We start from the raw sequence: 57,671 nt of genomic DNA, 5'->3' as shown, positions 1-57,671 counted from the left end.
TAATAAATCCTTAGCAACTCGCTCTGGCGTGAACAGCTTTCCCTCTGGCACGTTTGTTTGAAAAGGTGCCGACAAAGCGGTGTCCGTGGTGCCTGGGTGAAGTGATAGCACCGTGCCGTGCTTGACCATTCTTTGCCATTCGATCGACATGGTTTTGAGGAACATGTTTAATGCGGCTTTCGATGCACGATAGCTGTACCAACCCCCCAACTGATTGTCGCTAATACTGCCAACTTTGGCCGAAATGGTCGCAAACTTGGGTTCGGTACTGCGCTTTAGCTTGGGCGTGAAGTATTTCGCCAACAGCAAACTTGGCAAAGTATTAACCATGATGGTTTGCTGAAAAAAGTCTGCGTCGAGGGAGCTAAGGTTCTTCTCTGGGCCTTTCTCTTGGATGTGCAACATACCAACGCAGTTCACCAGCCAGTCGACATGTTCAATTTGCTCGCTAAGCGCTTTCACTTGCTCATCAAGCGACACATCCGCCTGATACCAAGTCACATTCGGATGTTGCCAATCTGGTTGCTGCTTACGATAAGTGGCATGTACACGCGCTTGAGGGAACCGAGCGACGGCTTCTTGCGCCATCGCCAAACCAATTCCACCATTGCCACCGACGATGAGTATTTCCATCACAAGTTCTCCACGTTTTCTATGTAGTGCTCTGCGGTATCGAGTATCGCTTGGCGTTGCTGTTCTTCCATGTTGTCCCAAGAGCGGAAAATCATCCCAATACGTGGATTGGTTGCGAGACGCTTGTCGTGCTTGTTCATAAAACGCCAATACAAGCTGTTTAACGGACACGAGCCTTCGCCACTGCGCGCTTTATTGTCGTAATAGCAGCCTTTGCAGTAGTCGCTCATCTTGTTGATGTAAGAGCCACTCGCCGCGTAAGGCTTGGTACCAACAATACCGCCGTCCGCAAACAACGCCATGCCACGAGTGTTTGGCATTTCTACCCACTCAATTGCATCAACATAGATACCGAGATACCACTCATCCACTTGATCTGGGTCGATCTCGGTTAACAAGCAAAAATTGCCAGTGACCATCAAACGTTGGATGTGGTGTGCGTAGGCGTAATCGAGGGACTGACCAATTGCATTGCGCATACAGGACATTTTGGTTTCGCCATTCCAAAAGAAGTCTGGCAGCTTTCTTTCTGCGCCCAACTCGTTCTTTTTCGGGTAATGAGGCATGTTCGCCCAATAGACACCACGAATGTACTCTCGCCATCCTAAGATTTGGCGAATGAACCCCTCAACCTGAGAAATGTCGATGTCCGCGTTGGAATGAAATGCCTTGAGTGATGCATCAATGACTTCTCTCGGGTGTAGCAATTTGCTGTTCAGCGAGAATGAAATTCGGCTGTGATACAAGCTCCACTTAGCATCGTGCTGACCTGTCATGGCGTCTTGAAAACGTCCGAACAGCGGCAGACAGACTTGGCAGAAATGCGCGAGTAAAGACAAGCTTTGCGCGCGATTAATTGGCCACAACAAGTCTCCTTCGAGATTTCCGATGGTTTTGATGTCATGTCGTGCCAACCGCTCAATAATGCCACTGACGTCGGTACTGAACATCAAAGGTTGTGGCAGTTTTTCAATGTCTTGGGCCTTGAGCTTGTTACGGTTATTGGCATCGTAATTCCATTTTCCGCCAACAGGTTTTCCGTCTTGCATCAAGATGTCGAAGCGCTTGCGCATACGGCGATAAAAGTGCTCCATCATGATGTGTTTGCCTTGAGGAAACTGCGATTCTATTTCCTCAAACGGCAACAAAAAGTGTTCCGAATCAACACAACGCGTCACTACTCCATCAAGCTTTAGTTTGGCTAACTGCTCTAGCAGTCGATATTCATCGGGGCGTTGATATTCAAACTTACTTGCACCAACTTCGCCCACGTAGTGATTTAAGACTTGCTCCAGATCGTCGAAGGATTGTGTGTCATCCAACGTGAGATGCAAAACTTGATGACCTTCGCTCTGACGCTCTTTCGCAAACTGCTCCATTGCAGAAAAGAACGCACACACTTTCTGAATATGGTGCGTGACGTAAGTATTCTCTTGCTTGAGCTCCGCGATCAGGTAAAGCACTTGCTTATCCGGTTGCTGAAACCAAGAGTGCTCACTGTTAAGTTGATCGCCCAAGATCAATCGTACGGTTTCAAATTGCATTACGGTTTCTCCGGTGACGAAGCTTGGTCACTGCTGCCCATTACGATAGGCCAATCGACCATATCTACACTATCCAAATTCGCGCCAGCACAACGACCTTTCCACCTATCGATGAACTCCATGTGCGGATCGTACATTTCGGTTTGCTTTTCGAGGTTGAATTGTCGTGAACCACGCGGATCAGCACCGACGCCCGCTAGGTACTGCCAATTTCCCCAGTTCGATGCTACATCGTAATCAACCAATTGTGATTCAAAGTACGCCGCGCCATAACGCCAATCGAGGCCAAGTTCATGCACTAAACAACTGGCGGCCAACTGTCTGCCGCGGTTGGACATGTAACCTGTTTCGTTAAGTTGGTGCATGCAAGCGTTCACAATGGGAAACGGGGTTTCTCCCTTTTTCCATTGCTGAAAACGATGTGCATAAAAGCTGGTGAGAGGTGCTTGATTTTGGATGCCACCGAATCGGAAAAGCTGTCGTTTGTGTCGACGGGCATACCAATAAAAGTACTCCCGCCATAAAAGCTCGAAGTAAATCCAGTAGGTCGACTCGTTTGCTCCCTTCAAACGTTCATAACGCTTGAGCATGGCATAAATAGTTTTTGGCGAAAGGCAGCCATGAGCTAGCCAAGGTGAAAACTTAGTCGAGTAATCCATACCATCCAAGCCATTGCGCGTCTGCTTATATTCGCTGGCCAATGTCGAGGAAAAATACCGACGAGCGTGCTCAAGCCCTGCTTGCTCGCCACCGGTAAACAGGCAAGGCTTAACGTCGCGAATCAGTCGTAAGGTTGGCAAGGCAAGTCCTAAGGGGGTTGGTGGTAAGGCCGTTACTGTGGCGAATGGTTCCTCCAGCGATACGTTCTCCGCCTTTTTACGAAACTTAGTAAAAGTGTCAGGCAAGTCTTCAAGGGCAAATGGCAGGTCTTCAACGGTAAGTAGGCTGCGCACTTCCTGCTGACAAATCGTTAAATGCTCTGATTCTTGGCGGATATGATCAACCACGTCTTGCTCTTCTGAGCCAGGGAACGCATCACAATACAGATGTGTCACGCCAAGCTTCTCTACAGCATGTTTGATGGCTTGATAAGGATGTAAGTCAACAACCTGTAAGCGCTGATCGAATGCATTCAAGGACAGATTGAGGCAGTGTAATGACTCATCTAAAAATTGCTGCTTGGCCGACCCAAACATCGATTCCTGTGCGAAGTGAGCTAAAAATGGAGACAGTTTCGGATAACAATAGACACATATTAATGCGTCGACTTCCTCACTGGCTCGGGCGAGCAGCGGGTTATCATGCATCCTCAAATCGTTGGTAAACCAGTACAGTCCGATTGTTTTATTCAAAAGAAGCGTTCCATGTGTGTTTTTGCTTATACAAGTTCTTACGCACAATGCTGCTTCACGATCAGACAGTAAGTTGTTATGTTTACAAATTGTTCAGCAAAAGTCCTTGGTAAACAATTTGTTAAAATTAATTCTATAAATTATTTAGTCAAACTCTAATATTCATAGACGTATTTGATTTTTTGCTCATTTTTTTTAAGAAAACCAAGCAAAAATGACAAAAAATAAAGCGATATTGTTTTATATCCGTTACCCTTAACCTAATTCCATTTTGCTTGCCACATTGCAGAAATGACCGACGAATTTAAAAAATCAACCGCGAATCTAAAAAAAAGCGGTACCACTAATGATCAAGAACCACGTAGCAGCGACACCAGCAAACTACGCCTTGTGGTACACCTACGTAGACAAAACCATCCCAGAGCTTAACCAAGAGTTAGATATGGTTCTGGAGAATTATGACGTCTGCCCACCAGCGATGCACAAGCAGCTCTACAACAGCTACGTCGCGAGTAAAGCCGAAACCAGTTTAGAAGAACTCAAAACCAACGTAGAAGTACTGTTGGGTGAAGTATCTAGCTCGATGAGTGACACTATTACGGATACCTCTTCCTTCTCTGATATGGTGGACAAAAGCTTTAACAAGCTCGAAAAGGTTGAAGATAATAGCCTGAGTATTGAAGAAGTGATGAATGTGGTTCGTCAGCTCGTCGCGGAATCTCGTGAAATTCGTCACTCGACTCAGTTTCTAAATAGCCAACTAACGACGGCTAGTGAAGAAATTTCTCGTCTAAAAAACCAATTGGCTGAAGTACAAAAAGACGCTCTTTTCGATGGTCTTTCCAATCTGTATAACCGCCGTGCTTTCGACAGTGACCTCCAAATGCTGATCGACAGCAATCAAGCAATGACCTTGGTTATGCTGGATATTGATCACTTCAAAGCATTTAACGACAATTACGGCCACTTGTTTGGCGATACCGTTATCAAAGCCATCGCACGTCGTCTGCAACAAAGCTGTCGTGATGGCATCAGCGCTTACCGCTTTGGTGGCGAAGAGTTTGCTTTGATCATACCGAATAAATCGTTGCGCATCGGTCGTCAATACGCCGATACGTTACGCCGAATGATCGAAAAGCTGCGTGTCCGTGACAAACGTTCGGGCAGCCAAGTGCAAAGTATTACCGCTTCTTTTGGTGTCGCAGAGTATGAAGTTGGCGATACGTTGGAAAGCTTGGTTAATAAGGCTGATAAACAGTTGTATGAAGCAAAACAACTGGGCCGAAACCGAGTAATGCCGCTGTAGAGCTTGCTCGCCAGCTCATACCGCTCCTTTTAAAAGACAAAACCCCAAGCATGTACTTGGGGTTTTGTCTTTCTTGGGCTGGCTCGTTATTAATGATACTTCCTAAACCATTTAATCAATGCTGTAGCAGTAGCTAAGGAAGTAGTCGTCGCCGTTTTTCGCGGTGTACTCTTTGTCTTCACTGCACGCCATCGGTTTTCCTTTCTTATCACCTTTAATTAGGCTGATCCAATGACGCATTGCGGTCGGTGCATTACCAATTAGCTCAGGGCTGAAGGTAGTACGTGTTTCCAGTTGAATGTCATCAATGTCCATCAACTCCACACAACCCGTGCCTTTATGACAGCCAAACATCACTTCTACGTGGCTGCCTGACTCATCTTTAAATAGGATCGATTTCGGATCTTCTTTCTCACCAGTGTACGCTACAAAATGTTTTGGGCTTTTCAGACCGCTGTGTGTACCGTCTTTGAAGTAAGCCATTACATGACGGTAATCAATCACATAACTTGACACGTCTTGGTGTGAGCCATTCTCCAGTGGGAACATACGGTCCAGTAGTTGCTTCGCCTTAACTTGCTTCTCGCTTTGCTGCTCAGCACTTACCGCCTCGACGGCAAATACGGCTTCAGCGATAAATGGGCGTTCTTGTTGTTGGATGTCTTTTTTATCGAAATTCAGCATATTCATCGTCGTTTCCTCGCACTTAAACACTCTTCCTAGAGTAAAAACTTAAAACCCTTGTTTAAGTTTCAGGCAATTCTGTGAAGTGGATGGTTAATTTCTTTGCCTGCTCATTATGTAGACTAGCGAATTATTGACTACAATTTCACAACAAAAATTTTACAATGTGAATTTTACAAAATGTCTGTGTCAAAAAGTCTTATCCGCCAATCTCATTTTCTCGGGACGAAAATTCGTAACCTGAGGAAGAACAACCATTTAACGATGGAAGATTTGTCTGCGCGTTGCGTTAGGATCAATCCTGAGTACGCGCCGTCGGTTTCTTACCTATCGATGATCGAGCGTGGAAAACGCGTTCCAAGTATCGATATGCTGGAAGTGATCGCCGAAGTTTTCCAAAAAGAGCCTGCATGGTTTTTAGATGATGAGCCAGAGCTGGAAGCGATCACACCGAATAAAGGTAATCGTGGTGGCATCAATGGAATGGCCCTTGAACCGAGTTTCTTGTTCTCCAATGACATCCTGCAAATCGCAATACCAGAAATGCTCTCCCAAACTGGCATCACTGGGCGTCAGTTTGCTCATCTGCTGATACGGGCCCACCAAGAGAACCATCAAAACCACTTCCCAGATCTAGAGCGAGCCGCTGAAGAAGTCGGACTAAAGCGCCTTAACTTGTCAGTGGAAGATCTGATCGACATTGCTAAAAGCATGGGGTTGGACATTCGTTGGGTAGACCGAGCGCCACAGGATGTGATTGATGAGCTTGGCGTGAGTGCGAAACAGCTGATCACCTCTTTTATGGAGGCGCCAGGGACGATTTACCTCAACAAGCGCATGCGCGACTACCCAACACGCCTGAAATACGATTTAGCCGTTTACATTGGCCATCGTGTACTGCACAGCAGCGACGGCATGAGTAATGTATTGTCGATTGGACATCAGAACAACTGGGAGCAAAGCGGCTCGCAAGTATCGAACTCTGAGCTTAACTCACAAGACATTTTACAAGCGTGGCGTGATTTTGAATCGAGCTTCTTTGCTGGAGCCCTGCTGTGTCCAAAAGTGCCGTTTCGCCAATTGCTCGACCGATCTGGTTATGAAATCGATGTACACAAAAAAGCGGGCGTCTCCCCTTCTGTTGCGATGCGCCGAATGACGGTCGTATCACCTTACCCGCATTGGCATTACTTTGATGCTTATGGCCCGGGTAAACTCAAAGCTGTATATCGTGGTAATGGTATCCCGCTTCCTTGGGGTAATATGCGCAAGGTCAACGACCCATGTCAGCACTGGGCAGTGTTCCGTCGCTTATCACAACCGCTGGACACCAGTTCAGCACAGATTTCGATTCTTAATGTCGGTAATGAGCCACGTATCTATTGCTGTGAGTCAGTCAATGTCTTCGACCCAGCGGGCAACAACCGCGTTCTATGCGCAGGTATTGACCTCAACCCTGCTATCTCAGCTCAGGGGGGGGGATGCGATTGCCATTGCAGAAGAGCTGAAATCGCTTTGTGTCTCTTCAGGGGGAAGTACTGTTATACCTCAGCACATCAAGAAAGATCTCACCACGATAGCCAAGATTCTCAACATCAATTGGATAGAAAGGGGAATTCAAACCCAAGCAAGATTGATTTGTTCACGAGGAGCCGTATGTCCAAGACAACCAAGTTGTTATAACAAGTGCGGTGAATCAGCGGATTCAGGTGACGAGCCGCAAATTATCGAGCTCTAGAAAGAAAAAACGCCAATCACAATAAAGGTGATTGGCGGTATATACTTGTGAACAATGTGTATTCACTAACAACGTCAGTTGGCTAGGTGACCCTCGGCTTAATAAGGGTCAATCTGTATAAAGCACGATGCGTGCCAACTTTTAAAAACGCCTTTTTTCTTCGATCCTGATGCATATTGGTGCTTTATTGAGCACACATTTTGCAAATCGCATTTGCAAAATGCAAATTGATGCAAATATGCCACCATGCGCATTGCTACTAATCCCTTTGTCAGCAAAATGGCGTTTTAATAAGAAAGAAATTCAAAATTAAAAGGCCCCGCAAGTGTGCGGGGCTCTAGATTCATGGTTTTACTGATTATCCACCGTAGTGTTTTTGCTGATACATGCGTTCATCGGCGATTTTCATCATCTGTTGAGGTGATGTCATTTCAGGATCAAACATCGCATACCCAATGCTAGTTCTCAGATAAATCAAGTCTTGTTCATAAATGACTGGATTCGAGCACAGGGCAAAACGAAGCTTTTTCACTAGAGCATGAATGCTGTCTTCCGTTTTCGGATTGTGGACAATCACGAGAAATTCATCTCCTCCCATGCGAGCCACAATATCCGAACGTCGTAAACTGCTTCTAATCCGCTCAGCACAAGCGATCAGCACTTTATCGCCAGCATCATGACCATAGGTATCGTTAATATGCTTAAAGCGATCAAGATCGATGTTTACAAGCGCAAAGCTGTAGCGCTTTTTATAGCGTTTCGCGATCTGAAATTGATGCTTGTAAGACTGCATAAAGTAACGACGATTGGGCAATTGGGTAAGTTCATCATGCAGTGCTCGGTTATCGGCCACAATATACAATCGGTAAATCACAACCAGGGCGATACTTAATCCAAGAACAATCGGATAGCCGACTAATCTCGTTAGCTGCAATGTGTACCATGGTAATTGCTGGTCTAAATCCGCACCGGAATACACCGCCAAGCTCCAGCCTCCGTAGGGAAAATGCACTTGCTCTTTGGCGTAAACCTTCCCACTAGGCTTCGGCTCACCGAAAAATATATCGCCAAGCTCGCCACTGCTGTCATAACCACGAATGATCATCGGATAATGAGAAGAGAAGTCCATCACCCCGGTTTCTCGGAGCAAACCATTAAAGTCGATCACAGCACTGATCACACCCCAGTAATCCTTGTTTATTGGGGGATCACGAAATACAGGCACACGAACAATCAATCCTCGCCCACCTTGAACGAGCTCGACTGGACCTGCAATGAATATCTCTTGAATGTCTTTGGCTTTTTGGATTTGAACCCACTGCGCTGGCACCGTTCGGTAATCCAGCCCAATAACACGCTCGTTCCCTCTACGTGGATAGATATGGCTTACCACATCATTTTCCGCGATGCCGATTACCGTAATATGATTGCTTTTATTGAGGATACGATTCGCAGCCATGTTTAACTTGCGGTTTTCATGGTTCGGTAGCAATGTAATAAGAGTCGCAAGCGTGCTAGCTTTGTATATGTCAGCCATCAGGTCCGCTTCCAAATTGGAGCGGAGCATAGAAAGTTGTTCTTTGGCCTCAACTTGAAGTCGCTCTCGGTGAAGGTTGAGCTGGTTGTAGTGCAACAACTCAATGACTCCAACGCATAGGGCAAAAAAAAGTGAGGAAGAACAATGCAAAGTAGCCTTGCTTCTTCGATGAGTACTGCATCTGTTCCCCACTAACTCTCGGCGTTCCAAGAGTTTTCTTTAATTATTGTTAAAATACTTACTTACCTTAAGGATAACTAATAGCTATCGTAAAGGTAATAAATATCTAAAAATCTTATCTATCAAAAAGGCAAAGTGAGATGCAAGTACAAGGCGATTTATTCAAAAGCTCATTTTGGCAAGAAGTAGCACAAGGGAAGATTTACTATGATCCTCACTTTCTCGGTCACTTGGATGCTGATCGCTGCTTTTCGCAGCTTCGCGCAACCTTACCTTGGCAACAAGAAAGCATCATGATGTTTGGACGATCGGTATTACAGCCTCGACTACAAGCGTGGCATGGTGACGCCGCTTACACTTATTCAGGACTAACCATGACTCCTCACCCTTGGACACCGGAACTGATTGAACTGAAAACACGCAGTGAAGCCATTGCTGAGGTGAAATTTAACTCTGTCTTAGCGAATCTCTATCGTCATGGCCAAGACTCTATGGGATGGCATCAAGACAATGAGCCTGAGCTAGGAAGAAACCCTGTAATCGCTTCTATCAACTTGGGGGAAACTCGCCGATTTGTTCTAAGGAATTTACATTGTAAAACCCAATTAGAATATGAGCTTAGCCATGGATCTCTGCTCATTATGGCCGGAGAGTTACAACATCACTGGAAGCATGCCGTTCCTAAAACGGCAAAACCAAAAGGCGAGCGTATTAATCTGACTTTCCGCCATATCGTGACCAACTATTGACTGAGTCATTACATATCAAAAAAGCATTAGTGCTAGGCTTGAATCTTGGCTCTCAATCGGAATGTGTTTATGCGTATCAGACCTCTCAGCTTAGCCGTGTTGCTCTCCTGTTCACTGGCTTTTCAGGCGCAAGCCTCTCAAGAGGCACCAGTTTTAACCTATTCACAGTCCGCACAGTTGATCAAAAATACGTACGAATCGCAGCTATATACCTTGCCTGCGTTTCGAGAGGGGCATTTCGGCCTTCGTATGTATCGCCAAACGTTAAATGACAAGTATCTACCCGCCGTATGGACAGACATGGCACAAGTCGCGAACCGTCTCAATCATTTTGCCAATGAAGTCACTGCACCCGAGCAAATTTTTCTCTACTCAGAAGAACGTTTAGCGACTTACCACGATAAAGAAGATGAACGGAGCCAACGTCGCTACACCGTTACCAAGCACCAACCAGAATACCTCTACTTAGGCATCGATCTGATTGGAGCAATGGCAAGAGCTGACGAGTACGGCTTAAAGCACAAACAAGACAAAACGCTAAGGGGTGTCTTACGTCGATACGATTTCGCACGCTACGCCACTGATCCAGAGATGATAGAAGCTTGGGCGGCGCAATTGGCGAACCAGGTCTATTGGCTACGTCAGCTCGGCGAACAAGATGTGGTTAATGCATTTACCGATGCGTTTCGCTCGACCTACCCAGACAACCAAGATAAAAAACTGTCACCGCAGCAATACAGTAATAAGATCTACGGTATGACTCACATTATTTTGGGTGATTCGCAGTATTACCAAAAACAGGTGAATGAAGCTGACCATCAGTGGATTTATGACTACTTCCGAGACAATATCGACACCATCATTTTGCGCTCTAAAGAGGATGTGGTTGCCGAGGTCGGGATTTCATTTCTCCTTGCGGGGTTGGATAGTGACCCAGTCGTCGAAAAAAACTCGTCAAGCAATCCAAAGTGCCATTAATACGCAGCAAGGGATGATCCCTTCCGTGGAAGGGGACTACGACTTGAAATATGGTGAACACCGCAATGTGTTGGCCATCATGCTGCTGGATTGGCAAGGTGTACACCAAGCCCCAACAATACAAAACCAGCCTCACGCGTTTGAGTCTCTGCCTTATGGGTTAGTGTCAAAGCACTGATATCAACGCAGGTTACAGGATCGAGTGGGCAGGCTTAAAAGCTTTACTTTTCAACATTTGCTCGTATCGAACCAATCGAAAATCTTGGAACCCCTGCATAACACTTTTGATCATCGGATTCTCAAAAAACTGACGACTGGTGCCTGTATAGAAAGTAATGCTGTGACTAGAGCAACACCTTTCTAAGAAGCAATCTTCCATAAACTGGTTCAAGCTATGATCTCGGATCGGAAAATAAACCATAAGGCCTTTGCTGATCCCAGCAATGTGATTCAATATTTGAGTTCGAATCGACTTGGTAAGAAAGACCACACTCACCAAATAAATTGAGTTGTTTTTCTGCTCATAGACCACGTGCCCTACCAACATTTTTCTATAGTAAAAACAATAGATTTTGGGCTGATGAAGCTCAAGCTCATTAAGAGTATCGATGATATCTCCCCCGTTCATTCGAAGATGAGAATCAATCACTAAAGCTTTATCTTCCTCTTCCAGCTTATCAAAAGGCACGTGACCAGTGTGGGTGATTTCATAGTCGTATACCGTGCTTAAATTTTGAAAATTGACTGGGTGTTGCAGGGCTTTTTTAACGATCTTTAACTCCTGAGAATCATAGTGGTAAGGCTGCTGAAAGAAATGTGCGATACCAAGACGCCTTAGTAGCGTTGGCTCGATTTTTTGCCTTTCCCACTGACTCAAGGTTGCTTGATTCAAGCTCGAGAATACACGATGCGAAGAAGAAAGCAGCTCCGCTAAACTGTCTTGTGAATATTTATATTTTTTCCTGAAATGCTTCAATGCATCGGCAAATTGAAGTCGGTCGAACTGCATTTTTTCTCCTAGCCAAGCGCCAATAATTGCGAAAAATATGTGTAGTTATAATTAGAATAGACACCAAATTGTGATTGTGTGAGTCAATAACACTTCAACTCAAGATACCTGCATTACACGACGTTATCTGTAATGCCTTCGGGGTAATTTTCATGCAGTGGGGTGGCTTCTTCCTCAAAACCAACGCGGCTGCCCTTTGGAATGACAATTAAGCCACCGTCAGTCATCTCAAAGCGCGCTTTGTCTCTTTTTGGTTTCTCACCGATCACTGTGCCTGGGGCGATCTCAACATCTTCTTCAATAATGGTTCGCGTAATCCGGCTATTCGCTCCAATTTTACAGCGCCCCATTAAGATGGATTCATGCACAATGCTGTTTCTGCCTAACTCACATTCCTCACCAATCACGGAGCGAATCGCGCATGCTCCTTCTATCTGACAACCTGAGGCAATGTAACTGTCTTTAATGCGAACTTTGATTTCTTCGATGTTGCAATATTCTATTGGTCTTTTAGATTCAACCCTTTGACTCAACAGTGCATCAATACCACTCTTACCCTCAACACTCTGTTCCACCAGCATCATCATCTGCAGTCGCCAGTAATCATCAAGATTATTAACGTTATGCCAGTATGTAGGTGCTTGTTTTTCGTCAATCTCGCCAAGGTCAAACAATGCCGTTTTCACTCTACGAGCAAGCAGAGAGACGATATCCTTGGTCAAGTCATGCTTACCATCAAGCTTCTTGGCATTATTAAACAGACCTTTGACCAACACGGGCCGCTGAAAGAGGTAGTTTTCCGTTAGCACCATTGCAAAGCCCGGTTTATTCGGAATTTCTGTAGGGGTTTGCGGTTGGTGTTGAATACTAATGACTTGGCGCTGCTCATCGAGCTCAACCACATGATATTGAGAGGCTTGCTCTACAGGGACTTGAGCTACGACTAACGTAAGTTCGGCTCGTTGGATTTGATGATACTGAAGTAAAGAAGTGATGTAATGACGATGGATTTGCTCGCCACCAACCAATAAAACGTGCTCATCAGTGGGTCGATTAAAGGCATCCAAATGCTGCAATAAGACATCTGTCCAATTTTGTCGTAAAACCGGTAATTGCTTAGCCTGAGAATAAATTGGCTCAAGCACTTCGATTCTTGATTTGTAGTCTCCCCATGCATGCTTTAGATGATCAATTAAAGACGAGCAGTGGAACCGACTCAATATGAGATTACGTTTTATCCCTGCTTGAATGAGGTTGGTTAGCGAAAAATCAATTAAACGATGAGAACCTATGAAAGGTATGATGGATTTACAGCAGGTTTGAGTGAGTGGAACTAGCCCATTCCAACCTCTATCGGTTAATACCACCGATACGATTTTTGACGTCACGTACAACTTCCTTATTCTATTAATAATTTAGAAAGTAAATGCAAACCGTACGCAAGTACTATTCAATTGAGGTGTCAATTTACTCAATAATGAATATTATCGGGCAATGACCTACCCAATATTTAACTCACCTCTCATTTGGTAGCTTAATAAAATAAAACCCGCCGGAGTGGCGGGTTTTGAATGGTTGTTTATGTGGTGGCGTTCCTTATAGCGAGATAAAGATGCCAGCCAAACATGCACTCATTAGGTTCGCTAGCGTACCAGCCGCTACCGCTTTCAGACCCATGTTCGCTACGTCTTTACGACGCTCAGGTGCCATTACACCAATAGAGCCAAGTTGAATTGCAATAGAACCGATGTTCGCGAAACCACACAATGCAAACGTGATGATCACTTGCGTATGTTCAGTCAGCGTTGCTTTGTGTTGGACGAAATCGATGAATGCCACGAATTCGTTCATTACGATTTTCTGACCGATGTAAGAGCCTGCCGCTAATACTTCGTGACCCGGAACGCCGATTAACCAAGCGAGAGGGGCAAATAGGTAACCAAAGATGGCTTGTAGTGTGATACCCGCAAAGCCGAACATTTCGCCTAGGTTTTCCAGACCCGTGTTCACCATTGCAATCACACTCACGAACGCGATCAGCATTGTACCTACCGCAACCGCGACTTTCATACCGCCCATCGCACCACTTGCTAGCGCGTCGATCACGTTGCTCTCTTCAGACTTATCCAACTCGATGTTGTTGTAATCACTTGGTGTTTGACGCTCTGGCACAATAATTTTTGCCATCAACAAGCTACCTGGTGCTGCCATGAAGCTCGCTGCGATTAGGTATTTCAACTCTACACCTAGACCTGCGTAACCACCTAGAACACTACCCGCGACTGATGCCATACCACCTGCCATTACCGCGAACAGTTCTGAACGAGTCATGTTTTGCAAGAAAGGACGGATAAGAAGTGGCGATTCGCCTTGAGAGAGGAAGATGTTACCTGTCGCAACAAGCGATTCTGCTTTGCTGGTACCCAAGAATTTTTGGATTGCACCACCGATAAATTGAATCACTTTTTGCATGATACCCAAGTAGTAAAGGGCAGAGATAAGAGCGCTGAAGAAGATGATGATAGGAAGAACGCGAACCGCGAAGATGAAGCCTGTAGAAGCAAGGTCACCGAAGAGGAATTTGATGCCTTCATCGGCAAAACTTAATAACCCTGCAACCCCATTACTCAAACTGGCTAGCGCCGCTTGTCCCCATGGGAAGTAAAGCACTAAGGCTGCAAAACCCATCTGAAGCAGCAATGCACGAGACACGGTTTTCCAATTGATTGAAGAACGGCTCTCTGACAGCAGGAACGCACAACCTAACAGTGCAACAATACCAAATAGACTAAATAGAACACTCATGAATCGGACCTACTGAACGTTGAAAAAGAAAGGAACGCCAAAAGCATTGGCAGAAGAAAGGGACAACGCATCGAGTGACAGCGCACTCGCAGATCCAGATTGGAGGAAGAACGGATAGTTCGACATCTTATTTTTACCTTATACAAGCAATTGAACGTAGCTGGTCCGGTCCGTGGGGTCATTCACTGCTGGAGAGTTCTCGACTCATCCCGCTCCATGTGACGGCTTGTATGGGTAAGGGTCCTGAACAACGAACCCTAATTCCCGCTTAAACGGGTCGCAAGTATAGCCATCAAAACGAGAGTTTCATCACATTTATTTACGCAAACGTTCAAGCGTTTATTATTTAAGCAAAGATGCCATTTTGTGGTCATACTTGTAGGGAAAATAGGGGTATTGAGAGGACAAGTAATGGTAAAACTGCCAAAAGCGAACAATAAATGTTCAGTTGAACACCAAAGACCAAAAATGAGCAATTTTACTCTCGCCAATCTATGGATTTTGGATATACAATTTGGAACGCTTCATTCAGAAGCCTCTGTGTATTCAGAGCATCATGATGCCGAGATGGTGAAATTGGTAGACACGCTAGCATGAGGTGCTAGTGCCTTAGGTGTGAGGGTTCGAGTCCCTCTCTCGGCACCATTCCTTTCTTTCAAAGAATTTAGAGTGTAATGCAAAGTTCTAAACAGGCAAAACAATCCGCTGACGCTAACCAACTACTTAGCGAACTCGCGGTGCACGCCTTATTACACCTGCACTTCAAAATCCACGCATCATCGCGAATGCTTCCCCTTAAAGAACGTAACGATCTATTGCAAAAGTGGCTTAAACCTAAGCTCAAAAGCAATCGCTACAAACTGATTAAAAAGCCATTAAAGTCTTTGACTCAACAGGCAAAAGGGGAAAATGGCAATTTAGAAGCTTTACTTGAACGTTGTGTAGGTGCCGATAAACCTGGTAACCCGCAGCCTCACCTTGATAGCTACCTGCTGCTGATCAACGAAGTCGAGAAAAAATTAGGCACGACGGTAATGCTATCTCGTCCTGAAGATGTCGACTTATCTCACGACCAACACGGTTGTTTGCTGTGTGTGCTGTCTGATAACTTAAACCAACACTTCGACGATAATAACGCCCTAATCGCACCTATTTCGATGCTTTTCCGTGGCCCTATGAGTCAACGCTCTCTGTTCCTAGGCAGTATATACGCGAGCAATACCTTCAATTACGAAGTGCTGTACCAAGACGAACAATTTGTGCGAATAACGCTAGATTTGGCGTAATACGACACTCAGATGAATCAAAAAAGCCGCGAAATTCGCGGCTTTTTGCTTAATTAACGTTTATCAATGTCATTAACGACCCACAGAATTATTAATCCAGTTCGCGGAAACGAGCTGTGAAGTGACGAAGTACTGGTGGTTCGTATTCAAACGTCAATCCTTTCAGTTCATGAGCACGGTTCTTCAACTCGATGATCGCATCAGCGATGTAATCCATGTGATCGTTGGTGTAAACACGACGTGGAATGGTCAAACGCATCAACTCAAGTTCTGAAGCTTTTTGTTCACCGGTTTCCGGATCGCGACCAAGCAACAGTGACCCAATCTCTACCGCTCGAATTCCCGCCTCTAAGTACAAAGCATTACACAACACTTGTGCAGGGAATTGCTCCGGTGGGATATGTGGCAGAATCTTAGCCGCATCAACAAAGACGGCATGACCACCTGTTGGGTATTGGATTGGAATGCCACCCTCGCGCAGACGCTCACCCAAGTATTGCACTTGGCTAATGCGGTAGTGAAGGTAATCCTCATCCGCACCTTCATACAGACCACGAGCCAAAGCTTCCATATCACGACCCGCCATACCACCGTAAGTCACAAAGCCTTCCATCGGAACGCATCGTGTTTGTACCGCTTGGAATAGCTCTTGGTGATCGCGAATACAACACATACCACCAATGTTCACCATTGGGTCTTTCTTCGCAGACATGGTGAGCATATCACCGTACTGGTACATCTCACGGATGATTTCCAGAATCGACTTGTTCTCGTAACCCGCTTCACGCTGCTTGATAAAGTAAGCGTTTTCGCAATAGCGAGCCGAATCGATCACCACAGGGATGTCGTACTTGGTTGCGATTTCGTACACGCTGCGCATGTTTTCCATCGACACAGGCTGACCACCAGAGCTGTTACACGTGACCGTTGTGATGATCGCGCAGATGTTATGAGAACCATGTTCTTCAATGGTTGCCACCAACTTATTAAGGTCAAAGTTCCCCTTCCAGTCGTATGGCGTGGTGGTATCAAACGCTTCTTCCGTAACTACGTTAATCGCTTTACCGCCATTGAGTTCAATGTGGCCCGCTGTAGTATCGAAGTGGTAGTTTGAGATGAACACTGGTGTCTCACCTCCACGGACCTGACGCATACGCTCAATCAAAGCTGGGAATAAGATTTGCTCCGCGCCACGGCCTTGGTGTGCTGGCACTGTGAGCTTGTAACCAAAAAAGTGCTCTACCGCATCACACAAGTTGTAGTAGTTGCGACTCCCCGCATAAGACTCATCACCCATCATGATGCCGGCCCACTGATTGTCACTCATAGCACCAGTGCCAGAGTCGGTCAGCAGGTCGATATAAACATCATCACTACGAAGAAGAAATGGGTTAAAGCCCGCTTGTTTAAGGGCAACTTCTCGGTCAGCCAAGGTCGTCATTTTGATTGGCTCAACCATTTTGATACGGAACGGTTCTGGGATACGTTTCATTGTTAATTTCCTTATACGCATGACCCTACGCATTTAAGCGTAAGATTAAAAACAAACTGATAAATTGCTTTTCAATGCGGAAGCATTGAGGAAATTAACGCGCAGAGATTTTACTAAGAAGAGACAAGCAGTAGTCTAGGTTGTACCAGAACGACAGCACCAAACGGCTATCGAGAATATCCTTAATTCTCATCGTCTTCGTCCTCCTGATAAAAAGAAAAGCCAGAAACCCCATGTCTCTGACCTTTTCAATATAGTGCAGTTTTCAATCAAATTTCAGTGAAGCTTACCTCATTTTACGAAGGTCTCACCCTTTTCATTCTGCGTTTGATGTTGTTCTCTTTGACCATGTAGTCGAACAAAGGAGCAAACAAGTTGGCAAACAGAATCGCTAACATAATGCCTTCCGGATAGGCTGGGTTGAGTACACGGATAAATATCGTCATCACACCAATCAAGATACCGTAAGCCCACTTACCACCATTAGTAAACGCAGCGGATACTGGGTCTGTCGCCATAAAGAAGGTACCAAACGCAACACCACCGATCACGAAGTGCCAGTAGAACGGCATAGAGAACATGGGATTTGTATTCGATCCAATCGCATTAAGCAGTAGCGAAGTTACGGCTAAGCCAACAAAGACCCCTGCAACAATTCGCCACGAAGCGATCTTCATGAAGATCAGCACTAGACCTGTGAGCGCAATAAGTAAGGTTGAGACTTCCCCCATCGAACCGGGCAGATTACCAACAAACGCATCCATCCATGAGATAGACTGCCCCGTCATGTTGTTCGTCAAGGCACTCTGACCACCTTCATACCATTGGCTCAGCGGTGTAGCGCCAGAGTAACCATCTGCCGCAACCCAAACAGCACCGCCAGACATGTTAGCGGGATAAGCGAAGTACAAGAAGGCTCGCCCTGCTAATGCCGGGTTTAAGAAATTTCGCCCCGTGCCACCAAAGATTTCTTTCGCTACCACAATACCAAAAGTGATACCTAAGGCGGCTTGCCACAGTGGAATGGTTGGCGGCAGAATCAATGAAAACAGAATGGAGCTCACAAAGAAGCCTTCATTCACCTCGTGTTTGCGGACAATCGCGAACAGAACCTCCCAAAAACCGCCGACAATGAACACGGTCGCGTAGACAGGCAGAAAGTACGTGGCGCCGACCAGCATTTTACTTGCCCAACCTGCTTGGCTCGCGGCTTCTACCGAACCCCAAACCCAGCTTAGCCCCCAAGAGGCATCAATAGCTTGCTGCGCTGCCGCTTGGTCAAGGCCATAGAGCAACGCGTCACTGGATTGCTGACCAATGTTGTACATCCCCCAAAACATCGCGGGGAAAACGGCTAGCCACACCATAATCATGATCCGCTTTAAATCGATGCTGTCTCGAACATGAGTAGCGCCGCGATTCACTTTACCCGGCGTGTAAAAAAGGGTTTCGACAGCTTCAAAAAGTGGGTAGAACTTTTGGTATTGGCCTCCCGGTTCAAACTTTGGTGAGACCTTCTCAAAATATTGCTTCAGACTCATAACGTCTCCTCCTCTAGAAGTGTTACGAGTGCCACTCAAAAGCGATCTTTTTTACTCTTTTCACTCTTCTGTTCCGTACCTACAAGTTGGACCGTAATTCCCTGCAATTATGTAAACCGTGAAAGTCGTGCTTATACTCAATCAATAACAAAACAACGGAGTGAATTTATGAAGTTAAGGATGATGTGGACGACCATTGTGGCGATTACCGCGCTTCCATTCGCTAACAGCGCAACAGCAGTCGACAAACAAATGTCACCGGCTTTGAAAAAGAAAATGCAAGCGATATGCGGCGCACAAGGTGGCGTTCCAGGAGGGTGGCAAGTAGCGAAAGTCACCCCTGATGCAGAGCGTTCTCTCAGTATGATTTTGTATCAAATGAATGCCACGGATAAGCTAAAACAAATCAATGATGTGAGAACCCAAGTCGTCGGCGGCATACACTATGCGATGGAGTTTGAACTCAAAGACGGGCAGGTGTGGAATGCGATTGTTTTGCACAGTGCCCGAGGCGATTACATGATTGAAAGACACGCCAAGAAAGGCGAACTTTGCCCTAAAGGTGGAGAGTCTTAACGGCTCTTCCAAATACAGCAAAGGCGACCGTTTAGTCGCCTTTGTTTTATACCGTTTTCGCCTCTATCTTCTCATTCACTTTATCGCAAATGTACTCCCCAATCGGCATTGCAGATGTCGCTGCGGGAGAGGGTGCGTTGCAAACATGCAGGCTTCTTGCGCTCTCGGCAAACAAGAAGTCATGAACCAAAGTGCCATCAGATAACACCGCTTGCGCGCGAATACCCGCAGGATATGGTTTGAGATCTTCGACCTTGATGCTTGGGCAGTATTTGTTGACCAACTTGAGATAGCCCGGCTTCCACCACGAGTTCTTAAACTCATCCAATCCGGTTTTTAGATGCTTTTGTGTCACCTTCCAGAAACCTGAAAAGCTGAGCATTTGCATGGTATCTTGCAGGCTAAAGTTGACCTTATCGTACCCTTCTCGCTTCCAGCCTTGCACCGCATTTGGACCAACAGTCACACTACCATCAATCATACGAGTGAGGTGGACACCCAAAAAAGGCAAATCAGGATCTGGGATTGGGTAAATAAGATGATTCACCACTTGGTCGTGTTTGCTATCTAAGCGGTAGTATTCACCACGATAAGGGATGATCTGAAAGTCGGTTGGAATACCCATCATCTTAGTCATACGATCCGCCATCAAGCCACTGCAAGTAACCAAGAACTTGGTATTGAGCTGCATGGTTTGACCGTCTGAAATGCAGGTAAGTTGGACTTCTTCATCCTTCTCTTCGGCAGCCACTACTTTGGTTCTCAGGCTGATTTGACCACCGAGCTTTTGGAACTCTTCCGCCATCTGCTCAGTGACCAAACGATAATCGACAATACTGGTGGTTTTGACATAAATCGCGCCCAAGCCTGTGATGTTTGGCTCAGCCAGCTTGAGTTGAACTTCATCGAGTAGCTTTACGTCGATGCCGTTGACATGGCAGCGCTCATAGAGGGCATTCATACGTTCGACTTCTTGCTCATTGGTAGCAACCAGTAACTTGCCACAGTTCTCCACCGGAATATCGTGCTCGGCGCAGAACGAAATGGTTCGCTCTACCCCTCGCTTACAAAAATCTGCCTTTAAGCTGCCCGGTGCGTAGTACACCCCGGCATGAATCACGCCGCTATTGTGTCCGGTTTGGTGCTTGGCAAAACCGGACTCTTTCTCAACCAATAAAATGGATTTGTCTGGGTGACGTTGCTGCAGTTGCCATGCTGTCGACACACCAACGATACCGCCACCAACAATGATGTAGTCATAGACTGATTTCATACGACCTCTTATAAAACCGATAGTTGAGATTGTTGCAATTTGAACTTACGACCACTGTAAATAAAAATCGCGACAAATACTGCGCAGCTTGCTACACGAACCAACATTGGGATGTCGTGCCAAACAAGCAATGTACCCACCACAATCAACACAAGACGCATCAGAATGTTTAGTGGACCTTCCAAGTAGCCTTCAATCGCACCAATCAATGCATAGGTACCGATGATGGCAAAGAAGCCCACGGTAATCACCGACGTCACATCCCAACTGACTAAGCCTGTGTAGGCAATAAGTAGCGGCACAAGATACAAACCTTTGGCGATTTTCCACGCCATCAAACCGGTGCGCATCGGTGGTGTTTTTGCAATGGTTGCTGCTGCAAAAGCGGTCAAACACACTGGTGGTGTTACGTTACTGTCTTGCGATAACCAGAAGATGATGAGGTGAGCAGCCAGCAGTGCTAAACCTACCGCTTCCATACCCAAACTTTGCTCTAATAGGGTTTCCATAAAGTCAGCGGGCACTAACGCCACCATTTCTTTCGCGGTTTCCAACGCCATTGGTGCATTAAGCAGTTCCAGCTTTTCTGGCGCCGCCAACATAAAGATGGCTTTTGCTTGCTCTGGTAATTGACCCGACACCATTAATTCAAGCAATTGGTTTTCCGCAATCAACTTGTACAGCGCAGGAGCAGACAGTGTACCCAAAACAATGTAAGCCGCCGTTACTGGTAACCCCATGCCCAATACCAGAGAGGCGAGCGCAATCAGAACGATCATGATGAACAAGTCACCATTCGCCCAGCCGTCGATCATCAATGAGAACGTGTTACCGATGCCCGTGGTGCTGATCACGTTGACCACCAAACCAATACCCACAAGCAATACGGCGGTTGTCGCCATGTTTTTCGCGCCTTGCGAAAGCGCTTCGATGATCGCTTTTGGTCCCATTTTGTGATCTTTTGAGAACCAAGAAGCCACCACAACAGAAATGATCGATAGACCCGCCGCGTAAGTTGGCGTAAAGCCTTGGACCAAAAGAGTAACCAATACAGCCAGTGGGATAAGGTTGTGCCAGCCGCTGACTACGACTTTAAGTAGAGATTCATCACTGGTCGTGATCTTCTGAACACCGCTGCGTTTAGCTTCGATACGCACAAAGAACGCCACAGACAAGAAGTAGATAAGAGCTGGAATGAAAGAAACCGCGATGATATCAACATAAGGAATTTGCGTGTATGACGCCATGATGAAAGCACCCGCCCCCATCACTGGTGGCATCAACTGACCACCTGTCGAGGCCGCCGCTTCAACGCCCGCAGCAAAGCGCGAAGGGAACCCCGCTTTTTGCATCAAAGGAATACTGATAACACCAGTTGAAACTGTATTTGCTACGCTAGAGCCCGATACAGAGCCCATCAAACCCGAGCCAATTACCGCGATAAAACCGGGACCGCCAATGATTTTGCCTGCCGCCGCACGTGCCACATTGATGATGTAATCGCCGACGCCAGAGCGAACAAGAAACGCACCAAACAGAATGAACATGAATACAAAAGTCCAACTGATGCGTGAAATCGAGCCGAACATGCCCTCTGAAGAATAGAAACTGCGGTAAAGTAAAGTTTCCATACTCAAACCCGGGAAGTGGAAAATACCGGTTGCCCACTTACCCCAAAGCACAACGTAGCTTAAACACACCACAATCAGCACTGGAATAAACCAGCCCATAGTACGTCGAATCAGTTCGATAACAATCAAGATGGCCAAGATGGCGAACACCCAATCGCTGGTCACGAACTTCACACCGCGTTCGTACAGCGCGTCTTCGGCATAAGGAATGTAGAGCAAGCACGCGACGGCCCCCATGGCAATCAACACATCGACGCCCAGTGCAATCTTACTCTGCTTGAGAGAGATATGGGCCGGGTACCAAAGCGCACAAATTACTGCAAAACCAGCAAAGTGAGTGGCAGAAATCCATAACTCCGGTAACGTCGATAAGGTATTAAACCAAATGTGCAAAACAGATAGCACCACGGCAAACACTGTAATTGTGGTCGTTACCCACGGAAAGTCTGTGCGCGTGGGCAGCTCAAACTTCTGCAATTCCTTCTCTATTGAGTCGCTCATCTTATACTCCAAGCTCTAGCGGCTTTTTTCGTTTTAAATCGTTTGTAGGGATTAAATGCCCCAAGCCAACGCTCGGGGCGAGCTGACGTTATTTCGCCATTAGGTCTGATGGGATTTCGATGCCCATTTCTTTGTAGTAACGCGCTGCACCTGGGTGAAGAGGTACAGGCAAGCCAGCAATTGCTTTTTCCATTGCCATTGCTTTGGTTGCTTTGTGGATGCCTTGTAGGAATGGCAAGTTCTCGTATATTGCTTTGGTTAGCTGGTATACGTCTTCTTCCGAGATGTCTTCACGAACGGCCAAGAAGTTTGGCTGTGCGATAGTCGTGATCGGCTTGTCCAGACCTGGGTAGGTGTTGGCTGGGATCTCGTATTTCGTCCAAAGGTTATAGTGGCCATTCGCCTCTTTGATTTGTTCGTCTGTAAACGAAAGAATCGAGATGTCTTTACCTAGCGCAGCAAAAGCTTGAGTGACCGCCCCAACGGGGACTCCCGCTGGCGTGTTCATGCCGTCAATAGTGCCGTTTTGAAGCGCACTCGCGCTACCACCGTAGCCCATGTAGGCTAGATTGAATTTATCTGGGTCGACATTCAGACCTTTCATGATTTGACGACCAGAATTCTCTGTACCAGAGTTTTTCTTACCGATGGAGAACTTCTTACCATCTAGATTATTCAGGTCAGTCACCGTACCCGTTTTTGCTAGGTCAGAGCGAACAATAAAGTGCTCAACGTTTTGCCACAGCATAGAGACTGAACGCAGCTGCTCTTGGCGACCACTCTTCTCATAAGGACCTTCGCCAGACCAAGCCCACGCACCGTATAAGCCCTGCAGAATCGCGAACTGGGCTTCGTTTTCGTTCAACAGTTTGACGTTTTCACCAGATCCAGCAGAGCTAATTGCAGAAAGTGAGAAGTGATGTTTAGGTGCCAATTTCACTTTACTTAATGTCGCCAGTGCTACGCCCACAGGGTAGTAAGTTCCGCCTGTCGATGCCGTTGCAAGAATGTAGCTACGCTCTTCCGCTACTGCATTAGCAGCAATACCAAAAGAAGTCACAGCGACAGCTAAAGCTTTTACCAGCTTATTCATTTTCATTATTACTCTCCGTGTAGTCGTTTCACGATTTGAATTTACAAGGCATTAAACCTTGATTAACAACAAATAGCCTAGAGCAATAGAAATGCCAACTTTTAAGCTATTGTATTTATTGAGATAAAGATCAAGACCCGATATAAATGAGCAAAATCATGCTGATTTGATAACAAAGCAATAAGCAAGATATTGCCTATTTCTGAGGGTAAATTTGTGCAACTACACAGCAAAAGGTTAATGAAATGTGATCTGGAATGAAAAAATGCTCCGTTTGCCGATGAGCAATATTTTGCCGATGAGATCTTGGGCTGAACCGGAGCTAAAGCGTCTTAACAATAAGAAGAAAAAGCGCATCATTCTAAACTGCTCACTTTATCGGCGGAGCTTTGCAGCCTAAATAACTAAAAATAGCGCAAAAATACAGCAAAACAAGCAATGTTACAGAAATGAAAAGTCATTTATTCTGATTTTGAATTTAAAAACCAGTTCGATCCACCAGTTCAGAAACAAACATTGACCGTATCAACTTATTTTCTTCTTCGGGGTTGTGCCAATGGCCCCATGTTCGTTAGGGTAACAACACGCCAAGGCAAACGTATTCCTTGGTATTTTTTCGTCATTAAGGATCATCCATGTCAGCAACTGCGCAATCACAATTCGCTTTAAAACGCCCATCTGGCGTTGCTGCTGCGATCCTCCTGCTCTCTCTGGAACTGATTCAGAGCTGACAGGCTATATCTAAACTTTCTGTCAGCTTGAGAAGAAGCTGACGGGAACACCACATACTCCTCCCATTCCTTTCAGTTTCTTCCAAGCGAAACATAAGAGGAATAACAATGTTAAGCGCACGCAATATCGCCGCTTTGGGCTTCATGACTTTCGCCATGTACTTAGGCGCGGGTAACCTGATCTTCCCTCCATTTTTGGGTTATCAAGCAGGTGAAAACTTTCTGAGCGGGATGTCTGGCTTCCTCTTGACGGGTGTAGGTCTGCCTGCAATGGCACTAGTAATGGTGGCTATCGTTAACGGTTCAGACAAACTAACCGCAGCCCTACCTAAACCTTTGGCAACCAGTTTTTGGGTGATGGTGTTTATCGTGATTGGCCCTGCGTTCGTAATACCACGTGCGATTACTGTGGCTTACCAATTTAGCTTTGCACCAATGTTTGGTGATGCCGCTTTGGTGCCTTTCACTGTTGCCTTCTGCGTTATCACCATTTTATTCGCCCTATATCCAGGTAAGTTGGTCGACAACCTAGGCAAGATCTTAACTCCCGCTTTGATGGCTATCTTGGTGATCATGTCTGTGACCGCTCTGGTTTACCCTGCTGGCGAGCTAACCACGGCAACGGGTCCATACGTATCTGGCGCGTTTGCTGAAGGCTTAACCCAAGGCTACATGACAATGGACGCACTAGGCTCTATCGGTTTTGGTTGGATTATTTTCCGTGCGATTCGCAGCATGGGGGTAGATTGTCCGAAAGCCACCGCAAAATACACGCTAATCGCCGCTTTGATGTACGCGGTTGCCATGGCATTTGTTTACATCTCATTGGCTTACATTGGCTCGACGAGCTCATACTTAGGCTCTGAGTTCAGCAATGGCGGCGATATCCTAACGGCGTTCACCTTCAACCACTTTGGTGCGTTTGGTTCACTACTACTAGGTGCCGTGATGGTATTGGCGTGTTTGACTACTGCTATCGGCGTAACCACCGCAGGCAGTGAGTTTTACGACAACACTTTCAGCAAAGTGAACTATAAAGGCTGTGTGATCACGACCATGGTGTTGGCAGGTTTGATCGCCAACGTAGGTTTGGAGCAACTATTGGCTATTACATTGCCTGCGGTTGTGGTACTTCATCCAGTGGCGATTGCATTGATGATCATGGCACCAGTGCGCAACAAGATGTCGCAAATCATGGTCGTCGCGACGGCGTTCACTGCGCTAACGTTTGGTTGTGTTGATGCGCTGCACATCCTAGGTTACATGCCAGAAGCGGCAAACCAATGGTTAGACAGCAACATGCCACTGTACCACTACTTTGCAAGTTGGATTGTTCCGACGATCGCTATGGTGGTTGTGGGCGTAGTATTTACCCGCAAGGCAAGCCAACAACAAGCCGAGTTGGTGAACCAAGCCTAGATTGGCAAGTACCTTAACAAATAAGTACCTCAACAAAAAACGGCTTCCTAAGTGAAGCCGTTTTTTCTACGTGTAATCAGAGCGATTCAGCCCAAACTTCTGCATCTTTTGGTTGAGGGTTCGGCGTGGTAAATCTAATTCGACCATCACATCCGTAATTCTTCCTTGGTTTCGAACTAACGAATCATGTAGCACCTTGCGTTCAAAATTATGCAGTTGAATCACCAACGGCACCCCTGCTTGTGTCTCTTCGTTTGTCGAGGAAGGTCGACTAGAGAGAATTTCCATAACCGAAATGGTGTTGTCTAACGCGAACCTTATGGCCACGTTTCTTAGTTCCCGCACATTGCCCGGCCACGCATAAGCAAGAATGGCTTTTCTATCGGCTTCACTCACAGGTCGGCAGTTTGGGTTGTTCTTCAATGTGAAATGCTCGAATAAGATCAAGGCGTCTTCTTCACGCTCTCTCAGTGGCGGTAGATAGATCTGCGCCACATTAAGGCGATAATATAAATCCTGACGAAAGTCGTCATGATCATTGAGATCTTCTTTCGCCGCCGCGATCACCCGTAAATCAACAGAGATTTGTTGGTTGCCACCGACTCGCTCTATGGTGTGTTCTTGAAGAGCGCGCAATACTTTCACTTGCATTGACAGGGGCATACTTTCTACTTCATCAAAAAACAAGGTGCCCTTATCTGCGTATTCAAGTTTACCAATGCGCTTTTTGGCCGCGCCGGTAAATGCACCAGCTTCATGGCCAAATAATTCGCTCTCGAACAGCGTTTCAGGAATTGCGCCACAGTTGATGGGCACAAAGTGATGGGCTCTCCGTTGGCTCTCATTATGTAAGCTGGTGGCCACCAGCTCTTTACCACAACCTGTTTCACCATAAATGATTACGTTAGTATCGATTCGCGCTAGCTTGGCAACTTGCTCCCTCAGTTTTTGCATCACTTTACTTCGCCCAACCAACACTTCTTCTAAGCCGCTAATGCTAGAAAGATACTCTTGACGATCTTGAGTAGAAGTTTGTGCGCGATAACTCTCAACGGCCTCAGTCACGCGTTGAGATAGACGCTCTGGCTGGAAAGGCTTCTCAATAAAATCAAACGCACCGCGTTGTAAGGCACCAACGGCCATATCGACATCACCGTGGCCAGTGATCAAAATAATCGGGGTTTGAATATGGTTGGCAATCAGGCTTTCTAGTATCGATAAACCGTCGATGTCTGGTAGGCGAACATCACTCACAATGGCATCAAATTCTTGGCTAAGAATGGCGGCTTTGCCCTCTTCCCCCAGACTGAATGCCGATACATCAAATCCCGCCAGCTGTAACCATTGGCTGGTTGCCTGACGAACAATGTCGTCGTCTTCGATAAGTGCAATTTTAGGGGAGTCGTTAAAAGCCATACGTTACTGCCTGATTTATAAGTATAGGAATTCATCGTGGTGTGCTAACGGTAGCAAAAACCACTGTGGAGAAAAGGAGCTAGATCTCACTTCTTGCTTACAAGTCTTTAACATCCAACCAGTTAGGCGCACTCTTTCATAGTCGAAAAAAGATCAATACCAGTATGGGGTCGGTATGCAGCGCAGAAGAATTGGCAAAACATGGCTTGTAGTCGCACTTGCATCCATGCTGATTTTGTCTTGCTATATCGCCAGTCGAGAGGTTGCTCGTCAATGGTTGAGTGTCGAGACTCAAAACGAAGCTCAACAAAAGTTGCTCGACTATATCGGTGAAGTTCGCCGAGCTCTTAAACGCTTCTATCACCTGCCTTACCTTGTGACCAATGACCCGGAAACCATCGCGTTTGTAAAAGGGAATCTAACTTATTACGAGCCGCTACAAACCCAACTGACTCAACTGGATAAAGCCGCTAACACAGAAGGTTGGCTGATCCTGTCTAACTCTGGTGAGGTATTGGTGTCGAGTTTAATCGAAGAGCGCTTCAGCCTGTCTGACCGAAAAGCGATTGTGGAACAAATTCACAACCAAGGCGGCGGTGTCTCCTTGGTGAACAAAACCAAAGGCTCCAGCCCACTGTATTATTTGGCCGCTCCTATCTATGACGGCTTAGATATCGCTGGCATTGTGGTAGTACAAATCAACCTGAGCCTATTGACTGAGCAAACCATTACCAGTCAAGACATCATCACATTGCAAAATCGCCAGCAGCGTTTCTTCCTATCGAGCAGCCCAGTCTATAACGCAGACTGGTTTAACGAACCGAACAACACAGTCCAGCTAGAAACTCAACGCTTATACGACAACACCAATATCAGAGCATGGACACTCAACCATCAACGCTATTTTGCACATACCGTGAAGCTGGATGACTTGAATTGGTACGTCAGTTACCTCACCCCTTCCAAACCGATTCAACAAACTATCAATGTGATTGGTTGGAGCGTAGCGGCACTGCTCCTATTGATCGTCTTGCTTGTCATCATTGGCTTGCAACGTCGCCAAAAACACATCAACCAACAACGGATTCAAGCCCTTTTGGAAGAGTCCCAACGCCGCTTGAAGCAAATGATCAATAAGACTCACGTTGGTTTGTTATTGATTGACGAACAAGGGCAACTGTTTGACCTCAACCCGATGGCGAAGCGTTTGTTTTGTTTGCCAGAGAGTGTTAATCGACACACTTTTGCTTGGGAGCTATTTGATGCCGGTAACCCAAATTCAACCACTCTCAAGTTACTTAAAGATCTACCTAAACATAAAGAGCTAGCAGAGATCAGCACGGTCGAAACCATCGCCAAAAGGAGTGATGGCAGCGTCTTCCCTGTTCTGTTCTCCCTGACCAGTTTCCCTTGGCATGGCGAGCAGTATTTTCTTGCAACGATCATAGACATCAGTAAGCGGAAAAAAGCCGAGCAATCACTGCAACAGGTTAACCAAGAACTGGCACAACGTATAGAAGAGCGAACTCAAGCGCTAAAAGAAGCACAAAACCAGTTAATTGAATCGAGCAAAATGGCAGCCTTAGGTCGCATGTCAAGCGCGATCACTCATGAACTTAATCAGCCGCTAACGGGCTTGCGTACTCTGCTCACCACTAATGAGCTATTGGCTGAACGCGGTGAAACCGACATGATGAAAGCCAATAACGTCTTGGTACAGAAACTGATTGATCGCATGGCAAGCATGACCAGTCAGCTAAAAACGTTCGCTTACAACAAACCAGAACGTTTACAAGCGATTTCCCTTACCTCAGCACTCGAAGAAACATTGCGTGTTTACCAATCTCAACTAGACAAGGTGGATGTACGGGTCCGTGTTCCTCGAAATTTAAACAAGATCATGGGAGAAGAGCAACGACTGCTGCAGGTGCTTGGTAACCTTGTATCGAACGCATTGGATGCGATGGGCAACACCACTAATCCTCAGCTCAACTTGATCGTCAACCCAACGGCAAATCAGGTAGAACTAACGGTGAGTGACAATGGCTGTGGCGTGTCGGATGAGATGCTCGAATCGATGTTTGAACCCTTCCAAACCTCAAAGAAAATTGGTGAGGGGCTAGGGCTCGGTTTAGCGATTACGGCCAACAATATGCGTGATATGAATGGACAAGTTACCGTGCATAAGAATGAACAAAATGGACTGACTTTCACTTTATTGTTCAAATCAGCTTAAGTCGGTATTGATTACAAAATCATCATCAGAACTCGGCATCTCCCGCTGTTTGAGAAAAACACGATCTCGATACAAGAATCCCACCTTGACCTACACTATTCTCAAATACAGAAAACACATACTGCAAAACAATAAAGAGTGAGAAACATGATTACGTTTCCTGAACATTTTCTTTGGGGCGGTGCTATTGCTGCAAACCAAGTAGAGGGGTCGTACAACCTTGGGGGTAAAGGGTTATCGACGTCAGACATGCTGCCAAACGGTATTTTGAGTCCGCATCAAACCCGTGAAGAACGTACGCCGGGCATCAAAGACGTGGCGATCGACTTCTACAATCGCTATCCAGAAGACATTGCGCTATTCAAAGAGATGGGCTTTAACTGCCTGCGTCTGTCTTTGGCATGGAGCCGCATCTTCCCGAACGGCGACGAACTTGAACCTAACGAAGAAGGTTTAGCGTTCTACGATAAAATTTTTGATGAACTGGCGAAGCACGATATCCAACCTTTCGTGACCTTATCTCACTACGAAATGCCTTACGCACTGGTCGAGAACTACGGTGGTTGGGGCGATCGTCGCGTGATCGAATTCTTCGAGCGTTATGCACGCACCGTGCTTGAACGCTACAAAGATAAAGTGAAGCTGTGGTTAACGTTCAACGAAATCAATATGTCTCTGCATGCGCCATTTACCGGTGTTGGTTTACAAGAAGACGCTAGCGAACAAGAGATTTACCAAGCGATTCACCACCAGCTAGTGGCAAATGCGAAAGCGGTAAAACTGTGTCAGCAAATCGTACCAAACGGCAAGATTGGTAACATGCTGCTTGGCGCGATCAACTACCCATATACCTGTAACCCTGATGACGTGCTGGCAGCAATGCACGAAAACAACAAATGGTTGTTCTTCGGTGATGTACAAACTCGTGGTCAGTACCCTGGCTACATAAAGCGTTACTTCCGCGAAAATAGCATTGAAATTCAGATGGAAGCCGGTGACCTAGAAGAGATCGCATCAGCAAGTGTCGATTTCATCTCATTCAGCTACTACGCAAGTGGCTGTGCGAGTGCAGACCCAAAACAGAAAGAAGTAGGTAACATCGTCGATAGCGTGCCAAACCCATATCTTGAGAAGAGCCAATGGGGCTGGTTGATCGATCCAAAAGGTCTACGCGTTCTGCTTAATTTCCTTCACGATCGCTACCAAAAGCCACTATTCGTCGTAGAAAACGGCTTAGGTGCACGTGATGAAATCGATGAAAACGGTGAGATTCAAGATGATTACCGCATCGCTTACTTGAACGATCACCTTGTGCAAGCACACGAAGCGATTCTTGATGGTGTTGAGTTGATGGGCTTCACTAGCTGGGGACCAATCGATTTAGTCGCGAACTCAACTGCTGAAATGAGCAAGCGTTACGGTTACATCTACGTTGATCGCCACAACGATGGCCAAGGTACGTTAGAACGTAAACGTAAGAAGAGCTTCTTCTGGTATCAAGATGTCATTCGCACTGCAGGCGGTTCTCTCAAAAGCTAGTTTTAGTAAGCAACTCATCAGAAACAACAAAGCCCTGCAAACGCAGGGCTTTTCTTATTCCCGATATTCAGTCGTACAACCTAGTGGCTACACACCAATTTCACCACCGTCTTCACGACGAATAACCACCGTTGCGGCACGTGGGCGCAGTGTCATCCCTGCTGGTGTCTCTTCCGCAGCATTGTCGCTATAAGGCCAGTTACCTGGGTGCTGAATGTTCACGAACAAAGACTTGTAATCTGGGCTGATGGTAAAGCCTGTTACTTCGCAGCCATTAGGACCAACAAAGAAACGCTTCAGCTCAGCTTGGTTTTCTGCGCCGATCACTTCTTGTGTGCCGTTTTCATCTGTCAGCTTTGAAGGTACAACCGCAAGCATTTGGTCATTGGTGTAAGACGTCACTTCATCTGCACCGTTATCCGTCTGAATCCAAAGGATGCCACGAGGGTCAAACGCTAAGCCGTCTGGGCTCGCAAATTGGTTTAGCTCGGTCAAACTCGAACGGTTAGTGTCCGCATCGCCATTTGCTGGAGAACCAAACACGAAGATATCCCACGTGAAGTCTGTTGATGCTTCGCCTTCATCCCAACGGATTACGTGACCAAACTTGTTGTTCAAACGTGGGTTTGCAGGGTTAGTTTCCTCTGTGCGCTTGGTGTTGTTCGTTAGCGTCAGGTAAACCGAGCCTGTGAATGGATCCACGGTACACCACTCTGGGCGATCCATTGGCGTCGCACCAACGAGGTCGGCTGCGCCCGCCGTATTCAGGATGATTTCTGCCAACGAATTGAAGCTATCTGCCAAAGTGCCACCAGAAAATGTCGTGCTATCTAGTGTCAGTGGCAACCAAGTACCAGAGCTGTCTTCGTTGAAGCGCGCCACATACAGTGTGCCTTCATCCATATACTTATCGCCCGTCGCCAAACGGTTTGCTGGATTAGCATCTGCTGGGTCCCACGCTGCTGCAGATTCAAATTTGTATAGGTACTCAAAGCGAGAGTCGTGGCCTGAGTAAAAGACCACAGGTTTGCCTTCTTCAAGCTTGCCGAAAGTACAGCCCTCGTGACGAAAGCGACCTAGTGCAGTACGCTTCTTAGCACGTGAGTTTTGCGTGTAAGGGTCGATCTCAACGATGTAACCATGGCCGTTCGCTTCATTACGGTAATCATCCAATGCACTTGCGCCCGTAGGCTCAACATTGAAGCGCGTAAACTCGTCCAAGCGTTCTTCAGCGTTGCCCGCCAACGTTTCCCATAAGTAGCGAGTGCGTTCGTCATCTACACCAATACGATCTTGCTCTTCAGTGCGAACACCTGCGTTGACAAAGTAACCCGGCCAGTTCTCTTCACACGTTAGGTACGTGCCCCAAGGCGAGAAACCATTACCACAGTTGTTTAGTGTGCCACGTGCTTGGCTGCCATCTTGAGAGAAGCGAGTCACGGCCAATTCTGTATTTGCCACAGGACCAGATAAGTCCATAACTGTCGCGCCAGTGTAACGGCGGTTTAGTGGGTCGGTATCCACCAGCTTCCACATGTTGTCTTCAAGTTGAACGCGAACCACGGATACACCGTGCGCGTTAATTTCTTTACGAACTTCGTCGACAATAGTACGCACGCCGCCCACAACGGTTGGACCGCTAGGATGCAATGCTGAAGTATCAATGTACTCGTGGTTAATACACAACAAGCCATCAGTATCACTGTCATTTAGTGAGAAGAAATGCATGCCGTCATGATGCATACCAAGCGCATTGAGCTGATCAGCACTCGTATTGCTGCCATCGTCTTTCCAAGCATTACCTTGTGCATTTAGAGGTGTGCCCCAAGGTACCAAAACTTGTGCGACATAACCTTGCGGAATCGAAACTGCATCCGTCAGAGAGCCCGGAATAGAATCAAAATTCAATACTGCGCTAGACACGTTAGACCCATTGCCAGCTGAAGTGCCAGAGCTAGAATCGTTGCACCCAGATAAGCCAAACGCACCAAAAGCGGTCATCGCACTGATACCTAGGCCACCTTTTAGGATACTGCGTCGAGATAGGCTCGCTTCCAGTACTTCTTCAAAAGGCTTGTTATTACTCTGGTTGTAACGCGTCGCGTCGAAGGTTTCCTTACTCATGGTGTTGCTTTCCCAGTGTTAGGTTGAATTATAAGTTTGTTAATTATCAAGCGAGAGGAAGTTTGGAAGAGAAAAGTGACAGAAGTAGTCCATCTTTATGAACTTTGTGTTTAGAAAATGTTATAAAGCACCCATCTATTCTATGTACTCCCGATTTTGCTTGGGCAAAGCCTGTTTTGGGGGTATAAGGTGTACTCAAATCATCCACGAGAGATAATCATGAAACTAGATAAAATCGATAACAAAAATCGTCGTCTACGCAAAAAGCTATTCCTAGGTGAATTCGCAATCCTAGGTTTTGAAATCAGCTGTGAAACAGACATCAACGACTTCGACCGTTACGATGCATTCGTTGATGAGTTTATCGACTACATTGATGGTCTAAACCTATGCTTTGGCGGCGGCGGTCTAGAGCTGTTTGAAGGCTTCCTATGCTCAACAGAGCGTTACGAAAGCGCAACTGAAGAACAAAAAGCACAGGTTCTAGCTTGGCTACAAGCTCGCCCAGAAGTAAGCAGCGCAAAAGCTGGCGACTTGGTTGACGCAAACTACCTGTAATTACGGAATCACTCTGTAATAAGCAGAGTTGAACAAGTAATGAGAAAGCTGGTCTTCGGACTGGCTTTTTTGCATTTAAGGCTATGGTTTTGTGCTGAAATGTTGAATCTAGAAAGAGTGGAACGTTTGGTTGTTTTGGAAGCTTTGTTTAGGAAAGCAGGAAGCTTAGAGTCTTGGAAAGTATGGATGTGCTAGATAATTTTAGAGCTGGCATGTTATGGAAGGTAATTCGTCCATTGCCAGCTCAGTGTCACGAGTGTGGTTAACTATGCTTTTTTGGTAGCGTCAGTTTTTGTGTCTTTCCAGTATTGAATACGTACACGATGCAACTGTGCTCTTCTCATCTTTTTCATAGCAATCTCCCTCATCTATATAGGTAGCGCTCATCATGAGCTTATTGTCTAAGGTTGTTTCCCCTTCAATCTATCGGGGAACGAATAAATTAACCGTGATTGATTTCACAACATAATGACAAAACACGACGCGTTGCAGTCAATTTTTGAACAGTTCGACTGTGTTTTATCGTATGGCAAGGGTTAACCTATCCACTGAATATGACAGATTAATGGCAATCAAGTTCCCTATTTCATCTGTCATTGAATCTTAATAATGATTCTTCAACAACCTAGCAAATAATATACCAGTTGCACATGAATTCTCACTCGACATCAAAAAGAGGGCACACCTACCAAAACTAAGCAAGAGGCTAGGGCTGAATGCGTTGCTGGTAATGTTGTCGGTAATCTCGCGGGGTAAGCCCTTTGTAAGTTTTGAAATGGCGATTAAATAAAGCTTGATTCCGATACCCTACTCGCTCAAACACAATCCCGATCGGTAACTCAGTCGATTGCAGCAATTCCGCAGCGTGATTAATACGCAGCTTCATCAAGCGCTGGCTAAAAGGTTCTTTAAAGTGCTTTTGAAATAATCGAGTCACGGCACTTTCACTGAGCGATAAATCGTTCGCTAAGTCGGCAAGGGTTATTTTACGAGCAAAGTGCTGCTCAAGATACGCATTGACCTTAGCAACCCGCTCTCTTTCTTGTTGCTCATGTTCACTCAGCGAGAGGTAAGAATGCGTCATCAGTGTTTTTGCGGCTTCATCATGGGCAAGCAAAGAAAGAGCGTGAATAAAACGGGCAAGCTGTTCCATTGCAGGGACTTTCATCAGCTCATGCATCAAGTCCACCACTTGTTGGGCCGTTCCCTTAGAAAAGACCACACCTTTATTGGCCGCTTTTAATAACGGGTCCAGTTTACGTAGCTCCGTGCAATAAAACATGAGATTGGAAATCCACTCACGCTTAAACCAAACCACGTGTGTCTCACAATTGTCTTTCGAAGACGTAGAGCAAAAAGAATGCGAAACGCCAGGGGCAATCAACAACATCTGATTATGTTCGATATCCATCTCGCAATGGCCGACATTTAACACTCCATCAAAATAACGATGAATAACCAACTCATACACATCATCATGAAAGTGTAAATCAGACTGCTTTGTTGACTCATCAATTCGACGATAACGCCAAGAAAAGCCTGGTCTCTGAGGTATTTTTTCAATGTACGCCATTCATCACCCTGCTAGATAATATTGCTCTACGCGTAAATAGTATCAGTAATACAGGTCGATTCTTCATTACGCCTCAATAGTATTGATATTGAGCGGCATACTATCAACTTGGCCTCACTTCGATCCTTATTCTTGCCTCGTAAAGACAAGCTAATTAAGGAGCGGCTATGAGTAACTTAAAAACCAAACTACGACAAATCATTCAAAAAACTCGCGATGAATGGGCCATATTTGCAGTAAAAGAGATGGGGATATCATCTGAAACTGTCGCTAAATCTTATGGCTACCGTTCGAGCTGTGATCTTGAGCAAACTCTTAAACAAGGCGAAAAAGACGCCACTTCGTACATTGACTCGGAACCTTGTGCGAGATCTCTTACAAGCGATGTAAGTAAAACGACCATTTTTGACTAAGAATAAATCGAACAATCAACCTAACCATCTGAAAATTAATAACTATCCTTTTTTAAGCAATATTCGCTGCCAAAGTTTTTTTATCTAGCTGATTGAGAGTAATCAGCAAAACAACAATACTAAATGTGTCGACAGGATGTTGGCGGGAACAGGAAAAAAGCCTAAAGGATTGGGTATCTTCAGGATGAAGATTTGGTAGCTTAGGATGAGTTATCAGCAAGGACGTAGTTAAACTCTAGGACAGAGTTCGCCCGTCAGGATGATAGGCAAGAATGGACACCGCTAGGAAGGCGATGAACAAGGAACTCGGTTAAAGGATTTAGCCACAATCAAGGATAGATGCAGGGAGCACCTATTAGTAGCCGGATTGCTGCGAAAAAGAATAAGCCCCGTCTGGGAAACCAGGCGGGGTTTTATTTTGCCTGTCATTTATCTGCCATTCTGCGTTCTGCTATGCATCATGCTATTATTTCAGCAATTTCTCTAGCAAACGACGTCCTATGCTGAATCCTGTTTGGTTACATACATTCAAAACTCTTGTCGAAGTCGGTCACTTTACTCAGACGGCAGAAAAGCTCTACATGACCCAGCCCGGTGTCAGTCAGCACATAAAAAAGCTTGAGCAAGCTTGTCAGCACCCATTGATTAAACGCGAGAACAAAAGCTTCGAGCTCACTGAGCAAGGCCGCATGGTGTATACCTACGCGCTAGAACTAGAAGAAAAAGAGAAAAGCCTACTAGAAGACTTAAGCTTTGATGACCCACACGCAGGATACTGCAAACTCGCCTGTTCTGGCGCACTTGCTTTGATGCTGTTTGATCCGCTACTTGAAAAGCAAAAACGACATAAAGGCTTATCGATTCACCTAGAAGCAGCGCCTAACCAATCTATTCTTTATGGGGTTGCAGAAGGGCGAATTGATTTGGGCATCGTGACTTACTCACCGAATAAAAGCGTGTTCCAAAGCGAGCAAATTGGGCGAGAGACATTATGTTTGATCTTGCCAAAATCCTACCAAGGAAAAACGCTCACACCAGAGCTACTAAAAAACTGTGGTGTGATTGGACACCCAGACGCCGAACATTACATGACGCTCTTTTTCGATCAATGCGCAGAACCCTCATTAAAAGAGATCAAAGTCAGTGACATGCCACTCTCTGGATATGTGAACCAGTTAAGCCAGATCTTATTGCCAGTGAGCAAAGGACTCGGCTTTACCGTTTTACCGCGCAGTGCGGTGGAGAGCTTTTCGTTAAGAGAAGAGTTGTATGTCGCTGAGTTAAAACAACCGGTGTATGAAGATTTATTTTTGGTGAGAAAACGCAGCCGCACATTGCCACTCCGCTACCAAACCATCAAACAGGTCTTACTGAATGTAATGAGTAGCGTTGCAAATCAATAAAAATAGCCACCTAAACGGCTGAACTCTTTCCAAATCACTCTCAATGCCAAGAGAAGTAAGCGGTCAAATGGCCGCTTTTTTCAGTTTTCCTACTTCGAAAAGTGATGAATTTTTGGCTCAATTTTCTTTTTCTCACCCTTGACAGTCGCACGCAGTAAGGCGTGAGAGTTCAATAAATTATTTTTGTCGTGTCGACGATATTTTTTCGTTTTCATATAGTGAGAAAACGCCCTAAGGTGCGCACCTCTGACGACGTGGTTGTCCAACCACAATTCTAAATCGTTGAAGCGAGTGGATTCTGTCACATCAATTAAACCCACTCACTATACTCTATGTTTATATTTTTAATTTGGTACTGACTTACTAAGGAATTGCCATGCGTATTGCTATTCTTTCTCGTAATGAGAATCTATATTCAACCATGCGCCTAAAGCAGGCGGGTGAAGAGCGCGGACATCAAGTTGATGTTATCGATACTCTGCACTGTTATATGGATATTACGAGTAACAACCCTAAGATTCGTTACAAGGGTGAAGAATTGCCAAAGTATGACGCGGTTATTCCACGCATCGGTGCATCTATCACTTTCTACGGTACAGCGGTTGTACGTCAATTTGAAATGATGGGCACATTCTGTGTGAACGAGTCAGTAGCAATCAGCCGCTCTCGTGACAAGCTACGCTCTATGCAGCTGCTATCGCGCAAAGGCATTGGTCTACCTCGCACAGGTTTTGCTCACCATCCTGACAACATTCAGGACGTGATCAAAAACGTTGGCGGTGCACCATTAGTTATCAAGCTACTTGAAGGTACTCAAGGTATCGGCGTTGTACTTGCTGAAACAACAAAAGCGGCAGAAAGCGTAATAGAAGCATTCATGGGTCTAAAAGCGAACATCATGGTGCAAGAGTTCATTGAAGAAGCAAATGGTGCTGATATCCGCTGCTTCGTTGTAGGTAACAAAGTTATCGCAGCAATGAAGCGTCAAGCTAAAGAAGGTGAGTTCCGTTCTAATCTTCACCGTGGTGGTTCTGCTGAGCTAGTAAAACTAACCAAAGAAGAGCGCGCAACTGCGATCAACGCAGCAAAAGTCATGGGTCTAAACCTATGTGGTGTTGATATTCTTCAATCGAAAAACGGCCCTGTAGTGATGGAAGTGAACTCTTCTCCAGGTCTTGAAGGCATCGAAAACGCAACAGAAAAAGACGTTGCAGGCATGATCTTCGACTTCATCGAGAAGAACGCAAAACCAAACGCTAACCGTACACGCGGTAAAGGCTGATAATTGTTTGAGTGAGAGCCTATAAACTGGGCTCTCTTTATCACTCATCGCTAGGATGACACTATGAATCAGAAAATGATCATTGGGAACGCCGAAGCAATTTGCTTACCTGAGTTAGGGATTACTCATCTTGAAGCGCGTATTGATACAGGCGCACAGACTTCTTCTCTGCACGTAGATAACCTAGAGTGCACAGAGCAAGACGGTCAGTCATACGTAGAATTCGATCTACACCCAGATGTTTACCACTTAGAACAAGTGGTTCGCTGTAAAGCTCCACTGAAGGCGAACCGCAAAGTGAAATCATCAAACGGAACGTTCGAACACCGCTGCGTGATCACGACGATGCTACGCATGGGCGACCAAGAGTGGCCTATCGACATCACGCTGACTAACCGTGAAAAGATGACCTACATGATGTTGCTAGGTCGTCAGGGTATGGCAGACAAAGTTCTGGTAGACCCGAGCCAATCTCACTTATTGGCTCCATAATCCCCGTAGCTTCAGATGAGCGAACTCCGTGGTCGCTCATCTGGCTCTTAAATACTATTCTAACTGCCCTTCTCCTGTTTATCGTTCTTTCTTCTCAGTACAGATCGCATTAATCCTTTCAGTTTTATCTTCGTTACTCGCCAGTGGGTAATTGGTCTAACTGGTGCAGTATTGATGATGTGTTGATACGCGTCTTCATCAAACTCAACCTCTCCCCCATGTGCCGCCAATAAACAACTCGGATTCATCTCAAAAACGCGCTTTAACGAACGGCGATATTGGTTGGGGTGAAAGATAGGAAACGGCGCAATCAAATGGCTTTTTACCTGCACCATCAAATCCGCGACATAAAGCACATCTTGCTCAGCATGATAAACCGATAAATCTCTATCAGTATGCCCCGGTGTTTCCAATATCTGCCAATCAGTAAAACCGGGAATCACTTCTCCATCCACCAGCTCGATATCCGGTCTTAGTTTTCGCGAATACCAAAGGTTACACTTAGGTTTGCGCATTCGGTTCGCCATCCAACGCGCCAAAATCAAATCCGTAAGATGCATCAACCAACCATCAAAACCACCATACCAGTGCGTTTCTCGCTTTGCTGCCAGAAGCTGACAACCAGTGAGATCTCGTAACTTGTGCGCTGCACCAGCGTGGTCTGGGTGCATGTGGGTAACGACGACCAGTTTTAGGTCTGCAAACGGGCGATTGAGTTGGTGCTCGATAAAATCATTAAGATGAGGGATATCCGCTCGACTGGCGCCATCAAGCAGCATTAATTTGTCTGGATACTCGGCAAGATACATGGTTTGGATGTATCCCTGAATTCTGTGCAGCTGCAAAACATGTCCTTGTTTTGTTGAGTCTTTGTTCTTATTTCTTATCGACCAAACCCTTACTGGTCAGACCAACTATAACAGTAGAGTGGACACTCTGTTAAATAAATGTTTACACCGCAGCTCGACAATAGTTATTAATCGAAAGCATAAATTTTAATCATTAGACTCTGGTTGAGTTTTATCCGTTAATGCGCGCACACGGAGTTCGTGTCAGGGTATGAGGTTAGCGCCTCATGATTTGCTTTTTTGTATTTTCTCCTCTACTTCCTATGAGGGCTTAAATACATTTTTGTGAGAATCGAGTTGGAAAAAGCAACTAAATTAGACCGCATCCGCGCGGACTACAACGTTCACTACTGGAGCCAAGGCTTCTACGGAATTGATGACCAAGGCGAGGTATACGTATCTCCTCGTAGTGACCGTGCACACCAAATCCCTTTCAGTGCGATTGTTAATGAGCTAGAAGCTAAGCAGCTGAACCTGCCTGTATTAGTGCGCTTCCCGCAAATCGTGCACCAACGCGTGCATGGCATTTGCCAAGCTTTCAACCAAGCAATTGAAGAATACCAATATCCAAACAAATACCTGCTGGTGTACCCAATTAAAGTAAACCAACAGCGTGAAGTGGTTGATGAGATCTTAGCAAGCCAAGCACAGCTAGAAAATAAACAGCTGGTCTTGAAGCAGGTAGTAAGCCAGAGCTATTGGCAGTACTTGCACTGGCTCAACAAGGCAGCTCCGTGATCGTGTGTAATGGCTACAAAGACCGTGAATACGTGCGTCTAGCACTGATCGGTGAAAAGCTAGGTCACAAAGTATTTATCGTACTAGAGAAGCTATCTGAGCTTGATCTAGTACTTGAAGAAGCAAAAAGCTTGGGCGTAACACCACGTCTTGGCTTACGTATCCGCCTTGCATCTCAAGGTGCGGGTAAATGGCAAGCAAGCGGCGGTGAAAAATCGAAGTTCGGCCTATCTGCGTCTCAAGTATTGAGCGTGATTGAGCGTCTAAAACGCGAAGACAAACTGGACACCATGCAATTGGTTCACTTCCACCTTGGCTCACAGATGGCAAACATCCGTGACGTGCGTAATGGTGTAAACGAATCGGCACGTTTCTACTGTGAATTACGTGCCATGGGTGCAAACATTGATTACTTCGATGTTGGCGGCGGTTTAGCAGTAGACTACGACGGCACACGTAGCCAATCTTCGAACTCGATGAACTACGGCCTTGCAGAATACGCACGCAACATCGTGAATACGGTAGGTGATGTGTGTCAGCAGTACGAACAACCGATGCCAGTGATCATCTCTGAATCGGGTCGTTCTCTAACGGCACACCACGCGGTGTTGATTTCTAACGTTATTGGCACAGAAACGTACCAACCAGAAGAAGTATTCGAGCCAGCGGTAGATGCTCCGTTCTTGCTACAAAACATGTGGCGAAACTGGGAGAACCTGCAAGATGGTACGGATGCGCGTGCATTAATTGAAATTTACAACGATACCCAAAGCGATTTGGCTGAGGTTCACTCACAATTCGCTACTGGCGTACTGAACCTTGAACAACGTGCGTGGGCAGAACAACTGTCGCTGCGCATTTACTTCGAGCTAAGTCGTCAAATGAGTACCAAGAACCGTTTCCACCGTCCTATTTTGGATGAGTTGAGCGAACGTCTTGCGGACAAGTTCTTCGTGAACTTCTCTCTTTTCCAATCCCTGCCAGATGCATGGGGTATTGATCAGGTATTCCCTGTTCTGCCTCTTTCTGGTCTTGGTGATGTGGAAGAGCGTCGTGCGGTGATGTTGGACATCACTTGTGACTCCGATGGTGTGATTGACCATTACGTTGATGGCCAAGGTATCGAGAGCACACTACCAGTACCAGCATGGAGCAAAGACAAACCGTACCTAATGGGCTTCTTCCTAGTAGGCGCATACCAAGAGATCCTTGGTGACATGCACAACCTATTTGGTGATACCCACAGTGCAGTAGTCAATGTTGATGAAGAAGGTCAGTTTGAGATCAGCTACATCAACGAAGGTGATAGCGTAGAAGACATGATGCGCTACGTTCATATCGACGTAGATGCGATTCGTGATAATTACAAACAATTGGTTTCAGCACGTGTTGAAGCCAGTGAACAAGAACAAATCCTAGCTGAACTAGAACAAGGTTTGGCAGGCTACACCTATTTAGAGGACTTCTGATATGAATGATTTGTTTACTAAAACCGATTATTCGCTTTACTCCAACTCTATGTCGTTTCTACGTCGACCGTACGTCAAAAACCCAGTATCGGTAGACGCAGACGTTGTGGTGCTCGGGGTTCCTCTGGACATGGCGACTTCTGGTCGTCCTGGTGCACGTATGGGTCCAGATGCGATCCGTCGTGCGTCAGTAAACCTTGCTTGGGAAGGCAAGAAGTTCCCTTGGGACTTCAACGTATTTGATAAATTGAAAGTGATCGACGCAGGTGACCTTGTGTTCGATTGTGGTGATGCTGAAGATTTCACTTACCGCCTAGAAGCGGCAACAAGTGAGATACTAAAGAGCGGTAAGACAATGCTAGGCTTAGGTGGTGATCACTTCATCACGCTACCAATCCTACGCGCTTACGCAAAACACCATGGTCAAATGGCACTGATTCACTTTGATGCGCATACTGACACATACGCAAACGGCAGTTCTTACGACCACGGTACTATGTTCTACCATGCACCAAAAGAAGGTCTGATTTCTGCGAAGAACTCAGTTCAGATTGGTATTCGTACTGAATATGACCAACAAGATCACGGCTTCAATGTGATCAACGCGATGCAAGCGAACGACATGTCGGTAGAAGAGATCCTGGCAGAGATTCGTCGCACGGTTGCGGATAAGCCTGTGTATGTCACTTTTGACATCGACTGTCTGGATCCTGCGTTTGCTCCAGGTACAGGTACGCCAGTTTGTGGTGGTCTGAACTCAGATAAAATTCTGAAGATCATTCGTGGTTTCGCTGGCATGAACATCGTAGGTATGGACGTAGTGGAAGTCTCTCCTCCTTACGACCACAGCGATGTAACGGCCTTGGCTGGCGCGACTATCGCACTTGAGTTGCTTTACGCCTACGCTTCAGGTCGCGAATAACGAAAGTTGTTCTAAACAAACGCAAGATTTCAAAGGGAGCTTCGGCTCCCTTTTTCGTTTTCAACCCCCAACAAAAATAGATTAGATTTTCTAATCCAAATCATAGATTTTTATCTTGCTCAACTTCACACTTTTTGATTGCTAAGTCAGCACTCAAGCTCTAATATCTCGCGCCTAGATTCCCTAATCACTTTGTTTATTTGGCTCTCCTATATGGAGCGCTAAGGCTTTTTACGTCTTAAATTTCTGGAGAGATACGCAAATGTCCGCCTCGTTTCCATTAGCGAAACTTACCTTTTTAATCGCAATTCTGACTGCCGTAGGTCAAATGACTCAAACGATGTACGTGCCTTCTATTGGTCATATGGCGGGTGAGTTCTTGGTATCAGCGTCGTCACTTCAAGCTGTGATGGCCTGTTACCTGATCCCTTACGGTCTGTCGCAGTTTGTGTACGGCACACTGTCTGACCGCCTTGGTCGCAAACCAATCATCGTTGCGGGTTTGATCATTTATATTCTTGGTACTTTGGTGGCGCTATTTGCTCATGAGTACGAATGGTTCCTAGTCGGTAGCTTTATCCAAGGTTTGGGTATCGGTTGTGGCGGTGCAATGTCTCGCACACTGACTCGTGACTGTTTTGAAGGCGCAGAATTGCACCGTGCAAACAGCTTGATCAGCATGTGTGTAATTTTCTCGCCATTGATGGCCCCTGTACTGGGCGGTTACCTAACTGAAGCTTTCGGTTGGCGCTCTAGCTACTTATTCCTTGCTCTGTTTGGTATCGCAGTAGTGATCACCATGATGACAAGCATGATGGAAACTTTGCCGAAAGAGCGTCGCAAACATGAATCTGTGGCGAAGAGCTACAAGTTCGTGCTGTCAGACAAACGCTTCCAAGGCTTCTTACTGGTGTTGGTGGCAACGTTCGCAGGCGTGGCAGTATTTGAAGCAGCAGCCGGTGTACTACTAGGTGGCGTACTTGGTTTACCAGCAACCACCGTAAGCTTATTGTTTGTCTTACCGATTCCGGGTTACTTGGTCGGTGCAGGTTTATCAAGTTACATTGCACAACGTCGCTCTGAACGCCGTGCTCTGAACGTTGGTCTAGTGGCGATCTTAGTTGGCTCTGCTGTCGTGTTAATTCCTGGTCTGTTTGGTCTCACAACGGCGTTGACTCTGATTGGCGGTGCAACCATTTACTTCTTGGGCGCTGGCATTTTGTTCCCAGCGGCAACAACCGGTGCACTTTCACCATTTCCATACCATGCAGGTACTGGCGGTGCGATTTTAGGTGGCATGCAGAACCTAGGTGCGGGTATCGCGACGTTATTGGCTTCGTTCTTCCCAGCACAAGATCAAATGCCACTTGGTTGTTTGATGATGGCAATGTCGATCATCGCCATGCTTGGTCTACGTTGGGTTAATCGCAAGCACGACCATTCAAACGAAATGCCACTGGCGATCTAAAATTTGATTCTCATCCCCACCAACATAAAGAAAAGGGACATGCTGCAAAGTGTGTCCCTTTTTTGTTGCACGCATCTTACCCTTTAGCTCTCATCCACCAGCAATTGCATTTAACATCCCATCCAATCTTTGCTAAAAAGAACAGTTGCTTATACAGAAGTTATTCGTTTGCCATTTGATATAAATACATTCACTGGAAGAACACAAACGTACTTTTACTCACACTATAAATGAATGGCGAAGCAACACGAGAAGAGTACACAATAAGGATACACAGATGCGTTTCACTTTAACCACGTTGGCCGTATCGGTCGCGCTAGTCGCCGGATGCAGCAATCAAGGATTACCAACCATGAACCATTACTCCCAATCGCAACTCGTTGCTCGACAAACCCAAGCACCCGTTGCTAAAAAAAGTCCCTCATGCAATGAATATTCATGGTGATACACGAGTCGATAATTACTACTGGATGCGTGATGATGAGCGCCAAGACCCAGAAATCTTGCAGCACCTTGAGCAAGAGAATCAGTACGCAGAAACCGTTTTAAAACACACCGAAGCACTGCAAGATCAGCTTTTTGAAGAGATCAAAGGTCGTATTGCGAAAGATGACAATTCGGTTCCAGTTCGTAAAGGCAGTTACTACTACTCAAATGAAGTGACGGGCGATAACGAATACGAAGTACACCTGCGTGCCAAAGACTTTGCCGGTACAGACAAGCAAGTCATTCTAGATGTTAACGAGCTGGCAAAAGAGCATGAGTTCTTTAGCATTGGCGGCCTATACGTGAGCCCAAATGAAAACATGCTGGCTTACGGTGAAGATACGCTGAGCCGCCGTATTTACACCATCAAGATCAAAGACCTCACGACGGGCGAATATCTAAAAGATGAAATTGAAGGCGCCTCAAGCGCAATCGCGTGGCAAAACGATAACCAAGCCTTCTACTACATCAAGAAAGACCCGCAAACACTGTTGGGTTATCAAGTTTACCGCCATGTCTTGGGCACACCTCAAACAAGCGATGAGCTAATCTACGAAGAAACCGATAGCGCTTACTACACCTTCTTGAGTAAGAGTAAAGACGGTGAGCAAGTTTACATTTGGCACTCAAGCACAGAGACAAGCGGCGTATCTGTGATTGATGCTAACAACCCGAACGCTAAAGCCGAAGCTTTCTACCCTCGAGAAACTGGCATTGAGTACAGTATCGCCAAACTGGGGGATTGGTACTACGTCTACACTAACTACCAAGCTGTAAACTTCCGTTTGATGAAAGTGAAAGCAGAAGAGATGCATGACCGCTCTAAATGGGTTGATGTCATTCCTGCCGACGATAACACTCAGCTGGTCGATTTCGACTTGTTCGACGACCACATTGTTTACGAGCAACGCACAAACGGCTTATCCACCGTCAAGGTTCGCCAACTATCGACGGGCAAAGAGTTCCCACTTGAATTTAATGACACCGCGTTTGCTGCTTATCTAACAGGCAACTATGAACTCGATAATTCTAAAGTTCGTATCTACTACAGCAGCCTAACCACACCTGGTACTTACTATGATTTCGACCTGAATACGGGTGAATCTGAAATAATGAAGCAAACACCGGTGCTAGGCGATTTCGATGCGGATAACTATCAATCAGAGCGCATCATGGTAACCGCTCGTGATGGAAAGCAAGTGCCAGTATCATTGGTTTATCGCAAGGACCTGTTTAAGAAAGACGGGACCAATCCAATCTACCAGTACGGCTACGGCTCTTACGGATCAACAATTGAACCAACGTTCCGTTCAACCCGCCTCAGCTTACTTGACCGCGGATTCGTGTACGCTATCGCTCACATTCGCGGCTCAGAAATGCTTGGACGCCCTTGGTATGAAGATGGCAAAAAGCTGACTAAACAAAACACCTTCAATGATTTTATCGATGTAACCAAAGGACTTGTCGAAGAAGGCTACGGGGCCAAAGATAAAGTCTTTGCTGTTGGAGGCTCCGCGGGTGGCCTGCTAATGGGTGCAATCATCAACCAAGCACCAGAGCTTTATCGTGGTATTGGTGCGCACGTTCCGTTTGTTGACGTCGTGACGACCATGCTGGATGAGTCGATTCCTCTTACCACCAACGAGTACGATGAATGGGGTAACCCAAATGACAAAACCTACTACGACTACATGCTGAGCTACTCACCGTACGATAATGTGAAAGCTCAAAACTACCCGAACATGTTAGTGACAACGGGTTTGCACGATTCACAGGTTCAGTACTTTGAGCCAATGAAGTGGGTAGCCAAACTTCGTGAAATGAAGACAGACGATAACGTCTTGTTGTTCAAAACCGATATGGAAGCAGGCCACGGCGGTGCTTCTGGTCGATTCAAACGATTGAAAGAAGACGCGCTTGAGTACGCTTTCTTCCTCGATCTGTTGGAAACGAAATAAGCTTGATGCGCTACCTATCATAAGTCACGAAAACAATGCCCGCTTTCATGCGGGCATTTTTCAATCTGGATACTTTGCTATATGACTCGGATTAACTCAATAGAAAGAAAAACGCCTACTCACCGCGAGTAGGCGTTAACACAATAAATGTGTTTAGGCAGTAGAAACTGTCCTATTTATTAGAAGTAGTAACGAGCACCTAGAGTCCAGTAGTCGTTTTCTTCTTTGTTGTAGTCGTTACCTAGGTCAAACTGGTAAGCAGCAAACGTGTAGAAAGATGGAGTCACAGCGTACTCAGCTTGTAGAGCCGTTTCGCTAGTGATTGTTTTGCTGTCTTTATCGTTTTCTACACCTTCGTAGTTAACACTGAATGTCCAGTCGTTAACACCGTAAGCTAATAGACCTTCAAGCTGAGTCGTTTCTTCTAGACCAAGGTAGAAGTAGTCGTTCATACCGTATACTAGAGCCGCGTATAGGCCTGAACCATATTTACCGTAGTTAGCAGAAAATACGTGAGAAGTTGCTGACTCTGACTTAGTGCCAAACTTAACATCACCACCACTGTATACGTAGCCTAGACCGAAACCAGCAAGCTCTGTACTTAGCGCGATTTGACCACGATCATCAAAGTCACCATTCTGACCCTGCCAACCTAAACCAAGGTTTAGGCCAAAACCTTCACCAAACTCAAAACCTTTGCGGTAGCTTACCATTTTCTCAGCACGAGAAGAGCCTAGCTCGTAGTAACCTGGAGCGTATAAGAAGTCGTTGGCAAACGCGATTGGTAAATCTGCGACACCCGCTACGTCGTAGTAAGGAGACCATTGCGTACCGACAACTAAACGGCCGTATTGATCATGAGTAGCACCGATGTAACCTAGACGAGTAGAGAAAGAGTTGTCACCACCATTAAGGTAGTTCAGAGACCATTCGCCTTTAGCGTCAACAGTTACACCATTACCAAGGTCGTGCTTACCACCAACGTTGATACGTGGAGACACCTGATGAACCTTAACGTCTTCTTCAAAGTACTCACCAACGCCCACAGAAACGTGGCCGCCGATAGAAAGAGATGTGCCATCGCTGTTGTAAACTTCTGCTGCGAAAGCTTGAGAACCACATGCTAGTGCCGCCACTGCAACGGCTAGAGTTTTCATTTTCATTGTTAACATCCATATAGTTGTTTGTATTGGTTCGCCCCGACAGCAAAATAAAACAAATCAATCGCAACGAACAGGTAACAAGGTAGTAATGAAATATAAATGAAACAAATACTTTCTTATGCAACAGGTGGTATTTGTGATTATTTTTTGATCTAGCTCCCATAAAAAAAGGGACTTTTCAGTTCCCTTCATAAATTTCGTGGTGTTTTTCGTGTTACAACTGCCAGCGTGCGAGTGGCTTCTCAGTTTTGATACCTTTATTGCCCCATCGGTCAATAACATCAATTTGCAGTATGCGATCCTGTGAAACCAATGAAATTAACGTTTTTGACGGACGTTTATTAGTGAGCAGCCACAGAGTTTCATCTTCCTCAAATTGAGCTTTTAAAGATAGTTTCTCTGCTTCGGACCATTCCAATTCAGGTTTAAATTGGCGGTCAACAACAAACAACTGATTACCTGATGCGAAATCTTCTAACGATTCACCCAACAATACCACCGAATCGATCTCTTTTTCGAAAATAACGCCTTGCTGCTGATTGATCAGTTCACGCACATCTAGCATTAGAGCTTGTTGGTTCTTCTCTATCTGAGTCTGATACTGAGGATACACTTTTTTCAGATCCTCACCAACGATGGCAGCCATCCGAATCAAGTTCGTCGGGTTCATCCACGCAAATTTAGACGTTTCACCATTTTCTAGTTTCAACGCCGCAACCCCTTGTGCCCTTGGCGAAATAGCCTGGGAAGCATCAATTTCAATCAAACGTACGTTACCCTGACGAGCGTAAACAAAGGTAGGATCTTGATGCCAAATAGCACCCAACGTGATCGCCACCGTTGCATCCTGACCCGCTTTAATCACTTGTTGCTGACCCTTGCTCCCAAACCAGTTAACTAAACGCTCAATGCCATATCGCTTAGGTGGTAAGTAACTGGTTTCAATCCCTGTGCCTTGCATCAACTGCTGTGACAGCATGTAAGTGACAGGAGTACTGGTGAGAATGTCTTTAGCAACAGTAAGTGGCGTATATGCGCTCGTTGCTATTAAGCCCAACCCGATGATTAGCTTTTTCGTGTTCATATTTAGATACCTGACTAAGCTTTACGTACGATGCGGTACATCGTTGCGGTTAAGAAGAAAATGGCAGAAACGATAATGATCGAAGCACCAGATGGCACCGGAAGTTCCAACTCCATCGGTAAAACCGTCCCCACCAAGCATGCGATGGTTGCGAGTAAGGATGAGAGCAACACAAAGCTACCCATTCGCTTAGTGAGTAGACGTGCTGTAGCCCCTGGGATAAGTAGCAGCGCGCCCACTAACACGGCACCAATGATCTTCACTGCCGCAATGGTGACAAGCGTGATCATCATAACGAACAGGTAGTCGTAGAAGCTGGTATTAAAGCCTCGCACACGAGCAATATCTGGGCTGATGCAAGTCAACAAAATGCGGTTAAATGTCGGGATCAGCAGTAATAAAATGATCAAGCAACTCACCGCCAAAATCGTAATATCTCTATCTGTCACCGTCAGGATCGAGCCAAACAGAACGTTCTCTAACATGTGGATGTTGATTTTTCGTGCCACATACATCAGCAAGGCAGCACCAACTGCCAAAGCCAGCGCAAGGAATACACCAACGAGTGTATCGTATGGAACATTGGTTCGATTTCGCACGAAATGCAGCAATAAAGCGAAGATCATGCAGAAACTAAACAGTCCAATAAATGGATTTTCTGGTGGCTCGCCCAGCAGGACACCAATCGCAATACCAGTCAGAGCTGCGTGACCGACGGCTTCAGAAAAGAACGCCAAACGCTTAGCAATCACCAACGTGCCCAAACCGCCCAACAAAGGCCCCAGAATTAACGCAGCGACAATCGCGTTAACCATAAACGCATAAGCAAAACTGTCGCTTAACCAACCCGCTTCAACGCCATGCAGAGCCAGTTCTCTTAACCAATCCATTACGCAGCCTCCACTTTCGCGGTGTAGTGCTTAAACAGAGACTCAATTCGCTCTGGACTTAACACTTCGGAGTGATGCCCTGACGCGACTATCTGACGATTCACAACATGGACTTGGGCATCCAAACGACGCACAGCCGTTACATCATGATGTACAGCGAGAACTGTTTTCCCTTCTGCGACCACTTCATGAATCAAACCCTCTAGGTAACGAACCCCTTGCTCATCCATGCCTGTTGTTGGCTCATCTAGGACAAGTAAACTTGGGTCGTCCAGCAAAGCTTGAGCAAACAATACCCGCTGTTGTTCACCACCTGATAGTTGTCCCATGCGACGGTCACTGCGCGCTGCCATCCCCACTCGCTCTAACTGAGCCAGTGCTTGTTGAGTTTGCTTAGACTTACGTCGCCAAAACAGCGGAACGCGTGTTTGATTCAGCAATACAAAGTCCATGACTGTCAGTGGCAGACTGGCTTCAAACATGGCCTTTTGAGGTACATAACCAATTTGTCCTGCTTGTTGCGTCAGCTTTGGATCTGGCCAATGAACCGAGATATCACCCGTAAAAGGCGTTAGGCCCAACACTGAACGCAACAGGGACGTCTTACCACCACCGTTAGGCCCCATAATGACGTGGCATTGTCCCGCCTCGAACTGGGTTTGAATACCTTGCAGAATGAGGTTGTCACCATATTTCAGGCTTACCCCGTTAAGAGAAATAGAAGGGCCTGGCATCACGCTTTCTCCTGCGCGTGTTTGCTTGCGACGAACTTCATCGCTTCAATAAGCGTCGCGACGTTTTCACGCATTTCAACTTCAACCTTATTGGCTTCGTACTCGCCATGGGTCATATGAGAAAAACGGTAAAGCTGTACACCTGTCGCTTCTTCAATCGTATCGACAAAGCGGTTAGGCATATTGAGTTCGTAAAACAGCACGTCAATACCGGATTGACGAATCTTCTCGATGGTTTCTTGAAGTTGGCTAGCACTTGGCTCAACACCGTGTGCTGGTTCAATCACCGCTGCAACATCGACACCAAACTCTTGCAAGATATAACCGTAAGCATTGTGCGTGGTCGCAACTTTCATGCCTGCCGTATCTAACTGACCAAGTGACAACATGGCATCACGCTTTAGAAGGCGAAACGCTTTTGCGTACTTTCGCGCATTTTTACGGTAAAAAGCGGCATTTTCTGGGTCAAGTTTACTCAGTTCACTCGCAATGGTGTAAACCTTTTGAATCGTAGTCGATAGGCCAACAAACGTATGTGGATTCACCGCACCTTTGCCGACTGATTGCCCCATTGCTGGTAACAGCGGTACTTCTTTGTTTGCTTCTATCACCACTAGGTCATCACGTTGAGCCGCTTGGATCACTTTTAGTGCAAAATCGTCATGGCCAATCCCATTCACGACAATCACATCCATTTGGTTCAAACGCTTAAGATCATTTGGTTGCGGCAAGTAGTTATGAGGATTAAAGCCCGCATCGACCAAAGGAATGATCTCCGCTTTATCTCCGACCACCGCTTTGACATAGCTGTAGTAAGGCTGCAAGGTAATGCCTATGTTCAGCTTATCTGCGAAGGTTGAAGTGGATACGGCCAGTAAAGTACATGCCGTTAGAATTCGACGTAAGAAGGCGCGTTTCTTCATAGTTGTTATCATATTGATGGTTACTTATTGAACGTGATGACTTGTTGATCGCAATATTGATGGATCATAACGACTTAGTGGGCATGCGTAGCAGTGGATGAAGGCATTAAGACAACCTGGTGCCAGCCATTTTGCTTTCGCTCCTCTTGCTGGATAAGGTGACTCAACTGTTCCGCTGACGCTGATGTAGAGAGCCAAATATCGGCTTGCTCATGACGACTGTCTAGCAGCATCGAAGCCGAGCCCTTCTCGCCTTGTCTCACACCAATGTAAAGACCCGTATCCAGCTTTTGCCAATGATGAGAGCCTTTACGCTGCCAGCTTTGGTCTTTAACAAATGGAGCAACCCAAAACTCTTCCAGCTCACTGATTTCTGGCCATTGACCTTCATCAATATGAAGATCACGGATTTCCTCATGAGCAAGTTTGAGCTCAGCAATCATGGCAAGTTCTTCTTGTTCAAGATCGGTAATCAATACTTGATGTGCGAGTGCTTCAGTGTGCTCTGATTCGGTTTGATGATAAGGCAGCAAAAGCGTTGATATAGCGAGAATGCCAGCAATGCTCAGAGCAACCCATTTGCCTTCACGGCTGCCATTATCTGGGCGAACTTTCTGCGTAATCATTTCTCTTTTAACTCAACCACATCCACTTCTACTGGGTTTTCGTGACCAGCATCGAAGACAAGGTAGAAGTCCGTTTGAGGATGAGTAAATTCAGCAATCGAACGCTTGTCTGTGGTTACTTTGGCAATCAAGTTGTCATCGTAATCGTACATCTCAACATCGTAATCTACTGCAGTTGAACCATCAGAGTAGCCCGCTTCGCAGATCACTTTTTCTTGCTCTAGATGGCAACTCATCAATGGAAAATGCGCCGCTGCTTGAAAGGAAATAAAACCAGCAAAAATAGCTGAGACTTTAAGAATTGAAAGGTTTTTCATGGTGTATCCAAAATGGCTCAATGTTTCACTGAGCCAAACTTTGATTAGTTAAGTTGCGTTTCAAAAGTCAGATGAACATTCGCACTGGCCTTATCTGCTAGTGGGTCATTTTTCAGCTCACCTTTGTAGTTGGCTTTCATTAGGTAACGGCCCGCCACTTCCGGCGTGAATGTAATTTTGCCGTCTTTATCACTCACTACATCGATTTGCTCTTGGTGGTTGCGGTAAAGCGTACCTTCACGAGTAATTTCCGCAGTCACACCTTGTTGAGGTTCCCCATTGAAGAAAAATTGGAAGATCACTTCTTCACCTTCAATGATGTCTGATGGGTGCGTAAGCGGCTTCATCTCAAGCAACTTACCTTCAATCTCAAGTGCTTTTTCTGTTGGCATGCCCACTGTTACGTAGCTTTCTGCGCGGGTGTAGCTTAGCTGAGTCACCACATCGCGTGCTTTTTCCGGAATAACGCTCGCACGGTCAGCTTTACTCGCTTTTGCCCATTTAACCGTGTCACGACGGCCTGCTTTATACTGGGTGTAATAGCTAGGTTGATTGTTGATCGCGACCTTGTGTGTGCCTTCCTCTTCGAAATAGAAGTCAAACATCGAGCGGCGTTTGCCACGCACAACAAAGTTAGGGCGCTCAGAACGGCCATCGGGCATGATCACAAACGCTTGCTCACTGCCTGCTGGTTTATCAAAAACAAACGTCCCGTGAGATGCGGTTACATCGAACGTCAGCCAATCACCGCCTTCTTTTGATACCGTGAAATGAGAAGGAAGAACCCAACGAGGGTGCGCTTGTGCCGTTGTCGCCGCAGCTAAACCCATCGCCATTACGCTTGCTAGTGCCACCGCTTTCATTTTGGTTTTCATTATTATTCCTTCTCTATCACTTAACTTGGTAATTGACGGTGATTACGCCCGTCTCTTCCGTTGGTTTGATTTGGTAGCGTGCTTCTTTGTCCGCTAACTGAATTTTTTGACGCAGGTAGTTACGACCACCATGCTCGCGCACCACTTCCACATGGAGCGTGTAATCACCTTGCTCAAGGCGCTGACCATCGTCGTTGGTACCATCCCAAACAAAGCGATATTGACCTGCCGGGCGAGTTGCTGATGTCACCGCATCAACCAGTTCACGATCATAACGGCCTACTTTGCGCCACCAGCTACGAAGATCTTTCAGCCATTCATCTTTACCGACCCAAAGCTGGATGGTTTTCACTGGTTTGCGTTTCTCATCCTCAATCCAAAGTGCCACATAAGGGCGTGCATACATTGAGGTATCAATTTTGGGTAACTCAAATTCAAAATCGACTTTTGCGCTGTCAGGTAGGGGCGCAGCCAATAGAGGCAAAGGAGCTAAAGCTGCAATCAAAGCCATTTTGCAAAAGGAGTGGTGACGAAAGGATCGGCCTTTTTTTAACATCGGGTTTTCTCTGAATAGGCCGCTATGGCACAGCAGCAAAATAAATAACAAGTGACAACACAGTGCCAAAAGACATCCACTGCATTGAGGTTCTAAAAGTCTTTTTCTTTGGAAGTAGCAGACACACACCAGTCAAGACAAAAAAGACCATTAGCAAGGCAGTGATATCAATAAACCACTTCCAAACCTCTCCGCTGTTTCGGCCTTTATGTAGGTCGTTTAATAGCGCAACAATGCCGTAATTGGTGGTTTCGACTTCAGCTTCACCGGTCGTCATATCAACGAATACCGTCGCGTTGTAACCTGGGCCTTTGAAATCCAAAGAAAGCTCACCAATGAGCAGCTCACCGTCCTCAACCTCGGTATACACATCAAGTGCAGATGGTGTGCCTCGTAAGTCCATTTCTTGGATGAGTAAACTCAGTAGCACAGCGCGATTGGGTTGAAAGCTTCCCTCGTTAGTAAAGAGTTTTTCATTCGGAATGGTCAGCGTGTGTTGCTGAATGATGGGTTCACTGCGCTCGAACAGTTCTGGGCGATTTAATGTGATACCAGTTAACGCAAAGAATAGCGTCACCAATAAAAGAGCCATCGAAATGTAAATGTGCAGACGGCGTGCCCAAGTTTGCACACCTTTGCTTTTGAGCAACATAAAAAACAATCATCACCAGTAAATGAGCGAGTAATTTAGGTGATAATCATTCGTATTGGCATTTAATTTACATTGTTTACGTTTAGAGGCAGAGTCAGGCTCCCGACAGAAACGACGGGAGCACATGAAGAGAAGCTTATCGAGCTAAAATAGGATAAGTGAAGAACACCAAATGGCAGAAGTTAAATAAGAAATGGGCTAACACCGCGCACCACAAGCGACCAGTGAAATGAAATACCAGCCCGTAGCCTAGTCCCGCTAACGTTGCGAATGCGATAAGTAGAGGACCACCAGCAAAGTGAGCCAAGCCGAACAAAATGCTAGCGATGACCAAACCTAGTCGCCAATCAAAACGGCGGGATAATGATTGCTGTACAAACCCTCTGAACAGCGCTTCTTCAGCAACACAAGTGAGTATTAGGTTGTTTAACGCAAATAGCCACCACCATGATGGCAAACTCAGCTCCGGCTTTAATGCACCAAGCATAGCGGCAATAGGCAGCAGTGAAAGTAACGGAATCATCACCAGCAATGCAGGTTTTACTCTGCCTTTAGCCTCACTCCCCAGCAAAAGAGGATAAGCGAGAAAGAGAGCAAAAAGAACCAGCGGCTTATCTAAATTCAGATACATCGAGAAAGGTGCGCTCAGTGGGCCTGCCGTCACTTTGTCGAGAACTTGTAGATTATTAAATCCCGGAATGAGATGTACAAAGAGCATCACACACCAAATGCTCACAACGCTCCAGCCCAAATAAAAAACGAGCTTCATTTTTTGGTTCGACGCCAACATGGGCAATCGATACGCAACACCCAAAACCACCAAAGTACTTGTGAATGCGATCAACTCTATCCGACCGATAAACAGTGCACTCAGCAACGTGAGTCCAAGTAAAGCCAGAGCAACCGCCCTTTGCCGCAAAAATACCGCACCTATCGCGAGAATAAGTGGTAACCATAGCCAGATAGCAGAATCGAGAATCATAGTATTGTCCTTATAAGAAAAACTGACGTTCCAGTCTTAACGCTGGATGAAGGTAATATAACGTTATGATATTTAAAAAGAGATCGAACCAGACTCAATATTTACAAACAAAAAGACCCGAGAGTTACCCCGGGTCTTTCGAGCATTAACACATGGCCTGTTTGCAATTGAGCTTAGCTATTCTGGCTCGTTTTTGCTTTGCGTAGTTGAGACAAGTATTTCACCCAGCTCTCGGCTTGAGTTGATGGTTCAATCTCGTTTGCACGTTTGGCATTCGCTAGTGCATCTTCTAGGCGTTTCAGCTTGTAGTAAGCGCGAGTCTTAACTAATGCCACATCGACTTTACGCCCAGAAACCTTATCCAAAACAACCAGCGCGTCTTTGTATTGACCTTCTTGAACAAGCAGTTGAGACAAATTCCAGTAGTATTGACGATCCAACTTTGCAGCCACTCGCCAACTTGCTATCGACTTATCCCACTCCTTAGCCATCTGCCAAAAAGTCGCTTGTTGAGCTTTCAGTTTGCTATCTGAGTTAATGTCATCGAGCTCGCCCAACACTTTCGCAGCTCGCTCTGGGATGCCGCGCTTGCCATAAAGCTGAGCAAGAAGTCTTAAGTCATCTTGGTTCAACGCGACGCCTTGTAATTTAGCAAGAGCGAGAGAATCCAGCGCACGCTTGTCATCATCAACACGTAAATACAGAGCAACAAGCTGACGCCACCATTCCACACGCTCAGGCTCAATCGCAATCAAGCGTTTGATCGTGCCAGTTGCAGGCCCCCACTTTTTCAGTTCAAGCTCTGCAGACAATTTGATCGATAACGGAGCCATCTCATCTGGCTGACCCAATTTCTCGTATCGAGCCATCGCAGAAAGCACTTTGTTCCATTGACTTAACTGGTAATGAGACTGTGCGATACGTAACCAAATATCGTGTGCTTTTTGCGTTTTAGGTACTGCTTTACTCAAGTCGTAGTAATGAGGCAGAGCTTTAGAAAATTGCTGCTCGTTGAGTAACATATCCGCCAACATCTTACGTGTTTGCCAAGCTTGCTCGTCTTTCAAAAGACCGCTATTCACAGCGATCTCCAGTTGTTTGATGGCAGGCTTAACTTGCTCATTTTGCCAGTAGAAAATACCCAGCATACGAGCAACAAACGCTTGATCATACTCACGAGATAAGTCGAGACCTTCGAGCGTGGAAATGGCTTCTTGCAGCTTTTCTTCTTGCGCCAGGTTGTGAGCACGCTGAACACGAGTCGCCGTGTACTGACTCAGTTCATTCGCGACAGTGGTAAAAGCACTCAGGCTTAACACCGCTCCGATAAAGAATTGCTTCATCATTTGGGTAACTTGAACTCCACTCTTCTGGTTTGCCCAAAGCGCTCAACCGCGACACCGTTTTCGACTTTAGGTTGGTACTTCGACTTCTTCAATGCACGAATAGCGTCTTTCTCGAACACTCTCTTAGGTTTAGCATCAATCACTTCAACGTCTTTAGGGCGGCCTGTCGCATCAATGGTAAAGCGCATCACTACATAACCTTCCATTTTACGCTTTAGGGCTTTGCTTGGATAACGAGGCTCTGGGCTGTAAAGCATTATCGCCTGTTGGTTGCCCATGGTGCCTTTTAAGTTCGGCGCACTGATCGCGATACCATCCAGCGCAGTATTCAAACCCAATGCGCTGATTGGCGTGACTTGGCTCATTGGCTCTACTTGGGTTTCCGCTTGAGACAGATCCATCGGCTCTGGCGATTTTGGTGGTTCAGGCTGCTCAGGTACAGAGCGTTGACGACGTTGAACATCAGCATCATTCTCTACCATCACCATATCAAAGCGTACCGCCTCCGAAGGCTTAGGTGCGCGTTGATTGCCCTTATCG

At 46.0% G+C, this 57,671-nt stretch carries 43 protein-coding genes, 1 tRNA gene and 6 pseudogenes (2 of these 50 running past the window's edge); 20 read left to right on the top strand and 30 right to left on the bottom strand.

What is annotated here, in order from left to right:
- The 3 genes in view from KHO06_RS18160 to KHO06_RS18150 are tightly spaced (each overlapping or abutting the next) and all read right to left on the bottom strand, a layout consistent with a single transcriptional unit that may run on beyond the window.
- Window positions 1–633 carry the 5' portion of an SDR family oxidoreductase gene (locus KHO06_RS18160; protein WP_212583399.1) on the bottom strand. 75 nt of this gene lie to the left of the window's left edge, so 633 of the gene's 708 nt are visible here — the first part of the coding sequence; it begins with the start codon at window positions 631–633; the stop codon falls past the left edge of the window.
- The gene (locus KHO06_RS18155; RefSeq protein WP_212583063.1) at window positions 633–2,177 is read right to left on the bottom strand and encodes a cryptochrome/photolyase family protein; all 1,545 of its coding nucleotides are present in this window, start codon (window positions 2,175–2,177) and stop codon (window positions 633–635) included. The genes KHO06_RS18160 and KHO06_RS18155 overlap by 1 nt, the downstream gene beginning before the upstream one ends.
- On the bottom strand, window positions 2,177–3,529 hold the full coding sequence (locus tag KHO06_RS18150) for a DASH family cryptochrome (RefSeq protein WP_212583062.1): 1,353 nt from the start codon (window positions 3,527–3,529) through the stop codon (window positions 2,177–2,179). Before KHO06_RS18150 ends, KHO06_RS18155 begins: the two co-directional genes overlap by 1 nt.
- Before the next feature lie 291 nt (window positions 3,530–3,820).
- Here KHO06_RS18150 and KHO06_RS18145 point away from each other — a divergent pair.
- A pseudogene (locus KHO06_RS18145) lies at window positions 3,821–4,835 on the top strand (GGDEF domain-containing protein).
- A 111-nt stretch (window positions 4,836–4,946) separates the two neighbouring features.
- On the opposite strand, the gene KHO06_RS18140 reads toward KHO06_RS18145, so the two are convergent.
- Window positions 4,947–5,525 carry a malate synthase gene (locus KHO06_RS18140; RefSeq protein ID WP_005432536.1) on the bottom strand — a complete coding sequence of 193 codons (579 nt, stop codon included), beginning with the start codon at window positions 5,523–5,525 and terminating at the stop codon, window positions 4,947–4,949.
- 174 nt (window positions 5,526–5,699) lie between these two features.
- Here KHO06_RS18140 and KHO06_RS18135 point away from each other — a divergent pair.
- Window positions 5,700–7,257 (top strand): annotated as a pseudogene (locus KHO06_RS18135) (DUF3612 domain-containing protein).
- 358 nt (window positions 7,258–7,615) lie between these two features.
- On the opposite strand, the pseudogene KHO06_RS18130 reads toward KHO06_RS18135, so the two are convergent.
- Window positions 7,616–8,975 (bottom strand): annotated as a pseudogene (locus KHO06_RS18130) (diguanylate cyclase).
- Between the two features lie 139 nt (window positions 8,976–9,114).
- Between KHO06_RS18130 and KHO06_RS18125 the strand changes: the two are divergent.
- Together KHO06_RS18125 and KHO06_RS18120 are read left to right on the top strand one after the other, a co-directional pair.
- A complete protein-coding gene (locus KHO06_RS18125; protein ID WP_038890614.1) occupies window positions 9,115–9,723 on the top strand; it encodes an alpha-ketoglutarate-dependent dioxygenase AlkB in 609 nt (202 codons plus the stop codon).
- A gap of 69 nt (window positions 9,724–9,792) precedes the next feature.
- A pseudogene (locus KHO06_RS18120) lies at window positions 9,793–10,879 on the top strand (DUF3541 domain-containing protein).
- A 12-nt stretch (window positions 10,880–10,891) separates the two neighbouring features.
- Here the strand turns inward: KHO06_RS18120 and KHO06_RS18115 are convergent.
- The 3 genes from KHO06_RS18115 to KHO06_RS18105 all read right to left on the bottom strand — a co-directional run bounded on the left by KHO06_RS18115 (window position 10,892) and on the right by KHO06_RS18105 (window position 14,515).
- Window positions 10,892–11,710 (bottom strand): helix-turn-helix transcriptional regulator, encoded by an 819-nt coding sequence (locus KHO06_RS18115; protein ID WP_005432551.1) that lies wholly within the window; start codon window positions 11,708–11,710, stop codon window positions 10,892–10,894.
- Between the two features lie 113 nt (window positions 11,711–11,823).
- The gene (locus tag KHO06_RS18110; RefSeq protein ID WP_212583060.1) at window positions 11,824–13,098 is read right to left on the bottom strand and encodes a sugar phosphate nucleotidyltransferase; all 1,275 of its coding nucleotides are present in this window, start codon (window positions 13,096–13,098) and stop codon (window positions 11,824–11,826) included.
- Window positions 13,099–13,306: 208 nt separating this feature from the next.
- A complete protein-coding gene (locus KHO06_RS18105) occupies window positions 13,307–14,515 on the bottom strand; it encodes a NupC/NupG family nucleoside CNT transporter (RefSeq protein ID WP_005432553.1) in 1,209 nt (402 codons plus the stop codon).
- Window positions 14,516–14,983: 468 nt separating this feature from the next.
- Here KHO06_RS18105 and KHO06_RS26765 point away from each other — a divergent pair, with 468 nt between their 5' ends.
- The 3 genes from KHO06_RS26765 (at window position 14,984) to KHO06_RS18090 (ending at window position 15,801) form a co-directional block, all read left to right on the top strand.
- Window positions 14,984–15,112 carry a hypothetical protein gene (locus KHO06_RS26765; RefSeq protein ID WP_256867211.1) on the top strand — a complete coding sequence of 43 codons (129 nt, stop codon included), beginning with the start codon at window positions 14,984–14,986 and terminating at the stop codon, window positions 15,110–15,112.
- Window positions 15,077–15,160, top strand: a tRNA-Leu gene (locus KHO06_RS18095). The genes KHO06_RS26765 and KHO06_RS18095 overlap by 36 nt, the downstream gene beginning before the upstream one ends.
- 29 nt (window positions 15,161–15,189) lie before the next feature.
- Window positions 15,190–15,801: a DUF2913 family protein gene (locus KHO06_RS18090; RefSeq protein WP_005432556.1), complete on the top strand. Its 612-nt coding sequence runs from the start codon at window positions 15,190–15,192 to the stop codon at window positions 15,799–15,801.
- A gap of 91 nt (window positions 15,802–15,892) precedes the next feature.
- Here KHO06_RS18090 and KHO06_RS18085 read toward each other — a convergent pair whose 3' ends face one another.
- Window positions 15,893–17,293, bottom strand: coding sequence for a tryptophanase (locus KHO06_RS18085; protein WP_045375895.1), 1,401 nt, complete (start codon window positions 17,291–17,293; stop codon window positions 15,893–15,895).
- A 296-nt stretch (window positions 17,294–17,589) separates the two neighbouring features.
- Window positions 17,590–18,834 (bottom strand): NADH:ubiquinone reductase (Na(+)-transporting) subunit B, encoded by a 1,245-nt coding sequence (locus KHO06_RS18080; RefSeq protein WP_212583059.1) that lies wholly within the window; start codon window positions 18,832–18,834, stop codon window positions 17,590–17,592.
- Window positions 18,835–19,002: 168 nt separating this feature from the next.
- Between KHO06_RS18080 and KHO06_RS18075 the strand changes: the two genes are divergently transcribed.
- The gene (locus tag KHO06_RS18075; RefSeq protein WP_005432571.1) at window positions 19,003–19,410 is read left to right on the top strand and encodes a hypothetical protein; all 408 of its coding nucleotides are present in this window, start codon (window positions 19,003–19,005) and stop codon (window positions 19,408–19,410) included.
- A gap of 46 nt (window positions 19,411–19,456) precedes the next feature.
- Here KHO06_RS18075 and lhgO read toward each other — a convergent pair whose 3' ends face one another.
- From lhgO to KHO06_RS18060, 3 genes are all read right to left on the bottom strand, one after another.
- On the bottom strand, window positions 19,457–20,683 hold the full coding sequence (lhgO, locus tag KHO06_RS18070; protein ID WP_050913282.1) for an L-2-hydroxyglutarate oxidase: 1,227 nt from the start codon (window positions 20,681–20,683) through the stop codon (window positions 19,457–19,459).
- Window positions 20,684–20,691: 8 nt separating this feature from the next.
- Window positions 20,692–22,815: a TRAP transporter permease gene (locus KHO06_RS18065; RefSeq protein WP_045396747.1), complete on the bottom strand. Its 2,124-nt coding sequence runs from the start codon at window positions 22,813–22,815 to the stop codon at window positions 20,692–20,694.
- Window positions 22,816–22,903: 88 nt separating this feature from the next.
- Complete coding sequence (locus KHO06_RS18060) at window positions 22,904–23,914, bottom strand: TAXI family TRAP transporter solute-binding subunit (protein WP_005432575.1); 1,011 nt, start codon at window positions 23,912–23,914, stop codon at window positions 22,904–22,906.
- Between the two features lie 833 nt (window positions 23,915–24,747).
- On the opposite strand from KHO06_RS18060, the gene brnQ reads away from it, so the two are divergent.
- Window positions 24,748–26,058, top strand: a complete 1,311-nt coding sequence (gene brnQ, locus KHO06_RS18055) for a branched-chain amino acid transport system II carrier protein (RefSeq protein WP_212583058.1) — start codon at window positions 24,748–24,750, stop codon at window positions 26,056–26,058.
- Between the two features lie 66 nt (window positions 26,059–26,124).
- On the opposite strand, the gene KHO06_RS18050 is transcribed toward brnQ, so the two are convergent.
- A complete protein-coding gene (locus KHO06_RS18050) occupies window positions 26,125–27,474 on the bottom strand; it encodes a sigma-54 dependent transcriptional regulator (protein WP_005432579.1) in 1,350 nt (449 codons plus the stop codon).
- A 175-nt stretch (window positions 27,475–27,649) separates the two neighbouring features.
- On the opposite strand from KHO06_RS18050, the gene KHO06_RS18045 reads away from it, so the two are divergent.
- Together KHO06_RS18045 and ascB are read left to right on the top strand one after the other, a co-directional pair.
- Entirely contained in the window at window positions 27,650–29,710 is a 2,061-nt protein-coding gene (locus KHO06_RS18045; protein WP_212583057.1) for an ATP-binding protein, read from the top strand.
- 147 nt (window positions 29,711–29,857) lie between these two features.
- A complete protein-coding gene (gene ascB / locus KHO06_RS18040) occupies window positions 29,858–31,249 on the top strand; it encodes a 6-phospho-beta-glucosidase (protein WP_212583056.1) in 1,392 nt (463 codons plus the stop codon).
- 87 nt (window positions 31,250–31,336) lie between these two features.
- Here the strand turns inward: ascB and KHO06_RS18035 are convergent, their stop codons facing one another.
- A complete protein-coding gene (locus KHO06_RS18035; RefSeq protein WP_212583055.1) occupies window positions 31,337–33,373 on the bottom strand; it encodes a PhoX family phosphatase in 2,037 nt (678 codons plus the stop codon).
- A gap of 219 nt (window positions 33,374–33,592) precedes the next feature.
- On the opposite strand from KHO06_RS18035, the gene KHO06_RS18030 reads away from it, so the two are divergent.
- Window positions 33,593–33,931 (top strand): YggL family protein, encoded by a 339-nt coding sequence (locus tag KHO06_RS18030; RefSeq protein ID WP_005432583.1) that lies wholly within the window; start codon window positions 33,593–33,595, stop codon window positions 33,929–33,931.
- Window positions 33,932–34,637: 706 nt separating this feature from the next.
- Here KHO06_RS18030 and KHO06_RS18025 read toward each other — a convergent pair.
- Entirely contained in the window at window positions 34,638–35,504 is an 867-nt protein-coding gene (locus KHO06_RS18025; RefSeq protein WP_212583054.1) for an AraC family transcriptional regulator, read from the bottom strand.
- A 167-nt stretch (window positions 35,505–35,671) separates the two neighbouring features.
- Here KHO06_RS18025 and KHO06_RS18020 point away from each other — a divergent pair, with 167 nt between their 5' ends.
- From KHO06_RS18020 to KHO06_RS18005, 4 genes are all read left to right on the top strand, one after another.
- Window positions 35,672–35,917 carry a hypothetical protein gene (locus KHO06_RS18020; RefSeq protein WP_212583053.1) on the top strand — a complete coding sequence of 82 codons (246 nt, stop codon included), beginning with the start codon at window positions 35,672–35,674 and terminating at the stop codon, window positions 35,915–35,917.
- Window positions 35,918–36,417: 500 nt separating this feature from the next.
- The gene (locus tag KHO06_RS18015; RefSeq protein WP_212583052.1) at window positions 36,418–37,320 is read left to right on the top strand and encodes a LysR family transcriptional regulator; all 903 of its coding nucleotides are present in this window, start codon (window positions 36,418–36,420) and stop codon (window positions 37,318–37,320) included.
- 376 nt (window positions 37,321–37,696) lie between these two features.
- Window positions 37,697–38,602 (top strand): 30S ribosomal protein S6--L-glutamate ligase, encoded by a 906-nt coding sequence (rimK, locus tag KHO06_RS18010; protein ID WP_038890593.1) that lies wholly within the window; start codon window positions 37,697–37,699, stop codon window positions 38,600–38,602.
- 63 nt (window positions 38,603–38,665) lie between these two features.
- On the top strand, window positions 38,666–39,094 hold the full coding sequence (locus tag KHO06_RS18005; protein WP_005432588.1) for a RimK/LysX family protein: 429 nt from the start codon (window positions 38,666–38,668) through the stop codon (window positions 39,092–39,094).
- Window positions 39,095–39,153: 59 nt separating this feature from the next.
- On the opposite strand, the gene KHO06_RS18000 is transcribed toward KHO06_RS18005, so the two are convergent.
- Window positions 39,154–39,903 (bottom strand): MBL fold metallo-hydrolase, encoded by a 750-nt coding sequence (locus tag KHO06_RS18000; protein WP_212583398.1) that lies wholly within the window; start codon window positions 39,901–39,903, stop codon window positions 39,154–39,156.
- A gap of 336 nt (window positions 39,904–40,239) precedes the next feature.
- On the opposite strand from KHO06_RS18000, the pseudogene speA reads away from it, so the two are divergent.
- The 4 genes and pseudogenes from speA (at window position 40,240) to KHO06_RS17980 (ending at window position 46,983) form a co-directional block, all read left to right on the top strand.
- Window positions 40,240–42,149 (top strand): annotated as a pseudogene (speA, locus tag KHO06_RS17995) (arginine decarboxylase).
- Between the two features lies 1 nt (window position 42,150).
- Window positions 42,151–43,071, top strand: a complete 921-nt coding sequence (gene speB / locus KHO06_RS17990; RefSeq protein WP_038890591.1) for an agmatinase — start codon at window positions 42,151–42,153, stop codon at window positions 43,069–43,071.
- A 262-nt stretch (window positions 43,072–43,333) separates the two neighbouring features.
- Complete coding sequence (gene emrD / locus KHO06_RS17985; protein ID WP_212583051.1) at window positions 43,334–44,539, top strand: multidrug efflux MFS transporter EmrD; 1,206 nt, start codon at window positions 43,334–43,336, stop codon at window positions 44,537–44,539.
- A 352-nt stretch (window positions 44,540–44,891) separates the two neighbouring features.
- A pseudogene (locus tag KHO06_RS17980) lies at window positions 44,892–46,983 on the top strand (S9 family peptidase).
- A 179-nt stretch (window positions 46,984–47,162) separates the two neighbouring features.
- Here KHO06_RS17980 and KHO06_RS17975 read toward each other — a convergent pair.
- From KHO06_RS17975 to KHO06_RS17915, 13 genes are all read right to left on the bottom strand, one after another.
- Window positions 47,163–48,146, bottom strand: a complete 984-nt coding sequence (locus KHO06_RS17975; protein WP_038890588.1) for a porin — start codon at window positions 48,144–48,146, stop codon at window positions 47,163–47,165.
- Window positions 48,147–48,360: 214 nt separating this feature from the next.
- Complete coding sequence (locus KHO06_RS17970; RefSeq protein ID WP_212583050.1) at window positions 48,361–49,230, bottom strand: ABC transporter substrate-binding protein; 870 nt, start codon at window positions 49,228–49,230, stop codon at window positions 48,361–48,363.
- 14 nt (window positions 49,231–49,244) lie between these two features.
- Window positions 49,245–50,120, bottom strand: a complete 876-nt coding sequence (locus KHO06_RS17965) for a metal ABC transporter permease (protein WP_005432612.1) — start codon at window positions 50,118–50,120, stop codon at window positions 49,245–49,247.
- Window positions 50,120–50,854 (bottom strand): metal ABC transporter ATP-binding protein, encoded by a 735-nt coding sequence (locus KHO06_RS17960; RefSeq protein WP_212583049.1) that lies wholly within the window; start codon window positions 50,852–50,854, stop codon window positions 50,120–50,122. Before KHO06_RS17960 ends, KHO06_RS17965 begins: the two co-directional genes overlap by 1 nt.
- A complete protein-coding gene (locus KHO06_RS17955; RefSeq protein WP_212583048.1) occupies window positions 50,854–51,777 on the bottom strand; it encodes a zinc ABC transporter substrate-binding protein in 924 nt (307 codons plus the stop codon). The genes KHO06_RS17960 and KHO06_RS17955 overlap by 1 nt, the downstream gene beginning before the upstream one ends.
- 74 nt (window positions 51,778–51,851) lie before the next feature.
- Window positions 51,852–52,403: a hypothetical protein gene (locus KHO06_RS17950; protein WP_212583047.1), complete on the bottom strand. Its 552-nt coding sequence runs from the start codon at window positions 52,401–52,403 to the stop codon at window positions 51,852–51,854.
- Window positions 52,400–52,720 (bottom strand): hypothetical protein, encoded by a 321-nt coding sequence (locus tag KHO06_RS17945; RefSeq protein WP_005432620.1) that lies wholly within the window; start codon window positions 52,718–52,720, stop codon window positions 52,400–52,402. Before KHO06_RS17945 ends, KHO06_RS17950 begins: the two co-directional genes overlap by 4 nt.
- A 44-nt stretch (window positions 52,721–52,764) precedes the next feature.
- On the bottom strand, window positions 52,765–53,595 hold the full coding sequence (locus KHO06_RS17940; RefSeq protein WP_045396778.1) for a DUF4198 domain-containing protein: 831 nt from the start codon (window positions 53,593–53,595) through the stop codon (window positions 52,765–52,767).
- A gap of 16 nt (window positions 53,596–53,611) precedes the next feature.
- Entirely contained in the window at window positions 53,612–54,106 is a 495-nt protein-coding gene (locus KHO06_RS17935; RefSeq protein ID WP_012130135.1) for a DUF2271 domain-containing protein, read from the bottom strand.
- A 67-nt stretch (window positions 54,107–54,173) separates the two neighbouring features.
- Window positions 54,174–54,803, bottom strand: coding sequence for a PepSY-associated TM helix domain-containing protein (locus KHO06_RS17930; protein ID WP_212583046.1), 630 nt, complete (start codon window positions 54,801–54,803; stop codon window positions 54,174–54,176).
- A gap of 136 nt (window positions 54,804–54,939) precedes the next feature.
- The gene (locus KHO06_RS17925) at window positions 54,940–55,785 is read right to left on the bottom strand and encodes a type II CAAX endopeptidase family protein (protein WP_212583045.1); all 846 of its coding nucleotides are present in this window, start codon (window positions 55,783–55,785) and stop codon (window positions 54,940–54,942) included.
- 173 nt (window positions 55,786–55,958) lie between these two features.
- Window positions 55,959–57,131 carry a hypothetical protein gene (locus tag KHO06_RS17920; protein ID WP_212583044.1) on the bottom strand — a complete coding sequence of 391 codons (1,173 nt, stop codon included), beginning with the start codon at window positions 57,129–57,131 and terminating at the stop codon, window positions 55,959–55,961.
- Window positions 57,128–57,671 carry the 3' portion of an energy transducer TonB gene (locus KHO06_RS17915; RefSeq protein ID WP_045375080.1) on the bottom strand. 77 nt of this gene lie beyond the right edge of the window, so the window shows 544 of its 621 coding nt (coding positions 78–621); its start codon lies beyond the right edge, outside the window — the gene reads right to left on this strand; it ends in the stop codon at window positions 57,128–57,130. Before KHO06_RS17915 ends, KHO06_RS17920 begins: the two co-directional genes overlap by 4 nt.

Origin of the sequence: Vibrio sp. B1FIG11 (assembly GCF_905175335.1) — a bacterium.
Classification (GTDB): domain Bacteria; phylum Pseudomonadota; class Gammaproteobacteria; order Enterobacterales; family Vibrionaceae; genus Vibrio; species Vibrio campbellii.
Note: the sequence above shows the minus strand (reverse complement) of the source record. Positions and strands in the feature narration are given on the sequence as shown.

Bases quoted from the DNA above. Each gene is read 5' to 3' on its own strand.
- KHO06_RS18020 (WP_212583053.1), top strand. From the start codon at position 35,672: ATGAGTAACTTAAAAACCAAACTACGACAAATCATTCAAAAAACTCGC.
- KHO06_RS18030 (WP_005432583.1), top strand. From the start codon at position 33,593: ATGAAACTAGATAAAATCGATAACAAAAATCGTCGTCTACGCAAAAAG.
- KHO06_RS18075 (WP_005432571.1), top strand. From the start codon at position 19,003: ATGAAGTTAAGGATGATGTGGACGACCATTGTGGCGATTACCGCGCTT.
- KHO06_RS18060 (WP_005432575.1), bottom strand. From the start codon at position 23,914: ATGAAAATGAATAAGCTGGTAAAAGCTTTAGCTGTCGCTGTGACTTCT.
- KHO06_RS17950 (WP_212583047.1), bottom strand. From the start codon at position 52,403: ATGATTACGCAGAAAGTTCGCCCAGATAATGGCAGCCGTGAAGGCAAA.
- KHO06_RS18045 (WP_212583057.1), top strand. From the start codon at position 27,650: ATGCAGCGCAGAAGAATTGGCAAAACATGGCTTGTAGTCGCACTTGCA.
- KHO06_RS18105 (WP_005432553.1), bottom strand. From the start codon at position 14,515: ATGAGTGTTCTATTTAGTCTATTTGGTATTGTTGCACTGTTAGGTTGT.
- KHO06_RS18090 (WP_005432556.1), top strand. From the start codon at position 15,190: ATGCAAAGTTCTAAACAGGCAAAACAATCCGCTGACGCTAACCAACTA.
- KHO06_RS18050 (WP_005432579.1), bottom strand. From the start codon at position 27,474: ATGGCTTTTAACGACTCCCCTAAAATTGCACTTATCGAAGACGACGAC.
- KHO06_RS17970 (WP_212583050.1), bottom strand. From the start codon at position 49,230: ATGAACACGAAAAAGCTAATCATCGGGTTGGGCTTAATAGCAACGAGC.
- emrD (WP_212583051.1), top strand. From the start codon at position 43,334: ATGTCCGCCTCGTTTCCATTAGCGAAACTTACCTTTTTAATCGCAATT.
- KHO06_RS17940 (WP_045396778.1), bottom strand. From the start codon at position 53,595: ATGAAAACCAAAATGAAAGCGGTGGCACTAGCAAGCGTAATGGCGATG.
- ascB (WP_212583056.1), top strand. From the start codon at position 29,858: ATGATTACGTTTCCTGAACATTTTCTTTGGGGCGGTGCTATTGCTGCA.
- KHO06_RS17925 (WP_212583045.1), bottom strand. From the start codon at position 55,785: ATGATTCTCGATTCTGCTATCTGGCTATGGTTACCACTTATTCTCGCG.
- KHO06_RS18000 (WP_212583398.1), bottom strand. From the start codon at position 39,903: ATGTATCTTGCCGAGTATCCAGACAAATTAATGCTGCTTGATGGCGCC.
- KHO06_RS17960 (WP_212583049.1), bottom strand. From the start codon at position 50,854: ATGCCAGGCCCTTCTATTTCTCTTAACGGGGTAAGCCTGAAATATGGT.
- speB (WP_038890591.1), top strand. From the start codon at position 42,151: ATGAATGATTTGTTTACTAAAACCGATTATTCGCTTTACTCCAACTCT.
- KHO06_RS18015 (WP_212583052.1), top strand. From the start codon at position 36,418: ATGCTGAATCCTGTTTGGTTACATACATTCAAAACTCTTGTCGAAGTC.
- KHO06_RS18125 (WP_038890614.1), top strand. From the start codon at position 9,115: ATGCAAGTACAAGGCGATTTATTCAAAAGCTCATTTTGGCAAGAAGTA.
- KHO06_RS18005 (WP_005432588.1), top strand. From the start codon at position 38,666: ATGAATCAGAAAATGATCATTGGGAACGCCGAAGCAATTTGCTTACCT.
- KHO06_RS17930 (WP_212583046.1), bottom strand. From the start codon at position 54,803: ATGTTGCTCAAAAGCAAAGGTGTGCAAACTTGGGCACGCCGTCTGCAC.
- KHO06_RS18035 (WP_212583055.1), bottom strand. From the start codon at position 33,373: ATGAGTAAGGAAACCTTCGACGCGACGCGTTACAACCAGAGTAATAAC.
- KHO06_RS26765 (WP_256867211.1), top strand. From the start codon at position 14,984: ATGAGCAATTTTACTCTCGCCAATCTATGGATTTTGGATATACAATTT.
- KHO06_RS17935 (WP_012130135.1), bottom strand. From the start codon at position 54,106: ATGGCTTTGATTGCAGCTTTAGCTCCTTTGCCTCTATTGGCTGCGCCC.
- KHO06_RS17920 (WP_212583044.1), bottom strand. From the start codon at position 57,131: ATGATGAAGCAATTCTTTATCGGAGCGGTGTTAAGCCTGAGTGCTTTT.
- KHO06_RS17975 (WP_038890588.1), bottom strand. From the start codon at position 48,146: ATGAAAATGAAAACTCTAGCCGTTGCAGTGGCGGCACTAGCATGTGGT.
- KHO06_RS18080 (WP_212583059.1), bottom strand. From the start codon at position 18,834: ATGAGTCTGAAGCAATATTTTGAGAAGGTCTCACCAAAGTTTGAACCG.
- KHO06_RS18065 (WP_045396747.1), bottom strand. From the start codon at position 22,815: ATGAGCGACTCAATAGAGAAGGAATTGCAGAAGTTTGAGCTGCCCACG.
- KHO06_RS18140 (WP_005432536.1), bottom strand. From the start codon at position 5,525: ATGAATATGCTGAATTTCGATAAAAAAGACATCCAACAACAAGAACGC.
- KHO06_RS18115 (WP_005432551.1), bottom strand. From the start codon at position 11,710: ATGCAGTTCGACCGACTTCAATTTGCCGATGCATTGAAGCATTTCAGG.
- KHO06_RS18085 (WP_045375895.1), bottom strand. From the start codon at position 17,293: ATGAAACGTATCCCAGAACCGTTCCGTATCAAAATGGTTGAGCCAATC.
- KHO06_RS18025 (WP_212583054.1), bottom strand. From the start codon at position 35,504: ATGGCGTACATTGAAAAAATACCTCAGAGACCAGGCTTTTCTTGGCGT.
- rimK (WP_038890593.1), top strand. From the start codon at position 37,697: ATGCGTATTGCTATTCTTTCTCGTAATGAGAATCTATATTCAACCATG.
- lhgO (WP_050913282.1), bottom strand. From the start codon at position 20,683: ATGAAATCAGTCTATGACTACATCATTGTTGGTGGCGGTATCGTTGGT.
- brnQ (WP_212583058.1), top strand. From the start codon at position 24,748: ATGTTAAGCGCACGCAATATCGCCGCTTTGGGCTTCATGACTTTCGCC.
- KHO06_RS17965 (WP_005432612.1), bottom strand. From the start codon at position 50,120: ATGGATTGGTTAAGAGAACTGGCTCTGCATGGCGTTGAAGCGGGTTGG.
- KHO06_RS18155 (WP_212583063.1), bottom strand. From the start codon at position 2,177: ATGCAATTTGAAACCGTACGATTGATCTTGGGCGATCAACTTAACAGT.
- KHO06_RS17955 (WP_212583048.1), bottom strand. From the start codon at position 51,777: ATGAAGAAACGCGCCTTCTTACGTCGAATTCTAACGGCATGTACTTTA.
- KHO06_RS17945 (WP_005432620.1), bottom strand. From the start codon at position 52,720: ATGAAAAACCTTTCAATTCTTAAAGTCTCAGCTATTTTTGCTGGTTTT.